The 41197-nt window shown below is 56.6% G+C and carries 37 protein-coding genes and 2 tRNA genes; 17 read left to right on the forward strand and 22 right to left on the reverse strand.

The features are described from left to right. Window positions 1-765: 765 nt before the first annotated feature. The 3 genes from AABO57_26025 to AABO57_26035 form a co-directional block, all read right to left on the reverse strand. Window positions 766-1293, reverse strand: coding sequence for a tail fiber protein (locus tag AABO57_26025; GenBank protein MEK6289186.1), 528 nt, complete (start codon window positions 1291-1293; stop codon window positions 766-768). A gap of 85 nt (window positions 1294-1378) precedes the next feature. Continuing rightward, complete coding sequence (locus tag AABO57_26030; GenBank protein ID MEK6289187.1) at window positions 1379-1882, reverse strand: tail fiber protein; 504 nt, start codon at window positions 1880-1882, stop codon at window positions 1379-1381. A 10-nt stretch (window positions 1883-1892) separates the two neighbouring features. Continuing rightward, window positions 1893-2408, reverse strand: a complete 516-nt coding sequence (locus AABO57_26035; GenBank protein MEK6289188.1) for a tail fiber protein — start codon at window positions 2406-2408, stop codon at window positions 1893-1895. A 521-nt stretch (window positions 2409-2929) separates the two neighbouring features. Here AABO57_26035 and AABO57_26040 point away from each other — a divergent pair. After that, window positions 2930-3229 (forward strand): hypothetical protein, encoded by a 300-nt coding sequence (locus tag AABO57_26040; protein ID MEK6289189.1) that lies wholly within the window; start codon window positions 2930-2932, stop codon window positions 3227-3229. A 95-nt stretch (window positions 3230-3324) separates the two neighbouring features. Here the strand turns inward: AABO57_26040 and AABO57_26045 are convergent, their stop codons facing one another. The 4 genes from AABO57_26045 to polA form a co-directional block, all read right to left on the reverse strand. After that, the gene (locus AABO57_26045; protein ID MEK6289190.1) at window positions 3325-3828 is read right to left on the reverse strand and encodes a GNAT family N-acetyltransferase; all 504 of its coding nucleotides are present in this window, start codon (window positions 3826-3828) and stop codon (window positions 3325-3327) included. A gap of 67 nt (window positions 3829-3895) precedes the next feature. Further along, window positions 3896-4195, reverse strand: a complete 300-nt coding sequence (locus AABO57_26050; GenBank protein ID MEK6289191.1) for a hypothetical protein — start codon at window positions 4193-4195, stop codon at window positions 3896-3898. A gap of 2 nt (window positions 4196-4197) precedes the next feature. Then, window positions 4198-4704, reverse strand: coding sequence for a GNAT family N-acetyltransferase (locus tag AABO57_26055; protein MEK6289192.1), 507 nt, complete (start codon window positions 4702-4704; stop codon window positions 4198-4200). A 106-nt stretch (window positions 4705-4810) separates the two neighbouring features. Beyond that, a complete protein-coding gene (polA, locus tag AABO57_26060) occupies window positions 4811-7552 on the reverse strand; it encodes a DNA polymerase I (protein MEK6289193.1) in 2742 nt (913 codons plus the stop codon). Between the two features lie 175 nt (window positions 7553-7727). Between polA and mscL the strand changes: the two genes are divergently transcribed. From mscL to AABO57_26100, 8 genes are all read left to right on the forward strand, one after another. Continuing rightward, window positions 7728-8171, forward strand: coding sequence for a large conductance mechanosensitive channel protein MscL (gene mscL / locus AABO57_26065; protein MEK6289194.1), 444 nt, complete (start codon window positions 7728-7730; stop codon window positions 8169-8171). Window positions 8172-8270: 99 nt separating this feature from the next. Further along, window positions 8271-9353 carry a hypothetical protein gene (locus AABO57_26070; protein ID MEK6289195.1) on the forward strand — a complete coding sequence of 361 codons (1083 nt, stop codon included), beginning with the start codon at window positions 8271-8273 and terminating at the stop codon, window positions 9351-9353. A gap of 303 nt (window positions 9354-9656) precedes the next feature. Beyond that, window positions 9657-9944 carry a hypothetical protein gene (locus AABO57_26075; GenBank protein MEK6289196.1) on the forward strand — a complete coding sequence of 96 codons (288 nt, stop codon included), beginning with the start codon at window positions 9657-9659 and terminating at the stop codon, window positions 9942-9944. Between the two features lie 119 nt (window positions 9945-10063). Continuing rightward, a complete protein-coding gene (locus AABO57_26080; GenBank protein MEK6289197.1) occupies window positions 10064-13744 on the forward strand; it encodes a PAS domain S-box protein in 3681 nt (1226 codons plus the stop codon). A 111-nt stretch (window positions 13745-13855) separates the two neighbouring features. Further along, complete coding sequence (locus tag AABO57_26085) at window positions 13856-14836, forward strand: sigma-70 family RNA polymerase sigma factor (GenBank protein ID MEK6289198.1); 981 nt, start codon at window positions 13856-13858, stop codon at window positions 14834-14836. A gap of 63 nt (window positions 14837-14899) precedes the next feature. Continuing rightward, window positions 14900-16132, forward strand: a complete 1233-nt coding sequence (locus AABO57_26090; GenBank protein ID MEK6289199.1) for a hypothetical protein — start codon at window positions 14900-14902, stop codon at window positions 16130-16132. Between the two features lie 120 nt (window positions 16133-16252). Continuing rightward, complete coding sequence (locus AABO57_26095) at window positions 16253-16627, forward strand: hypothetical protein (protein MEK6289200.1); 375 nt, start codon at window positions 16253-16255, stop codon at window positions 16625-16627. 150 nt (window positions 16628-16777) lie between these two features. Then, complete coding sequence (locus tag AABO57_26100) at window positions 16778-19456, forward strand: GNAT family N-acetyltransferase (GenBank protein MEK6289201.1); 2679 nt, start codon at window positions 16778-16780, stop codon at window positions 19454-19456. A 94-nt stretch (window positions 19457-19550) separates the two neighbouring features. Here the strand turns inward: AABO57_26100 and AABO57_26105 are convergent, their stop codons facing one another. After that, window positions 19551-19949 carry a PPOX class F420-dependent oxidoreductase gene (locus AABO57_26105; protein ID MEK6289202.1) on the reverse strand — a complete coding sequence of 133 codons (399 nt, stop codon included), beginning with the start codon at window positions 19947-19949 and terminating at the stop codon, window positions 19551-19553. Window positions 19950-20142: 193 nt separating this feature from the next. After that, on the reverse strand, window positions 20143-20481 hold the full coding sequence (locus AABO57_26110; protein MEK6289203.1) for a nitroreductase family deazaflavin-dependent oxidoreductase: 339 nt from the start codon (window positions 20479-20481) through the stop codon (window positions 20143-20145). Between the two features lie 193 nt (window positions 20482-20674). Between AABO57_26110 and bshB1 the strand changes: the two genes are divergently transcribed. Together bshB1 and bshA are read left to right on the forward strand one after the other, a co-directional pair. After that, complete coding sequence (gene bshB1, locus AABO57_26115; protein MEK6289204.1) at window positions 20675-21418, forward strand: bacillithiol biosynthesis deacetylase BshB1; 744 nt, start codon at window positions 20675-20677, stop codon at window positions 21416-21418. Between the two features lie 90 nt (window positions 21419-21508). Continuing rightward, complete coding sequence (gene bshA, locus AABO57_26120; GenBank protein MEK6289205.1) at window positions 21509-22663, forward strand: N-acetyl-alpha-D-glucosaminyl L-malate synthase BshA; 1155 nt, start codon at window positions 21509-21511, stop codon at window positions 22661-22663. On the opposite strand, the gene AABO57_26125 is transcribed toward bshA, so the two are convergent. After that, window positions 22660-23748 (reverse strand): UDP-N-acetylmuramate dehydrogenase, encoded by a 1089-nt coding sequence (locus tag AABO57_26125; protein MEK6289206.1) that lies wholly within the window; start codon window positions 23746-23748, stop codon window positions 22660-22662. The genes bshA and AABO57_26125 overlap by 4 nt on opposite strands. Before the next feature lie 171 nt (window positions 23749-23919). Here AABO57_26125 and AABO57_26130 point away from each other — a divergent pair, with 171 nt between their 5' ends. Next, window positions 23920-24552, forward strand: coding sequence for a DinB family protein (locus AABO57_26130; protein MEK6289207.1), 633 nt, complete (start codon window positions 23920-23922; stop codon window positions 24550-24552). 11 nt (window positions 24553-24563) lie between these two features. Next, on the forward strand, window positions 24564-25238 hold the full coding sequence (locus AABO57_26135; protein ID MEK6289208.1) for an alpha/beta family hydrolase: 675 nt from the start codon (window positions 24564-24566) through the stop codon (window positions 25236-25238). A gap of 133 nt (window positions 25239-25371) precedes the next feature. Here the strand turns inward: AABO57_26135 and AABO57_26140 are convergent, their stop codons facing one another. From AABO57_26140 to AABO57_26155, 4 genes are all read right to left on the reverse strand, one after another. Then, window positions 25372-25728, reverse strand: a complete 357-nt coding sequence (locus tag AABO57_26140; protein MEK6289209.1) for a VOC family protein — start codon at window positions 25726-25728, stop codon at window positions 25372-25374. Between the two features lie 62 nt (window positions 25729-25790). Next, on the reverse strand, window positions 25791-26702 hold the full coding sequence (locus tag AABO57_26145) for a TonB family protein (protein ID MEK6289210.1): 912 nt from the start codon (window positions 26700-26702) through the stop codon (window positions 25791-25793). A gap of 21 nt (window positions 26703-26723) precedes the next feature. After that, a complete protein-coding gene (locus AABO57_26150; GenBank protein ID MEK6289211.1) occupies window positions 26724-27206 on the reverse strand; it encodes a hypothetical protein in 483 nt (160 codons plus the stop codon). A gap of 101 nt (window positions 27207-27307) precedes the next feature. Continuing rightward, the gene (locus AABO57_26155; protein ID MEK6289212.1) at window positions 27308-28285 is read right to left on the reverse strand and encodes an NADPH:quinone oxidoreductase family protein; all 978 of its coding nucleotides are present in this window, start codon (window positions 28283-28285) and stop codon (window positions 27308-27310) included. Window positions 28286-28745: 460 nt separating this feature from the next. Here AABO57_26155 and AABO57_26160 point away from each other — a divergent pair, with 460 nt between their 5' ends. Further along, entirely contained in the window at window positions 28746-32456 is a 3711-nt protein-coding gene (locus tag AABO57_26160; protein ID MEK6289213.1) for a PAS domain S-box protein, read from the forward strand. 647 nt (window positions 32457-33103) lie between these two features. On the opposite strand, the gene AABO57_26165 is transcribed toward AABO57_26160, so the two are convergent. The 4 genes from AABO57_26165 to AABO57_26180 form a co-directional block, all read right to left on the reverse strand. Next, complete coding sequence (locus AABO57_26165) at window positions 33104-33325, reverse strand: hypothetical protein (protein ID MEK6289214.1); 222 nt, start codon at window positions 33323-33325, stop codon at window positions 33104-33106. A gap of 388 nt (window positions 33326-33713) precedes the next feature. Continuing rightward, window positions 33714-35111 carry a ThiF family adenylyltransferase gene (locus tag AABO57_26170; protein MEK6289215.1) on the reverse strand — a complete coding sequence of 466 codons (1398 nt, stop codon included), beginning with the start codon at window positions 35109-35111 and terminating at the stop codon, window positions 33714-33716. Between the two features lie 6 nt (window positions 35112-35117). Further along, the gene (locus tag AABO57_26175; protein ID MEK6289216.1) at window positions 35118-35501 is read right to left on the reverse strand and encodes an E2/UBC family protein; all 384 of its coding nucleotides are present in this window, start codon (window positions 35499-35501) and stop codon (window positions 35118-35120) included. Further along, complete coding sequence (locus AABO57_26180; protein ID MEK6289217.1) at window positions 35482-35763, reverse strand: multiubiquitin domain-containing protein; 282 nt, start codon at window positions 35761-35763, stop codon at window positions 35482-35484. The genes AABO57_26175 and AABO57_26180 overlap by 20 nt, the downstream gene beginning before the upstream one ends. 151 nt (window positions 35764-35914) lie before the next feature. On the opposite strand from AABO57_26180, the gene AABO57_26185 reads away from it, so the two are divergent. The 3 genes from AABO57_26185 (at window position 35915) to AABO57_26195 (ending at window position 38253) form a co-directional block, all read left to right on the forward strand. Next, window positions 35915-36271 (forward strand): helix-turn-helix transcriptional regulator, encoded by a 357-nt coding sequence (locus tag AABO57_26185; protein ID MEK6289218.1) that lies wholly within the window; start codon window positions 35915-35917, stop codon window positions 36269-36271. A 4-nt stretch (window positions 36272-36275) separates the two neighbouring features. Beyond that, entirely contained in the window at window positions 36276-36929 is a 654-nt protein-coding gene (locus tag AABO57_26190; GenBank protein ID MEK6289219.1) for an ImmA/IrrE family metallo-endopeptidase, read from the forward strand. Window positions 36930-37074: 145 nt separating this feature from the next. Further along, window positions 37075-38253, forward strand: coding sequence for a GGDEF domain-containing protein (locus AABO57_26195; protein MEK6289220.1), 1179 nt, complete (start codon window positions 37075-37077; stop codon window positions 38251-38253). A gap of 104 nt (window positions 38254-38357) precedes the next feature. Here AABO57_26195 and AABO57_26200 read toward each other — a convergent pair whose 3' ends face one another. The 4 genes from AABO57_26200 to AABO57_26215 all read right to left on the reverse strand — a co-directional run bounded on the left by AABO57_26200 (window position 38358) and on the right by AABO57_26215 (window position 40992). After that, complete coding sequence (locus tag AABO57_26200; protein MEK6289221.1) at window positions 38358-39098, reverse strand: hypothetical protein; 741 nt, start codon at window positions 39096-39098, stop codon at window positions 38358-38360. Between the two features lie 194 nt (window positions 39099-39292). After that, window positions 39293-40138: a hypothetical protein gene (locus AABO57_26205; protein MEK6289222.1), complete on the reverse strand. Its 846-nt coding sequence runs from the start codon at window positions 40136-40138 to the stop codon at window positions 39293-39295. 624 nt (window positions 40139-40762) lie between these two features. Beyond that, window positions 40763-40836: transfer RNA gene (locus AABO57_26210), tRNA-Arg, on the reverse strand. Window positions 40837-40918: 82 nt separating this feature from the next. Next, window positions 40919-40992, reverse strand: a tRNA-Pro gene (locus tag AABO57_26215). Between the last annotated feature and the right edge of the window lie 205 nt (window positions 40993-41197).

A 41197-nucleotide genomic window follows, 5' to 3' on the forward strand; every position in this document is an offset into this window, starting at 1 on the left:
AAGGCGCACTAACATTACCCTTCACATCCGTAGGAACGGGCACGACCTTCGAGCCAGAGACCGGCGACAGGCCCGATACCAGAAACGCCATCAAAGCGATAGCACACAGAATTAGAGTAATGTAGTTGCGGGTGGCAAAAGTACGGAGCAGTTTCATTTTTTATTCTCCTAAACGATGCCCGTGAGATGGGCAGAATTCAATTCGAAAAGTTCGTAGCCTGCTGCGGCTCTAACAACCAACTAGGACACCAGGGCCGAACTCGCTTTCTGAGGAGTTCAATACAACCTGAGAATTTCACTCTGAAACCGCGGAGCCTACATTCCAAGCAATCAGTGAGGTCTCGTTGTAACAAAGGTCCCGCGCGGGAGCCGCCATTCTATGACGGGCGTAACCCGAGAGTCAATAGGACGCGGGCCCCAAAACGTGAGATTTTTTACTTGGCAAGCGTTTTTGAACCACCCGGCTACCCCGGCGAATTCTTCTTCGCGCGCCGCCTTTGTCATTCCGCGGAGACAGGCACGGCCCGCGGCAGTAGAGCTCGAGGAGTTGGACAGAAAGTTTAAGCAATTACTCACTGCTAGAAAGGCCGGTGAAAGAACCGATGAGATATTCACAATACAGCCGGTCAGTAAATTCAATTCACTGATTTGGAAATAGACCTCCACCGGAATGAACCGGTGGAGACCGAAGCATCTGGAAGCACGCAAGGGTTTAATCCCGTGGCGCGCAGACATCTCAAACCTCGCTCCAAGCGAATTCCGAGTTCATCCTCGTGGCGGGAAAACGCCTTGCAACGCGATGCAGAAGTAAAACGTGAGATACGGCATCATATTGTCGTGCGGCTGATCGCCGCCGGCCGGAGTCAGCGCGACGGGGTTCATGCTAACAAGATTGGCATTGGTAGTGGTTTGGTACAATGTCCCGCCTACGGACTTTGCCAACGCCACATTAAGAGTCAACGAACCCTGTACACCATCTTCCGTTGATGCCTGCAGCGTGTGACTGTGAGCAGGTATCTCGGATTCGAGCAGGGTGACGGTCGGCGACCCCCCCGTTTCACCGAGGTCGTGCAGCGACAGCCCAGGCCCCTGACCCGGATGCATAGGCGCGCGACCCTGCAAATCGGGCAGCGCGAAGTTCGACTTGCCGTCGCCCCCGTAGGTCGTGCCTAGCAGGGAAAATAGGGCGGTGTTTTGCGAAAGCGGCATCAATTGACCGTCACACCATGCCCAGCCTTTCGGGGCGAAGTTAAAAGGAAAGATTCTGATTTCAGCGACAAAAGGATCTGCCATGTTTAGTCTCCTCAAGCTCAGCAAAGCAAAAAACCAAAAATCCCGCAACATCAGCCTTGCGCAAGAATAACTTCCCAAACAGATTTCAAGTTGGGCTTGGGAAAATCCCGAAGAGCGAAATGATGAAGTCAACGCACAAGTACGGCTGAAAATTGGTATGAGGCTGGCTTCCTCCCACCGGCGATATGGCTGATGCCGCCATGGGCGAAAGGGCCGTCTCCGGCGCGTAAGGTGTTATCACTGTCGAGTTGCCCAGAAGGTTGCCTGCCGGGGCAGCCTGTGCCCCGTTGGTCGCGGAACCCAGCAATGGATGGCTGTGCGAAGGTATTTGATTGACCGTAAGGGTAACCTCCTCGGCCCCGCCGGTCTCAGCCAGGATGAAGCCGTTACCTTGATGCAACGGCAAACGACCGCGCAGGTCCGGCAACGCAAACGTGCTCTGTCCATCGCCCCCGTAGGTCGTGCCGATCAGTTGAAACAGCGTCTCATTCTCGGAGATAGGAAGCAACTGCCCTTCGCAAAACATCCAGCCTGCGGGGGCGAAGTTGCCCGCGAACATTCGGATTTCTCCAACATACGGTTGTGCCATATTGATCTCCTTAGTTAGGTGACGGGAAGATGCCTTGCAACGCGATGCAGAAGCTTAGCGTCAAGTAGGGCTGCATGTTAAGGTGCGCCTGGCTGCCACCGACATTAGTTACAGAAGTCGGGTACAGGGGCGTTAGGTTGCTTGTGGAATTCGTATATGCGTTGCCTGGCTCCTGGGCCAGGATATTGCCTGCCGCCGCGGATCTTGGAGCAACTGAATTCCCTACAGAACTCGACCCATTCAGTACATGCGTGTGTTGTGGTAACTGAGCGATTGAAAGCGTGACCGCTTGTTCGCCACCGCGCCCACCAAGCGTGTTGCCGTCGCCCACGTGAACCGGTACGCGACCTCGGAGGTCGGGTAGCGCGAAATTCACTCGCCCGTCGCCGCCGAAGGTCGTCCCCAACAGCGAAAACAGCGCCTGATTCTGATTGATGGGCAGAAGTTGCCCATTGCAAAGCGCCCAGCCTTTTGGCGCAAATACAAAGCTCATGATTCTGATTTCAGACAGAAACGGTTCAGCCATTTTTCCCTCCTAGGCTCTTATTGCCAGTAATCGACTCCTAGTGATCAATAGATAAAGAAACAACTGGGACATGCCCGATGTTCGCGCCTTGATGAAACAACCTGTACCGCTTTGCTCGACTTCCTAAGGTTTTCCTTCCAACCCAAGAGCTGTTAATACTCCACTCAATGGGCGGGGATTGTATCACAAGTCCCCATCATGTCAATGCCCATTCTGGGTTAGTTTGTATTGAGCGCATAAACCTCACACCTTAGACTCGTAGCACGATGCTTTCACGGCATTGGCCCCCTCACGCATGCCTCCACCGATCTGGCAAACCAACAACTGGAGAGAAAAATGATCCTTTCACGACGCAGTTTTTTGCAGGCAGGGGGTAAGTTTGGTCTAGCCGGCTTCCTGGCCGGAGCAATCGGCCGAGGCGCGTACGGGCAGGAGAAGTCCTTACAAATGTTGGGCACGGGGATCGGCAATCCGGTCCCAAAGGAAATCCTCGGTGACCCCTCCACTACATCACCCGCGCGATGTTCACAGAAACCCTCAAGAGCAAGTTCACCTTTCGCCTTGGAGAGGTGGCACTGACTGATTTGACCCTGATCGAAGTGATTGACCTCAATCCGCCTTTCGCCAAGAGCGACGGGACAAGCACCAGGGACTGCTTTTCGTTAGTATTCAAGGGCCCACGCAATCTGCCGCTCGGACAGAACACATACACGGTCGAGCACGGGAAGCTGGGAAAATTCGAACTATTCGTAGTGCCGGGGGATACCAACGGCCGGCCGGGGATTCGATACGGGGCAATCATCAATCGCATCTATCCCTGAGCATCAGCACGCTGACAGCAGAAGGCAGTAGGCAGAAGGCGGAAGGCAGAACCAATAGGCTTCTGCCCGCTGCCTTTTGCCTTCTGCCTTTTGCCTTATGGGCGCCATTCCAGAAGGTAGCTATAGCCTTGCTCGCCTGATTTCACGAAGCCCAATCGCTCGAACAGCCCACGCGACCGATTGTAGCTCTCAACATAGACACTGAGGGGCTTGCCCAGCGCGGCCGCTTCAGCCATCAGTTCTCTGACGATGGGCGTTCCTATTCCGGCGCTTCGATGTCGTGGAAGAACGGTTATGTCAAGGATCCTTATCTCTTCTTCGTTGTTTGATACATACAGCCGGCCCACCGGCTCGCCGTCAACGAGAATGATCAGGTGCTCGCCTTCAGGATAATACTGGCGATAGTGAGCTGACTGAGCGGTGAATTGCATCGTGAGGAAAGCATCTCGCTGCGCCTCGCCCCATTCAGTCAATGCCAGTTCTTCCAGTCGCGTGCTCCCATAAACCCTGACCAGAAAAGCCTCATCGTCCGGGCCTCCTTTTCTAAAGGTCGCCACCCGCAACTGGTCGAGCGAGATTTGTTTGGACCCTATTTCCATTTCTTCAATCGGGCGTTCCGCTGCGTTCCGCTGCGTTCCGCTGCGATTAGACAACACCTTCGGCGAATTATTCGAGGAAACGGTTGAAGATCGCTTCGTAGCTCAAACCATCATTGTTCCGGGCGATCGGAACGAGAAACAGATCGAGCGAGCCCAGTTTATCGTGCTCAAGCCGAAAAATGCCCTGCGCTGCCGGCCCGTTGAGCGGTCCGAGAAAAACCAGCGAGAACTGGCTCTGCATGTTTGACGACCCAACATCGGTGGCGCTGAGCAGCTCGAGATCGGCGGTCTGCGAATCGCCATAGTGAATCAGAAACTTCGTGCCTACATGCCCCGAGAATGTTTCTATCGTGAATACGTCTGTCATCCTCAACCTCCTGATGTAGCTCGCTCGATCTGCCACGCCATCTTGTAGTCCGTCGCCAAGTCGGCAGTTATCGAAAACCCGAGTCGCCTATAGAGCCCGGCAGCCCGATTGACTTTAGCAACGTGGAGGGTCACCGGCTTGTCCTCGGCTCGCGCCTCTTCAATCAGCGCCGAGACCAACGCGCCTCCAATACCGCGCCCGCGTTCGTCGGGCAGAAGCGACACATCGACGAGCCGGATCTCTCGTTCCGAGCGGAACACCAGGATACGGCCGGCACGCCGATCCTTGCAGAGAATAATCTGGTGATCGGCCCCCGGAAACGCGATCTCGTAGTGTCGCCGCTGGGCTGTGAACTGCAATCTCAGGAACATCTCCTGCTGAGACGGATGCCATCCCCAGGCGGCGATCTCCTCGGTTCGCGTGCTGCAATACAATTCATAGAGAAAAGCTTCGTCGTCAGGAACAGCAGGCCGCAGAGTGATTGGCGCGGGCTTTCGATCCTGAGTCATACATCACCGTCGGAGGGACATCATTCTAACCGTCAGGCCGACTCGGCGCAAAGTAAAACCCTTGAAAATCTGTGTTACGGGTTGGGGAGACGGTGGCGCGATTCTCTTAAGGCTTCGCTTCCATCCAGTTGCGGCCCACTCCGACATCAACCACAAGCGGCACCGCCAGAGGAAAGACCGACTCCATCTCGGCTCGAACGACCTCGGTCGCGCGATCGATTTCAATCTCGGGAACTTCAAGCAACAACTCGTCGTGAACCTGAAGGATCATTCGAGCCCCGAGCTTCTCGCGGCGAAGCCGTTCGTATACACGGATCATCGCGACCTTCACCAGATCGGCGGCCGTGCCTTGAATCGGCGCGTTGATGGCTTCGCGTTCCGCCCTCGCGCGCAATGCGTGACTGCGATTGTTGATGTCGGGTATCGGGCGAATTCGGCCGAAGATCGTTCGCACTACCCCACTCTCGCGCACCTGTTTGGGCGTCTCCTCCATGTAGTGTCGAACACCCGTGTAGGTCTGATAGTAGTCTTCAATGACTTTCTTCGCCTGAGCGCGCGTCAAGCCGGTGCGCTGCGCAAGACCGAACGGACCGATGACGTACGGGATGGCGAAGTTGACTATCTTCGCAAGCCTGCGCGCGTCTGACTCTTCCTGTTTCGTGGTTGCGCCGAACACATCGCGGGCAGTGCGAGCATGAATGTCTTCGCCGCGCTTGAAGGCTTCGGTCATAACCGGGTCGCTTGTTACGTGCGCGAACACTCGGAGCTCGATCTGCGAGTAGTCGGCCGACATCAACTGATATCCGGGCGACGCGACGAACGCGGCGCGAATTCGGCGGCCAAGCTCGGACCTGATCGGAATGTTCTGAAGGTTCGGATTGGTCGACGACAATCTTCCGGTGGCCGATACTGCTTGATTCAAGGTCGTATGCACGCGCCCGGAGTGTGCATCGATCAGCTTCGGAAGCGCATCGACGTAGGTATTCTTGAGCTTGGCGATCTCTCGGTAGTCGATGATCTTTTGCGGCAACTCGTACTTGAGAGCCAGCTCTTCCAGCACATCCACCGAGGTCGATATCTTCCCGGTCTTCGTCTTGCGGCCAACTTCAAAGTTGAGCTTCTCGAAAATGTCGCCAAGCTGCGCGGGAGAATTGATATTGAACTCCTGTCCCGCGAGCTTGTAGATCTCTTCCGTCAGCCGCGCGAGTTCCTTCTCCATCTCGCCGCCTGCTTTCTCGAGCGCCGCAAGATCGATGCGCACGCCTATCCGCTCCATGTCGAAGAGAATCTCCACCAGCGGCAGCTCGATCTCGCGATAGACCTTGTCCAGCCCCATCTCTTTAATCTTGTCGCCCAAAACGCTCGTCAGTTGCAGCGTCAGATCCGCGGTCTGAAGCGCGCGCGCGGCGTCCTCGTCCCAGCCTTCGATGGCGGCGGCCATCTCCAGCCCGAGGAATTCGCGCGCGAGGTCCTGCGGCCGGTAGTTGGCTCGATTAGGATCCAGCAGGTAGGCGGCGATTAGAGTGTCGTCTTCAACGCCGTCGATGCGAATCGCCGGAATGAAATCCCGAATCCCGCCGTCGCATTCGTTTGCGAACGCCATCAACGGAGCATCGCTCATTTCTCGCCGGCGGACGCAGCGGTCAAGCAAGGTTAGCGCGCCCTTCCAATCGTGAATCGCTTTCCTAATGAGACCATTCTCGAGCACCTCCTTCAGCTTAAGAAGCGGGTCATGTTTCGCGTCGAACTTGACGTCGAACCTATCAAGGTCGATGTATGAGGCTTTCATTTCCTCGGGCGCGATCGCGACGCCGCACACCGCACCGTTGCGCTCGGCGATCGACAGCCCGAACCGGTCTTTCGTCCAAAGCGATTCAATAAAGCGATCCAGCTCCGCTGGTGTGCTGATGCGTGAGTAGCTTGCCTTTCCCGACTCGCGCACGGCGACGGTCGCCGCGGCTTTCCCATTTTCCGCGGCGTCAGAGAATTCCTTGCTGAGTTGGGCGAACTCGAGCTCGGAGAACAACTGGTAAGCGGCTCGCCGATCGGGGGACTCGTAGATCAATGAATTCAGATCCAGCTCGATCGGCATTTCGCAGGCGATTCTCACAAGCTCTCGCGACTGGCGTATCAAATCGACGTTGTTCTTAAGGCTCTCGCGATAAGTCTTTCGCGAAATCTCATCCGCGTGAGCGATGGCGTTTTCGATGGCGCCGTATTGTTGGATGATTTGCTTCGCGCCTTTTTCGCCGATGCCCGGCGCGCCCGGGATGTTGTCTATCGTATCGCCCCACAAGCCCAGCAGCTCGACTACCTGATGCGGAGGCACGCCCATCTTTTCCTCGACTCCCGCGGCGTCCACCATTTTCATTTCACCGGTCCGCTCGGTGCGTAGAATCTTCACGTGATCGGTGACCAACTGGTTCATGTCCTTATCGTTGGTGACAATGACCACGTCGAGGCCGGCGCGTTCTGCTTGAGCCGCGAGCGTGCCGATGATGTCGTCCGCTTCGTAGCCGGACTCGCGAACGATCGGGACGCGCAATGCTTCGGACAGCCGCGCGATGTATGGAATCTGCAGGGTCAGGTCGTCGGGCATCTTGGTTCGAGTCGCCTTGTAGGATTCATACGCGTCGTGACGAAACGTGCGCTCGGGCGAATCGAAAGCGACGCCGAGGTAGTCAGGTTTCTCGGATGTGATGAGTTTGCGCAGCATCATCGTAAAGCCGTAGACCGCATTCGTCGGAAGGCCGCGCGAATTTGAGAGGCTTGGGAGCGCGTAATAGGCGCGATAGATCTGCGACATCCCGTCTACCAGGAACAGCCGCTTCGTTTGGGACTGGGGCATAAGCGCATCCTACGGCCCGCGATTTTGGGGTGTCAAGAAACCAGCCTGGATGGTAGTGTCCTAACTTCAAATTCTCAGCGCCGTCTCTGCGTGCTCTGCGCCTCTGCGGTGGGTGATTCTCGGCGTTGGGATTCTCCGCAGAAGTTAGCCGGACATTCTCAGAGGAGGAAAACGAATGTTAAAGGAGTTCAAAGAGTTTGGCATGCGCGGCAACGTGTTGGACCTGGCGATCGGCATCATCATCGGCGTCGCGTTTGGAAAAATCATCTCGTCGTTTGTAATCGACGTATTGATGCCGCCGATAGGGTTGTTGCTGGGCAAGGTGGATTTCAGCAATCTGTACATAAACCTGTCGGGTGCCCACTACGATACGCTGGCGGCGGCAAAGGAAGCGGGCGCGGCGACGATCAACTACGGCCTCTTTCTTGGAGCCGTGATTGATTTTTTGATCGTCGCCTTTGTGATCTTCCTCCTGGTTAAGCAGATCAACAGGATGAAACGCAAGCAGGTCGAGGAACCGCCGGCGGCCAGGGAATGCGCATTCTGCCTTTCCAGCATTCCGATCAAGGCCACGCGATGCCCGCACTGCACGTCTGACCTGAAGACAGCCTCGGCATGAATCGACGAGCCGGTTTGCGCGTTGCATTTTAGGTTCAACGGTGTCAGCCTTCTCGTCTGGCAGCGAGTGGACCCAACAACTAGATCGCAGGGAGGGAACATGAGAATAGCAGGACGTTGGAGTAACTACGCACCCTTTGCTCTGGTGGCCGTTTTGCTGGTCGCAGGGCTCGCGCCGGCTTTAGCGTCGCCGTCGCAGAAACGCGCGCCCGCGAAAAAGGCTCCGGCGCCGCCAAAGCAGCCGCAGACGCCTTTCAGCCAGGGTTATCAAAAGGGGTATGACGAAGGCTTCCCGCAGGGCGAGACCGATTGGAGCAATAGTTCGCGGCGCGACTTTCGCCGCTCAGACAGATTTCAGCAACGTGATCCAGGGTCGTCCGAGGAATACGGCAAAGGCTATGAGCTCGGCTTCGAGCTTGGTTACTCAGACGGCTACTACGGCCGGGCTCGCAATGCCGTAGTGCCTCGCAACGGGGAAGTACTCGCCAAGGCGGCGGCGCTTGCCGATCAGCAGCGAATGCGGCGCGAGCGTGCGGATCGTGACCGTGCGGATAATGACCGCGGCCAGCGGGAAACGTCTCGGCCAAGTGAAGACACTCGGCCAAGCGAAATAGATCGGCCAAGCGAAATAGATCGGCGCAGACCCAGCGCTCCACTCAACATTCCCAACGGCACCGAGCTTCGCATAAGACTCAGCACTCCCATAAGCACAAAGACCGGCCGAGTGGGCGACACTTTCACCGCGACTGTTGTTCAACCTTCGACCTATGAGTCGGCTACCGTTCAGGGCCACATAGCGACGCTCAACAAGTCCGGCCGCGTGAGCGGAAAGACTGAGGTCGCGCTGGCGTTTGATACTCTGACGCTTCCCGACGGGCGGCAGACGAGAATCGACGGGGACCTGGTGCGGGTCTATGAATCCGAAAACGTCAAGAAGGTCGACGAAGAAGGCCGCATCGAAACAGGTAGCCGCACACGAGACTCAGAGGTTCGAGGCGGCATCGGCGCTGCGGCCGGCGCGATCATTGGCGGCATCATCGGTGGAGGCAAAGGCGCTGTCATCGGATTGCTCCTTGGCGGAGCCGCGGGCGTCGGGACCGTCTACGTCGAAGGCAACAAAGATTTGATTCTCGATCCGGGCACTGAAATGGTGATTCGCACAGCAGGCCCGAAGGATCGCTGAACTCTCACTCTGAACTTCTCGGAACCGAAGGCGGCGCTGACCATCTCCAGGTCGCGCCGCCTTTCCGCGTTTGGCACAAATGTGCCGCGCCGGGTGGCCGGCAGAGGCCAAACGCACGCTTCTAAAATGGTCGCGCCGTGCTGGACAAATTGGGAGGTGGTTCCGATGCGCGCGTCTACGATTCGTGGTCCAACGGCTGTTATGCATTGCGAAACATCATTAAATAGCAGTCCTCTTGAGTCACACGGACTTGACGTCAGTTCGGCAATCGCGTTCGATGATATCAAAGCGAACGACAAAGTCTTGATAAGGACAAGGAACAGCGAGTACCGATTCTCGGTGATCGATCCGGTGAACCACAAGGGAATGCTGACCGGCGGTCCGCTTGGAGAGGAGCCTCGCGAAGCCTTCCTGATCGAATCGATCGGCAAGGGCGAAAACGGCGCGCTTCGCGATTTCCGTGGACTGCAGACCGGGGCGCGGGCGCTGTTCTATCTTTCATCGGGTCCGAAAGTCGAACGTGTGACCACTTCCAAAATATCCGGCCTCACTCTCGTAAAAGCTGAGGACCGGAGTTCTCTTATTTCCTAGCTCACCACCACCCTTAGCCGAGCTTATCTTGTTCGGCTTCCGCCGTCGTGTTTAGAATACCGTTGCTTTAGTGTCTGGCACGAGTGCGACGCGGGCATTATCGTCTAAGGTTCACTGGTATGAAACAAGACAGGCAGGCCGATCTGGAGTTGCGCGAAGCGAGCCAGCTCCAGCAGGCAATCCTCGACGCCGCCAACTACACGATCATATCGACGTCGCCCGATGGGGTGATCCGCACGTTGAACGCCGCGGCCGAACGCTGGCTGGGTTATTCCGCGGAAGAGGTAGCCGGCAAAACAACGCCGGCCATCTTCCACGAGCCCGAAGAAATTGAGCGGCGGGCGCGAGAACTCTCCGAGGAGCTTGGCGTTGCAATCGAGCCCGGCTTCGAGGTCTTCGTCGCCAAGGCTCGGCTCGGAATTCCTGATGAAAACGAATGGACGTATGTGAGGAAGGACGGCAGCCGCTTTCCGGTGCGGTTGTCGGTGACCGCGCTGCTGGATGCCGAGGGAAAGATCACGGGATTTCTCGGAATCGGTCGCGACATCACGGCGCGCAAACGGGCTGAGCAGGCGTTGCGCGACAGCGAGAAGCGCTATCGCGACCTGGTGGAGAACTCTCTGGGCTTGATCGGCGCTCACGACATGGAAGGCCGCTTTCTGATGAGCAACCCGGCTGTTGCGAGATCACTCGGATACCAGCCGTCGGAGATGGCCGGCAGGCACATGACCGACTTTCTCGCGTCGTCCGTGCGCAGATTTTTCGGCGACTACCTCGACCGCATCCGCCAGAATGGAACCGATAGCGGGCTCCTCAAGATGCTGACCAGAGACGGCGAGGAGCGCATATGGGAGTACCGGAACGTTCGATACGATGAACCGGGAAAACCCTCTTACGTTCTGGCCCATGCTCACGACATAACCGACCGCAAACGGGCAGAGCGCCGCCTGGCCGTGCAGTATGCCGCGTCGCGAATACTGGCCGAGTCGACGACGTTCCGTGAAGCTGCGCCGAAGATACTCCAGGATATCTGCGAGAGCCTTGGTTGGGGAACGGGCGCGCTCTGGATAGTTGATCGAGGCGCAAATGTGCTGCGCTACGTCGAAGGCTGGGAAGCGCCTTCGGTAAACGTCGAAGAGTTCAGATCGATAAGCCGGCAAACCGTCTTTCAACCTGGCGTAGGGCTGCCGGGACGCGTATGGGCGAGCGGCCAACCACATTGGATCGCCGACGTCACCACGGACGACAACTTTCCTCGCTGGCCCATCGCCGCTAAAGAGGGGCTGCACGCGGCGCTCGGTTTCCCAATCGTCCTGAGGGGCGAAGTTCTCGGCGTCATGGAATTCTTCAGCCAGTGGATCCAAAAGCCCGACAAGGATCTGCTCGAGATGATGTCGAGTATCGGCAGCCAGATCGGCCAATTCGCCGAACGCAAGCAAGCCGAGAAGGAACTGAGAGAGAGCGAGGCGCAGCTTCAAGCGATACTGGACAACTCTACCGCGGTCATCTATCTCAAGGACGTGCAAGGCCGCTACGTCTTGATCAATCGGAGATTCGAGACGTTGTTTCACGTCACCAAGCGAGAGGTCGCCGGGAAAACCGACTACGACATCTTCCCGCGCGAGATGGCCGAGGCATTCCGAGCGAATGATCTCGCAGTGCTCGAAGCCGGGGCTCCGCTTGAATCGGAAGAGATAGCCCCGCACGAAGACGGTCCGCACACCTACCTTTCAATCAAAGTCCCGCTGCGAGATTCCGCTGGAGTTCCCTACGCGATCTGCGGCATCTCGACTGACATCACTGAGCGCAAGGGCATGGAAGCCGATGTGGCTAAGGCTCGTGACGTCGCGCTGGAGTCAGCGCGTTTGAAAGCAGAGTTCCTGGCCAATATGAGCCATGAAATCCGCACCCCGATGAATGCTGTCATCGGAATGACCGGACTGCTGCTTGACACGAACCTGACTGCCGGGCAGCGCGAGTACGCTGAAACTGTCCGGTCGAGCGCCGAGGCTTTGCTCACACTCATAAACGACATCCTCGACTTCTCGAAGATCGAGGCGGGAAAACTGACCTTCGAGAAGATGGATTTTGATCTGCGCAACGCGGTCGAAGGCGCGGTTGATCTAGTGGCAGAAGCAGCGCAAGCAAAAGGCGTCGAGCTTTTCTCGCTGGTCTACAGCGACGTGCCGACTCAGCTTCGCGGCGATCCCGGCCGGCTTCGCCAGGTGCTGACAAACCTGCTGAGCAACGCGATCAAGTTCACCGAGCAAGGCGAAGTCATCGTGCGCGCGACCAAAGAGAGCGAAATCGGATCGAGCATCGTTCTGCGCTTTGCCGTCAGCGACAGCGGCATTGGCATCCCTGAAGAAGCGCAGCGAAGAATCTTCGAGGCTTTCTCGCAAGCTGACGGCTCCACCACGCGCAGGTATGGCGGCACCGGTCTGGGGCTTGCAATTTCCAGGCAGCTTGTCGAGATGATGGGCGGGCAGATTGACGTCGAGAGCGCCCCGGGCAAAGGCTCGACATTCTGGTTCACCGCAAGGTTTGAAAGGCAACCCGAAGACAGCGCACGGCCCCAGCCTCCGAGAGCGAATCTGGAAGCAGTGCGAGTGCTGGTGGTCGACGACAACGCGACTAATCGAAAGCTGGTTCATGAACAGATTACTTCGTGGGGAATGCGCAATGGCACTGCGGAAAACGGCGAGCAAGCGCTTGCCGTCTTGCGAGATGAGGCTGCCGCCGGAGACCCTTACTTTATCGCCATCCTGGACATGCAGATGCCCGAGATGGACGGTCTGATGCTGAGCCGGGCGATCAAATCGGATCCCGCCATAGCCGGAACGCGGCTCCTGATGATGACATCGCTGGGACGCCGCGACGATGCAGCGATTCGCGAAGCAGGCGTCGAACTCTGTCTCACCAAACCGGTCAAACAGTCGCATTTGTTCGACTGTCTCGCCACGCTGGTTGGCGATCGCGTTTTCCAAGAGCCGCCTCGTCAGGGACTCCCCGCTCAGATCTCACACGAGGGGCGTGAGCCGCTTCGCATACTTGTCGCCGAAGACAACATCGTCAACCAGAAGGTGGCGCTGCGTCAGCTTCAGCGGCTGGGCTACGCCGCCGACGGCGTAGCGAATGGCCTGGAAGTCCTCGACGCGCTCGAGCGGATTCACTACGACGTCGTGTTGATGGATTGCCAGATGCCTGAGATGGATGGCTATGAGGCCACCAGACAGATACGCCGGCGCGAAGGCGATTTGCGGCATACGACCGTCATTGCGATGACCGCAAACGCGCTGGAAAGCGATCGCCAGAAGTGCCTCGCCGCTGGGATGGACGACTACATCAGCAAGCCCGTCAAACAGGATGTACTCTCGGCAATGCTTGAACGCTGGACTCGCGGTCTGCCGCAACCATCGGGGCCTGAAGAGTCCGACTTAAGCGAATCCGCCAGAGTAATCGACTCGAGAGTGATCGCCGAGCTGCGCGCGATTCCTGCCCCGGCAGACTCTGACTTCTTCGGAAACCTGATTGATCTGTTCATCGAGGAATCGCCGAAGCGTCTGGCGGCAATGCGCGCGGCGCTCGGGCGAGAAAGCGCGACACAACTCGCGCGCGAGGCTCACGCACTGAAGGGAAGCAGCGCGAATCTCGGTGCTACGCGGATGACCGCGCTGTGCGAGCTTCTCGAAGAGCAAGGCCGCGGCGGGTCGACCGGCGGAGCGCCCGCGCTGCTGTCGGTGTTGGAGGAAGAATTCGACCGCGTCCGGAAGGCTCTCGAGTCGGAAAAGACATCCTAGCGCGGCCGCCTTCGTTCATTGCGCAAAGGCGCGCCGTTTGTGCTAGCATGGCCTCACCTCGAAATTGATTCGGTGCCCAGCGTTGATCTCGAAGAGCGCTCAGGAACAGCAATGACTGTTGATGAGTTTCAGCACGCGTTTGAAAGCGAGATCGAAGGTCTTCTTGCGCGCATCGAACGCCGGTACTCGGTCACCGACGCGGAGGTGACCTGCGCGGTGCATGCGTCCGCCAGGAAGTATCTCGCAGACGCTCTGGATAAAACGTCGAGCAATCCAGGGCCGAGCGAAGAGTCGCGTAAAGCGGCCGCCGAGTTTCTGGCCTCGCTCAACGCCGATGACCTTTGCCTGGCGACAGCATGCGCCAAAGGGGATGACGCTGCGTGGGAAGATTTCTTTCGCGAGTATCGCAGCTATCTGGTCAGCATCGCGCGAACAATGACCCAGGACGCGGGCGCCGCGGAACAACTCGCCGATTCGACCTTCGCCGAGTTGTACGGACTTCGCGAATCGGCCGGCGCCAGGATCAGCAAGTTTTCGTTTTACTCAGGTCGAGGATCGTTGCGCGGCTGGCTTCGCGCGGTGGTTTTTCAGTTGTCCGCCGATCATCATCGGCAGTCCAGCCGGCTGGTCCAGACCGAAGAGCCTGAGGACATGGATCGCCTGGCTCACGCAGCCGAGAAGCTGGAGCGCCGGCCTGCGCCGACCCTTGAATACGTGCGCGAACGCTATCGTGATGCGGTCGCCCAATCGCTTCGCCGCGCGATGGCCGATCTCGAACCACGCGAAAGGCTGCTGCTGGCCTACTACTATTACGACGAGATGACGCTTCGGCAGATCGGGAATCTGTTCGACGTTCACGAGGCGACAATCAGCCGCTGGCTGACGAAGGTGCAAAAGCGCGTGCGCAAGCTCGTCGAAAAGGGGCTGGCGCGGGACCATCGCTTCAATCGGCGCGAGGTCGCCGAAGCCATCGAGCTTGCGGCCGAGCAGATGGACATAACTGTCGGCGACTACCTTCTGGAATCCGTTTCCGCGGACCGCAAACGCGAGCGCCCCGCCGAGACCGCTGGTGGCGCAATCGCCCAGAGATGATTGAAGAAAACCACGCAAGTGTATTGGGCTTAGACGTTCTAACTTAGGAGATGAAGCTGAAGGATGAAGCCTTTTGGGAAAACTAACGATGGGGTGATCGACAATCTGCTGCGAGCTTATGTCTCGCGGCCCTCCAACCCTCAGCAGGCGTGCCCTGAATTCGACCCCGATCTGGCAAACGCTTACATCGAACGGAGCCTGACGCCAGGTCTGCGGCTGCACTACGAAGAACATCTGTCCGAATGTGTGGCGTGCCGAAAAAACGTCGCCGCGCTGGTGCGATTGGCCGACCCAACTGTCGCCGTAGCTTCCGTCTCTCCGGGCGACAAGAGTCGAGCGGCGTCGGCCTCCGCTGTCGGGCGAGTTTTCGGGGCGTTGTCGCGACCGCAGTGGGCGATGGCTACGGCGGCGGTCATAGTACTTGCCATAAGCATACCGGTGCTTATGTCGCGCAACGAGTCTCGCCTCGATAAACAAGTATCGGAGCGTTCCGATGCCGCAGCGCCGCCAGCCGAGAACGCTCAAAGCCGAGACCAACGTTCCGAAGCAGCTCCGGCCGCAAGCGCCAAACCCTCGACCGATGATTCTTCGACTTCCGGAGGAGCGAATTCGAAACAGCGCGAGAAGCGAGAGGCTGAAACAGCCGCGCTAAACCCTCCCGCACGCAACGCAGGCATGCCGGGCGGAACCGGGGCCGCAGCCGAGCCCCCGAAGACCGACGCTAAGGGCGCACCCCAATCAGTCGGCGAGACGCGGACGGCAGAGGGCCAGGCAGCCACCAAACAACCGTCGCAAGCCGCAGCGGCGCCCGAATCTCAATTGGCGAAGAACGATTCGGAGAAGCCCCGCCAGCAACAGGGAAAAGACTCGGCTCAACAGTCAGGCGAGGCTAAGCAGGACCGCGCAGACGAACCACGCGACAAAGAGAAAGCGGCGAGAGCCGAAGAGGCAGCCCCGCCGCCACCCTCGACTTCGACTTCTGAAGTGGCGCGCGCGCGCGGAGGGTTAAAACGAGCGCGGGCAAAGCTCTCGTTGCGCGACAGCACCGGAGAGGCAGTTCGGCCGAGTGAACGAAAGATCTCCAGCAAGAAGTTTTTGTTTAGAGACAATACATGGACGGACAAGGACTTCGACCCCAATAAGGACTTGCCGGTCGTCACGATCATCCGCGATAGCAACGTATATAAAGAAGTACTCGCCAAACGCGCAGGCTTGAGGCCTTACCTGACGGCCTTCGAGACCGAACGCGCGATTATCGTCTACAAGGGCACGGTCTACAAGCTCATTCCGCAGTAGGCGATAAGTGATACTCCAAATTCCTTGCTCGTGAACCGGGAATATGTCACTATGCGACTATCATCCTGGGTTCGGCTCGCACAACGAGCCGGGAGATTTTTGAGAGAGCGAGAGAATCAAATGAACAGCGACGATCTTACTCAACCCATGCCCAATGACGATGAACGTGATAACACGACACAGCCGACTATGACGGCGGTGTTTAGACTCCTCCGTGAAGTCAAGCAAGACTTGGAAAACCACAGTGCCCGCTTTGATGCGCTCGATGCGCGTCTTGATGCGTTCGATAGCCGCTTTGATGCGATCGATGCTCGCTTTGATGCGCTAGAAGTGCGGATCGCCCGCGATTTCGAAGGCCTGAATAGCCGCATGGTCGAAGGGTTCAGGGACGTTTCAGATAAGTTGGAAGCGCTAAATCGAAGCCGACTCCAAACCGAAGGTGATTACTTCGGTCTGCGTCAGCGCGTCAGCGAGTTAGAATCCAAAGCCTCGTGATCGGATCGCGGCAAGGTTAGTCTTTTCCGTCAGCAGCAATCCCGAATCATCTTCAATTTCCATCCTCCGCCAGGGCTGGTTAGGATATCTATGTGCACGGCTCTGAAAGCAAGCGTGCAGTCGTACTTGTCCTCGAAAGGATCGCTGGCGATGAGTGACTACCCGGCTCGTTATGAATCCGACATCCTATTGCGCGATGGCTCAACCCTCCACCTCCGCCCCATCAAGCCCGACGATGCGCATGCGTTAATTGAACTTCACTCGAGGCTCTCGCCCCAAAGCGTCTACTTTCGCTTCTTCAGCCCGCTCCCGGAGTTGGGCGAGGAGCGAGCAACAGCGTTCGCCAATGTCGATTACAACAACACATTCGCTCTCGTAGGCGAGCTTGGCGGGAGGCTCGTCGGAGTAGCTCGCTATTACCGCGATGAAAAAGCCCACCACCGCGCTGAAGTTGCATTTCTGATTGAAGACGCATTGCAGGGACGCGGCATCGCCACCCGTATGCTGGAGCGATTGGCCGAGATCGCGCGGGAAAAGGAAATCACCACATTCGATGCGTATGTGCTTGGCGACAATCGCAAGATGATGGACGTGTTCATGCACACCGGCTTCGAGGTCGAACGCAGGCTTGACGGCGGCGTCTTTCAGGTGACGTTCCCGATTGCTCCTACTCCGGAGTTTGAGGAGAAGGCAGCGCTTCGGTCTCAGATGGCGGCGCGCGCTTCAATGAAAGCCTTCTTCGAGCCACGTTCGGTCGCGGTCGTCGGCGCGGGACGCAAACGCGGAGCAATCGGCGCGGAGATTTTTCACAACCTCATGTCCGCCGGCTTTCAAGGGGTCCTTTATCCGGTGAACCAAAACGCACGCGTCGTCGGATCGGTGACCGCTTATCCGCGAGTCACTGATATTCCCGGCGAAGTCGATCTCGCTATCGTCGTCGTGCCGGCCGAACACGCAGCCGGCGTTGTCGACGACTGCATACAAAAAGGCGTGCGTGCAATCGTGATCATTAGCGCCGGCTTCGCGGAGACTGGAACCGAAGGCCGCGCGCGCGAGGCAGCCTTGGTCGAAAAAGTGAGAAACGCCGGCGTGCGCATGATCGGCCCGAATTGCATGGGCATCATCAACACCGATCCTGCCGTAGCTTTGAACGGCACGTTCTCGCCGGTCTATCCGCCCGAAGGCCGCGTTGCCATGTCGACTCAGAGCGGCGCGTTGGGGCTTGCGATACTCGACTACGCGCGAAAGCTGAATCTCGGCATCTCGACTTTCGTTTCGGTGGGCAATAAAGCGGATGTATCGAGCAACGACCTGATCCAGTACTGGGCTGAAGACCCGCGCACCGGCGTCATCCTGCTTTATCTGGAGAGCTTCGGCAATCCGAGGAAGTTTGGCCGCATTGCGAAACGAATCGCGGCGAGCAAACCGATCGTCGTCGTCAAGTCCGGCCGTTCACGGGCAGGAGCTCGAGCAGCTTCGTCACACACTGGCGCGCTCGCCTCGACTGATGCGGTAGCCGGCGCGTTGTTCCGTCAGGCGGGAATCATCCGCACCGACACGCTCGAAGAGCTTTTCGACGTAGCCAACCTGCTTGCGCATCAACCCGTCCCCCGAGGAAGCCGCGTCGCGATACTGACGAACGCCGGAGGCCCGGGAATTCTGGCTGCCGATGCCTGCGAAGCTCAGGGTCTCGAGCTGCCAATGCTGGCCGATGCGACCGTCGCGGAACTCAGATCGTTCCTCCCCGCGACTGCCAGCGTAGCTAACCCGGTGGACATGATAGCGTCGGCGACTCCGGATCATTTCCTCAAGGCTACGCGGGCATTGCTCGCCGATGAACACGTCGATTCGCTTGTTGTGATATTCATCCCGCCGTTGGTCACCGATCCCGAAGCGGTCGCGGCCGCGATTGTGGAAGGCGCCAGGAAAGCCAATGGGAAGCCGGTGCTCGCAAACTTCATGAGTGCGAAAGGCGCGCCCGAGATTCTGCGGAACATCCCGAGCTATGGGTTTCCCGAGGCTGCTGCTTCAGCGCTTGCGAAGGTGACTGCCTATGGCGAATGGCGCGGGAAACCTCAAGGAACCGTGCCGAGATTCGATGACATCCGCGCCGACGATGCCAAAGCAATTGTCGAGCGAGCCCTCGCGCGCGGCGGCGGATGGCTCAGCCCGGTCGAGATCGACGAGCTGCTCGGCGCTGCGGGCATTCCGGTTGTGAAGTCGCTATTGGCGTCGACGCCTGATGACGCGATCACGGCGGCTATGAAGATTGGCTTACCTGTCGCTCTAAAAGCAACAGGACCGGCGATCATTCACAAGACCGAAGTCGGCGGCGTCGCTCTGGACCTGGCCGGCGAAACCGCGGTTCGAAGCGCCTACGACGATATGGCCAACCGGCTTGGTGCGGATCTCACCGGCGTGATTGTTCAGCAGATGGTTCCGGGCGGAGTCGAGGTAGTGGTCGGCGCTACGCTCGATCCGACATTTGGACCGCTGGTCTTATACGGCAGCGGCGGAATCCTGGTCGAGTTGCTGAACGACGTAGCCTTTCGCATACATCCGCTGACCGACACCGACGCGCGGGAAATGATAAATGAAGTAAGAGGCACGGCGCTGCTGAGAGGGTATCGCGGATCGAAGCCAGCGGACGAAGGCGCGCTGGCTGACATAATCTTGCGCGTCTCCTCGTTGCTGGAGATCTGCCCGCAGATCCATGAGATGGACGCGAACCCGGTGAAGGTCCTCGAGAAGGGCGCGATAGTCGTAGACGCCCGCGTGCGAGTAGATCGTTTGGTCGAGCCGGCGCCAACCCGCCGCATAGCATATTGAGACCCAGCACAAACTCAAGTTTAGAGCACCGCCTTAAGGAAGGCGGGCCGGTCTGTTCGCTCCAACATTCCGGCTAAAGCCCGGACTCTAAACGTCACCCCATTTGCGAAGTGTGTTCCGGCTTGATCTTGTAAATAACGCGCTTCTCGGTGGGTTGGCGATAAGGGTACTTATCAACACCCATGTACTTCTTTGCCATTTTGTCGATGTGCTCGTCGGCGCCATCCTCGGTTATCTCTTCGACGCGGCCGCGCACTTCAAGGTAGCGGTAGGGATTGTCCGGGTCTTGTATTGAAAGCGCCACTGCCGGGTTGCGCTCGATGTTTTTATCCTTACGCCGGCCGCGCGCCGAGTTAACCAGTATGTGCGTCCCGTCGTAGTCAAACCAGACTGGCGTAACCTGTGGAGTGCCGTTGGGCATCAGCGTCGCAAGGTTTGCGAATGCCTTCTTTTCAAAAAGATCCTTGTACTTCTCGGGAATCACTTCAGTCATTTCTTCCTCCTTGATCGTGACTCACTATCAGGCCCGCTCAGGCGCGAGCGGAAATAGCGTCCTTTGAGATTCTGACCGATGCGTTTCGATTTGTGAAGCGGGGCGCGAGATTCGTGATGCGTGAAACGTGATTCGTGGTTCGTGATGCGTGACGCGTGATAGCTGAGCACCTCATCCGGTCACGCATCACCCATCACGCAGCACGAGTTATTTCTACCGGCAGCCCTTCGCCCCAACCATATTTCTCACGCGAAAGGCGTTGAGCAGTTTGCCACGCATCACGATCGATCTGTTCATCGAGCGCCCGCGCTGTCGCCTCAAACTCTCGATTGCCCACTCGCACGCGTACTCGTGGATTGCGCTCGATGTTCTTGACCCACTGCGTCTGATAGAAGTGCTCGGCCAAAACATAGAACTTGCCGTTCGATTCCACGAACCATATCTCAATCTCTCGAGGCGCTCCGGTGACGCGCCCGATCGTCGTGAGATAGATATACTGGAGAGTCGAAACAGTCTCTAAGCTGAGGTTCACAACTGGTCCTTCATTAAGCACGCGGGGGCCAGCCCTCCTTCCCGACCGCGACCTTGAGCAGGTTGCTGATCACGTCGACTTAACCTGTATATTGTAGACGCCCGATGGTGAAGCCTCCAGATATGATCCACTACCACGGCGTGGTTGACGACCGGCGTGCTCGCCCGTAACCTGACCACAGAGGACCGAGAGTATGACCGACGACCTGCGGCTTGATGCCCTTGCAATAGGCGCACATCCCGACGACGTGGAGTTGTCTTGCGGCGGCACCTTGTTGAAGCTTGCTTCTCTGGGCTACCGGGTCGGCGTCATGGACATGGCTCGCGGAGAAATGGGGACGCGCGGCTCAGGCGAGATTCGCGCTCGTGAAGCCGAGGCCGCCTGCCTCGAGTTGAAGCTTACGGTGCGAGACAATCTGGACCTTCCCGACGGCCACATCTGGCTGACTGAAGAGTCTCGCGTCAAGATGGTGCGCAAGATTCGACTCTACCGCCCGCGAGTCATCTTCACGCACTACTGGGAGGACCCGCATCCGGATCACGTTCACACCAGCCAGATAGTGCGAGAAGCGGCCCACGTTGCCGGTCTGGCGAAATACGACGGCGAAGCGGGCCAGGAGAGGTTCCGCCCTCAGACCGTTGCGCACTTCATGTTCCCGCGCACAGCCGCACCCACGTTCGTGGTCGACATCAGTGAGTTCGCCGAACAAAAGCATCGAGCGATTCAGTGCTATAGATCGCAGCTCTTCGATCCCAACAGCAAGGAGCTCGAAACAAACCTCAGCTCCGAAGCTTTCCTGCGAAGGATCGAAGCCCGGCAACGTTTCTTCGGTTCGCTGATAGCTGTCGAGCACGCCGAAGGCTTCATCGTCCGCGAAGCCTTGAATGTCCACGACCCGATCGCGCTTCTTTCGCGAAACATGAATATGTACTCCTGAACAGTCCGTAGTAGGTAGTTCAGTCAGTAGTCCGTAGCTACGGACCACGGACCACGGACTACGGACTGACGACGGACTACTGGCTACTCGATGAACATAGGTATCACTTGCTATCCCTCATACGGCGGGAGCGGCGTCGTCGGCGCCGAGTTGGGATTGGAGCTTGCCAAGCGCGGGCATTCGATTCATTTCGTAAGCTACGCGCCTCCGATGCGGCTGGACGCCGGGCGCGCTCAAGAGCGCATTCATTTTCACGCCGTCGACATGTTGAGCTATCCGCTGTTCGAATACCCACCTTACACGGATGCTCTCGCGTCGAAGCTCTTTCAGGTGGCGGCGGCTGAGCAGCTCGATCTGCTTCACGTGCACTACGCAATTCCGCACGCGGTGAGCGCCTACCTCGCGCGCGAGATGCTCAAGCCGATTCGCCCTCTGCCGGTAGTGACGACGCTTCACGGGACCGACATAACACTCGTGGGCCGCGACCCATCGTTCTTGCCCATCACCAGGTTCGGCATCGAGCAGTCCGATGCAGTGACTGCGATATCTCGCTATTTGCGCGAAGCCACGCACAAGACCTTTTGCCCTGATTGCGACATCGAGGTCATCTACAACTTCATCGACGCGGACTATTATCGTCGCGAACCGAACGAAGAGGTTCGTCGAGTTCTTGCTCCTAATGCCGAGCGAATCATCCTGCACGTTTCGACCTTCAGGCCCATCAAACGAATCACCGACTGCATCGAGGTGGTAGCACGAATGAAGCAGCTCGAGTCCGCCTCCGGCAGCCGGCAGCCCGTGAGGCTGGTGATGTGCGGAGACGGGCCGGAGCGCGCCGATGCCGAAGCTCTTGTCGCGCGATTGGGCGTTGCCGGCTCGGTCGAATTCGTCGGCAAGCAGCCCCAGTCGCGGGTTCGCGGGTATTTGTCGGTCGCCGATTTGTTGTTATTGCCCAGCCAATCTGAATCCTTCGGCTTGACTGCGCTTGAAGCGATGGCCTGTGAAGTGCCCGTGATTGCAACCCGCGTCGGAGGCATTCCCGAAGTAGTCGAGGACGGCGGCTGCGGGTACTTATTCGAGATCGGCGATGTAGATGGGATGGCTAAAGCAGCGCTGCAAGTGCTCGGCGACGATCGAGAGCGCGAACGTCTTGGAAGCAGGGGCCGCGAGATAGCCGTCTCGCAGTTTGCTGCCGAAAAGATAATCCCGCAGTATGAAGAACTCTATCGAAGAGTGATAGGCTAACTCTCAAGCCCGACGAAGAGCGGCTCGGGGACGAGCCCGACGCCGAACTGCTCTAACACGCGTCGTTGAATCGTCTCTTTAAACTCCATAACCTCTCGAGCCGTTCCGCCCCCGCGATTGATGATCGCAAGCGCATGCTTCGTCGAAGTTCCGACGTTGCCGTGCACGTAGCCGCGCTTGATACCCGCGCGCTCGATCAACCACGCGGCGGAAAGCTTCACCTTGCCATCGGCAGAGGGAAATGCCGGCATTGCTTCCGCGCCGCTGATCAAGCTGCTTGCGCCATGCTTTATTCGTTCACACTCTTCGGGCGTGACCGTGGGGTTGACGAAGAACGAGCCAACGCTCCGCGAGTCGACGTCGTTTGGATCAAGCACCATTGCTTTTCGGCGACGAATCGTCAGCACAGCTTCGCGCACATCCGCAAGCGCCGGATCGTTCAGGGCTCGCTCCGCAAGATAACGCTGAAGCTCCGCGTAGCGCACGGCCGGTTTGCCGCCGACAGCCAATCGATAGGTCACTCGAGTGATGACGAAGCGCTCGCGGTCGCGAGTCTTGAATCTGCTGCTGCGGTAGCCGAATTGGCATTCGCCGGCAGTCAGCTCAACCAGCTTTTTGTGTGTGAGGTCGAGTGCCTCAACCGATGTGAGCGTCTCGCCGGTCTCCTGACCATATGCTCCGACGTTTTGAATTGGCGTCGCCCCTACGCGGCCGGGGATGCCTGAGAGACATTCGAAACCGGCCCAGTTGTTGGCGACGCAACGAGCGACCAGCGGGTCCCACTCCTCGCCGGCGCCGGCCGTTACAGCAACGTGATCGTCATCGACTCGCGTGTCAACACCACGGATGCTCACCCGCAGCACCAAACCTGGAAAGCCGCTGTCGGCTACGACGATGTTGCTGCCGCCGCCGAGGAAAAAGAGCGGAAGGGATCGCGAGCGGGCCCACTCGACGCCGGCGATTAAGGCTGCCGTCGTCGTGAGCTCGGCGAAGTAGCGAGCCGGCCCGCCGATATCAAGCGTAGTCATTGGCGCGAGCGGCACGTTCTCGCTTAATGATTCTTCGAACACTTGTTGGCTTGTCACAGAATATCCGTTCTGAAGTAGCACAGACTTTAGTCTGTACCGCGTTCTCGAAGGCATTAGTCACTTCCGAAACTACACAGACTAGAGTCTATGCTACTTCCGCGGCTCAAACCGTACATTGCCGCGCCGCACTGAGTCCAGTATCATCACTCGACAGACAGGAGGACCATCATGAAACAGACAGTTGCTATTCTCGTTTGCACGACTCTGCTTGCGATCTTTGCGCAGGCGCACACGCCACCGGCCGGGGACGGAAAATTGACCCCCGAAGAGAGAGCCAAAGCGATTAAGATGTTGAACGACTCCCACAATGAGTTGCTTTCCTACATCGAAAAGCTGAGCGACGCCCAGTGGAATTTCAGACCGTCTCCAATCAAGTGGACAGTCGGAGAAACAGCCGAGCACGTCGCGCTTGCCGAAGGGCTTTTGTTCGGGGCGATGGAACGGGCGCTCGCCGCGCCGATCAACCCGGACTGGGAAACAAAGAGCGCCGGTAAAGAAGCCATACTCGACAACCTGCTTGCAGCTCGAAAAGGGAAGGCGCAAGCGCCCGAACCGATTCAGCCGCTCAGGCGAAAGATGTCACGCGCCGACATCATGACGCTTTTAAAAGAGGGCCGCGCAAAGTCGATGAGGTTCATCGAGACGACTGAGCTGCCCTTAAAGGCCCACACTCTCGATCATCCGTTCCCGGTATTCGGCACGTTGAACGCGTATCAGTGGTTTGTGTACATTCCAGCGCACAATCTGCGGCACAACAAACAGGTTGTAGAAATCATGGGCAGCCCGGGGTTCCCGAAATAGTTGTCGAGAGCATGCCCGAACAGATTCGAATCGACATCAACGAATATCAAAGCGTTTCGGGGATCGTTTATCCCGCGGCACCGAAAGGCCGCGCGGGCATCACCTTGATTCTGGGGCATGGAGCGGGAGCCGGTCAGACGAGCGGTTTCATGGTGAGTTACGCAACGGAGCTGGCGGCGCGCGGTATCGACGCGGTCACTTTCAACTTTTTCTACAGCGAACACGGCCGCGGAGCGCCGGACAAGAACGACAAATTGGAAGCCTGTTACCGCGCGGTGATTGAATCGGTTCGCGGTCACAAGAAGCTTCGCGGGAACAAGCTCGCTATTGGCGGCAAGTCGATGGGCGGGCGAATCGCTTCCCAGGTAGCAGCCTCGGGCGTAGGTGATCTTGCAGGGTTGGTCTTTCTCGGTTACCCGTTGCATCCGCCCGGCAACCCGGAAAAGCTTCGCGACAAGCATCTGCCGGTCATCAAAGCGCCGATGTTGTTCGTTCAAGGCTCGCGCGACGCATTCGGCACGCCTGACGAGTTGCAGCATGTCGTAAAGAAGCTCAACGCGGCCGCAACCCTCTACGTAGTTGACCGCGGCGATCACTCATTCAAAGTTCCGAAGAGTGCAGGCCCTCAAGAAGAAGTTCACCGGGCGGTGCTGGACGAGATAGCCGCCTGGCTGAAATCGAAATGAAACCGAAAAAGTGAACTGGAAAGTTCTCGGCGACGAAATGCAGCTCAAGCGCCGCCAAACAGACACCGGTAAGCACTGCTCTAATCGGCGGCGCACTCACAAATAAGTTGGCTGGTGAGGCTGCTGGCTGGAACTACTTCTGGAGTTCAATCAAATTGCCGTCCGGATCTCGAACGAAAATCGAACCGCGACCGGAGCTGCTCGATCTGAATTGCAACCCCGCTTCTTCAAGCGTTCGCTTGGCGCCTTCCAGATCATCAACCTGAAACGCGACGTGGTAATCACGCCGCGGTCGTTTGTCGGCTGGCGGAAGTGGATCAGGCGTTGCCATCAAATGTAGTTCGCATTCGCCGAGGTCATACCACGCGCCGGGAAAATCGAACTCGGGCCGTGCCTTTTCCTTCAGACCAAGCACGTTCCCGTAAAACCGCTTAGCACGGTCCAGATCAGTCACTAAGAATGCTGCATGAATTAGTCTGCGAACGCGCATTACAACCTATTTGTCCATACAGCCCGACTGAGCGCGCAAATGCCGCGATTCCGATGCAACGTTCACTTCTCTTTTTCTAATGATCGATGTAGCGCCTCAGCCATTTGCTCGTTCAGATCCTTGAGAATCATGTATTCATTCAAGGCCGACTGTTTGTCTCCAATCTTGATGTAGGTCATGCCGAGCTGGTAATGCGCTAACGGCGAATCGGGTCTGGCCGTAACGGCTTGTTTGAATGCTTGCAAAGCGTCCTCGTTGCGGTCTTGTTTCAAATACGCTTCGCCGAGGCGCATATTGATCATCTCCGCGAAACCGGGAAGCGAATTCAGAGGCAAGCCGCGTTTGTAGACTTCGATGGCCTCGCCGAAGCGTCCGGCCGTCTGGTAGGCCTCGCCGAGCCCGAAAAAGACTTGCGCGGAATCTCCTCCGAGACTTAGCGCCTGGTTGTATTCTTCGATAGCCTTCTCGTGCTGCCTGTCTGCATTGAATAGATCGCCGAGCTTCTGATGCAGTTGTGCCGAATTGGGTTCCGCGGCTAGCTGCTGCTTGACCATTTCAATGTCCTTCGAGTAATCGAGGTTGAAATTGAACGTGATTGTGCCGATGACTTTGACCGGAACACCCGTAAGCATCGTTGGCGCAAACCTCCAGCCTTTTGCCGCCTCCACAGCGGCATCCTTGAGCAGAGGGTGACCCGAGATCGCTCGCGCCGAAATGACGTTACCTTCTTCATCCGCGGTTACCTCGACGACGACCGAACCGCTCACTCGCGCCGCCTTAGCGAGCGGCGGATATGCAGGTTCGACGCGCCTCGTAGCCGAGCCTTGAAATACGCCGCCGGACTTACGGATTATCTTAGGAGGCTGGGGCACATCGCGTTGAGCGTCTTGGGCCAGTGTCGTTGATACGAGACATAGGGTGAGAGCGAGCGAACCAATGATCAGGTTCGAACAAGAGTGTTTTGCGTATGGCATGATTAACCTCCTGACCGGCGGCTATTTCGCGCCGGCTACGAACTGCTTTATCTGCGGATACGTTTCATCGGCCGCGTTGGCTATCTGCTCGACCAGGTACTTCAATTCCTGATTGTCCAGCAGTCTAAGGTGCGTGTCCATCCTCAAGTAAAGCATGTCTTCAGACAACGCGAGCTTAATCGAATCGAATTTGTGATTAAGCTCGAGCAGCTTCGTCATAAGCGCCGGCTGCAGCTTTAGATCTTTGCGATCTGCGAGCTTGACCATCACAAGCAGTATGTCGTCGGCAAGCGCAAGTCTGATCCCAAACTCCTTCAAGTTCTTGCCGGTGCCGGGCACCTCCCACACGCCGTCGCTCACCTTTGTGTAGCTGTAGCCCGACTTCTCGAGAAGCGCGACGATCTGGGCGCCGCCCTTCGATTTGTCCTGGGCGTAAGCCGAACCGATAACCGATGTGAGTAACCCAACGAGCGCGAGTGCGATGATAGCTCTATGATTTAGCAATAGCGTCCTCCCGATGAAAATTTCGCCGTGGTGACCACGGCGCGCCGCGGCGAGTCCTATCACCCTGTCCCGAATTCAGGGTCCGCCGAGTACTGATGATCCTACCAATGCAAAACGATCTTCCCAACTGCCTTGCGCGAAGCAAGAAACTCCATCGCGTCGGCTACCTGCTCCATATGAAAGCGCCCTCCGATCACCGGCTTTAACATTCCCGTCTTATAGAGCTCGAGCAACTCGTTCCAACCCTGCTCGATCTTCGCAGGATTGTTGTGGCGATACGCTCCCCAGTGAAGACCTACCACGCTGTAGTTTTTCACCAGCACGTGATTCGAGACAAAGGTCGAGAACTTGCCGCCGGTGAAGCCCACGATTACCAACCGCCCTTCGAAAGCGATGCACTTGGTGCTGCGTTCGCCGATCTCGCCTCCAACCGGATCGTAAATCACATCGGCGCCGCGACCGTTCGTTTCCCGCTTGACCACCTCGACGAAGTCTTCAGTTTGATAGTTGAGCACAACGTCGGCTCCGTTTTCTCGAACGAGAGCGAGCTTATCATCCGCGCCGGCCGTTCCGATTATCTTTCCGGCGCCAAGCGCGCGAGCGATCTGAACTGCCGAGAGTCCTACGCCACCCGCGGCGGAATGGATCAGCACAGTCTCGCCCTTCTGCAGCGCTCCTCGATAAGCCAGCCCGAAGTAAGCGGTCTGATAGACGAGCGGGAACGCCGCGCCCTCGTCATCACTCATCGAGTCTGGCAACGCGTGCGTGGAAGCTTCATCGGCGATGGCATATTCAGCGAACCCGCCCACCGCAACTTGAGCAAGCACGCGCTGGCCCTCGGAGAATTTGCTGACACCGGGTCCGAGCTTCTCAACGGTCCCGGCGATTTCAAAGCCGGGTGAAAAGGGCAGCGCGGGTTTGAACTGATACTTACCGGTGATGATCAACAGATCGGGGAAGTTCAACCCGGCGACGTTGACTCGCACCAGGATCTGGCCGTCACCTGGGCGGGGCTGCTCGATTTCGTCGATCGTGAGATCGCGCGGGCCGCACCATTCGTGCGCGCGGATTGCTTTCATTGACAAAGCTCCTTATCGAAGTCGTCGCTGGTGAAAACGGACCTCATACTAACGAAGAGGCTGAGCGCGGTCAAACAACGCCGCCGGTTGATCGGCGCGACTGCTTCCTCGAATCCCACCCACGGCAGAGACCGCGTCAAAACCCCCAACTTCAGTTGGGGGAACCCCCAACTGAAGTTGGGGGTTTTCCACAATCACCGAGCTGGTGGTGTTCGTGTTCAGCCTACGAGTATGATTTGTCGCGCTCACTTCTCGAGGTGGGATCTTGATGCGGGTTTGTTGAAACCGCCGGGGTTAGTTTGCTAATCTCTGGAGCGTAGGGTGCCTGCCCCCTAGCTTGGGCATCGAGCCCGTGGGCTCGATCTACTGGACGATCTGATGGACGGGGAGTGATTCACTTTCCCATCATTGCGATGACTGGACCCGCAAACGTACTGCTGCGCCGCTGAACGGCTAAGCTATGCCGACCAAGTCTCGTTTCGGACTATCTCCCGGACTTCTGCGCTACGGAGGCGCGGTGCTCGCTGTTGGGCTGGCGACGGCATTGCGGCTTCTGTTAGATAGCGCCCTCGGTCCGAGTATTCCGTTCGCCGCATATTTCCTGGCGGCCATTGTCGTGGCGGCTTACGGCGGCCTTGGACCCGGGCTGCTCAGCGTAGGCCTCGGCGCGCTGCTTGGGGATTACCTGTTTATCCCACCGCGGAATTCACTCGAGGTGGCCGATGCGTCCGGGATTCTCCAACTCTCCTCTTATTGTGTCCTCAGCGCGAGCGTTTGCCTTTTCATCAAGGTTATCCAGGACGCTCGCAAGCGTGCAGAACAGAATGCGCAGGCGCTCGTCGAGAGCCGCGAGCGATTGGCAACCATCCTGTCGAGCATCAGCGACGCCGTAATCGCGACCGACGTTGAAGGCCGCGTGACTTTCATGAACGGCGTAGCCCAGTCGCTTATCGGGTGGAATCAACAAGACGCAAGCGGAAAACCCATTGAGGACCTGTTCACCATCATAGATGAAACCACCGGGGAGGCGGCCGAGAACCCCGTGGCGGCCGTGTTGCGAGAAGCTGCGACCCGTCCCCTGAACCATGCTCTGCTTCTGGCGAAGGACGGGAGGTCGACGCCGGTCGAAGAAAAGAGCTCTCTGGTAAAGAACAATGCCGGAACGGCTAGCGGCGTAGTGCTTGTCTTACGAGACATCACTCAGCGGCGACTGGCCGAACAGGAGTTGCGCGAGAAGGAAGGACGCTTCCGGACGCTGGCCGATACGACGCCGGTTATGCTGTGGCTGTCAGGTCCAGACGGCCTTCGCACCTTCTTCAATCAGCCGTGGCTCGACTTCACCGGCCGGACGATGGAGCAAGAAGTGGGCTACGGTTGGGCTGATAACATTCACCCGGATGATCTGCGGCATTGCCTGGATACCTACACGTCGTCGCTGAAGGCTCGCGAAGGCTTCAACATGGAGTGCCGCTTGAAGCGCGCTGACGGAGAGTATCGGTGGGTAGCGGTCAACGGAGTCCCGCGCTACACGAAGGAAGGCGGCTTCATTGGCTTTGCCGGCTCGTGCATTGACATAGCCGATCGAAAGCAGGCCGAAGCCGCGGCTCAATTCCTCGCTTCGATCGTAGCGTCATCCCAGGACGCGATAATTGGAAAGACCCTTGACGGCGCCATCCTCAGCTGGAATGCCGCGGCCGAGCGCATCTACGGCTACGGGGCCGGCGAAGTGAAGGGAAAGCACATAAGCATTCTGTCGCCCCCCGAGCGTCTCGACGAACTGTCCCATGTCTTCCAGACCCTGAGGGAAGGCCGGTCCATACCTCACCTGGAAACTGTACGCCGAACGAAGGACGGCCGGCTGATCGACGTCGCCCTGACCATCTCTCCCATTCGCGACGAAGCAGGACACATCACCGGCGCCTCAACGATCGGACGGGATATCACAGACCGCAAGCACATCGAGCAAGAGCGCAGCTTGCTGGCGGCGCAAATCGAGACTGAGCGCCAGCGTCTGGATAACGTCGTCGCAAATGTGCCTGGGGTTGTATGGGAAGCATGGGGCCAGCCCGACGAGGCTTCGCAGCGTATCAACTTTGTCAGCGAGCACGTTGAGAAGCTGCTCGGCTACGCCGTGGATGAATGGCTCTCTACTCAGAACTTCTGGCTATCCATCGTTCACCCCGACGACAGGGAGCGCGCCGCCCAGGAAGCCGCCGCAATCTTCGGCAGTCGCAGAGGAGGCACAAGCCGCTTTCGCTGGGTGGCCAGGGACGGCCGTGTGGTCTGGGTCGAGGCGCAGTCGGTTGTGGTGTGCGACGATGCTGAGAATCCCATCGGCATGCGCGGCGTCACCATGGACATCACCGAGCGCAAACGCGCCGAAGACGCGCAGCGCTTTCTGGCGGAAGCGAGCGGGCTGCTTGCCAGCTCGCTCGATTACCAGACGACGCTTGCGAGTGTAGCGAAACTCGCGGTGCCGAAACTCGCCGACTGGTGCATGGTCCACATCGTCACGGACAATGGCAAGCTTCGCCAACTCGCGGTCGCGCACACCGATCCTGCCAAGATAGAAGCGGCCCACGAGCTCCGGCGAAGGTATCCGCTCGATTTGGATTCGCCCATCGGTGTTCCTAACGTGTTTCGGACCGGGAGAGCGGAGTTCTATCCGCGGATCGATCAACAGAAGTTGGAGCTGGCCGCAGGAAACCCGGATTTGGCGAAGATCCTCCGCGCGGCAGGCCTGCAGTCCTGCATGATAGTGCCTTTGGTGGCGCGAAATCGCACGCTTGGTACGATCACACTTTTGACCGCGGAATCGGATCGCCACTACGATCAGACCGACCTCGCGCTTGCCGAAGATCTGGCTCACCGGATCGCACTCGCAGTCGACAATGCGCGACTGTACCGGGAAGCTCAGGAGGCAGTAACCGCGCGCGAAGAGGCGCTGCGGCTCCACAATGAATTGCTGGACCGCGAGCACACCGCGCGCGAAGAGGCCGAAACAGCAAACCGCGCCAAGGATGAATTTCTCGCCACCGTGTCACACGAATTGCGGACACCGCTCAATGCGATACTCGGGTGGGCTCACATGCTTCGCGCGAACAAGCTGGATCAAACTACCGAGGATCGAGCGCTGGAAACGATCGAGCGCAATGCGAAGTCACAGGCGCAATTGATCGAGGACATCCTGGACGTCTCTCGCATCGTCACCGGCAAGCTCAGGCTCGACGTGCGACCGGTCGAGCTCGTTCCAGTGGTCGAAGCCGCGCTTGACTCGGTGCGCCCGGCTGCTGATGCCAAAGATATTCGAGTCGAGGCCATCTTAGACCCGCGAGCCGGACCCATCTTAGGTGATCCCGATCGATTGCAGCAGATCGTTTGGAACCTGGCAGCGAACGCCGTCAAGTTCACCCCTAAAGGCGGTCGGGTTGAGGTATCTCTCACCCGGGTGAACTCTCAGGTTGAAATCGTGGTGAGCGACACCGGGCAGGGAATCAGCGCCGAGTTCGTTCCATACGTCTTTGATCGCTTCCGTCAGGCGGATGCTACCAGCACACGCAGGTACGGCGGTTTGGGCCTCGGGTTGGCGATCGTCCGGCACCTTACCGAGATGCACGGCGGAACCGTCCGCGCGGAAAGCGACGGCGAAGGGATGGGGGCAACCTTCACGGTGACGCTGCCGGTGATGGCGGCGCACGTGGACGAACGAGACGCGGAGCGGGTGCACCCCGCATCCGGCGGGAGCACGTCGTTGGAGTCGCCACCGAGACTCGACGGCGTGAGGGTGCTGGTGGTCGACGACGAACGCGATACGCGCGAGATGTTGACGGTGATGATCGGGCAGCTTGGCGCGGAGGTTAAAACATGCGCCTCAAGTGACGAGGCTATCAGTCTATTGAGCGAGTGGAGCCCGGACGTTATCGTGAGCGACATAGAAATGCCGGACGAAGACGGCTACGATCTGATGCGCAGGCTGCGCCGGTCGGAAGCAAACAATGGCAGCAGACAAGTGCCGGCAGTTGCGCTAACGGCCTATGCGAGGATCGAAGATCGATTGCGCGCGCTGGCCGCCGGATACCAGATGCACATCGCGAAGCCCGCCGAACCCGCGGAGCTTGCGGCAGTGATTGCGAGTCTGGTAGGGAGCCTCGGCAAGAGCAAGACCTTCTAACTAGCTCCGCGCGGTTCCGCTGAATGTTGAGCGCAGCGCCGGTTCGCAACACCAGGCTATGTTCCGACCAAGGCGTGCCAGCGTCTTCGTATGCGGTCCTGGCTGCATCGGCATCCTGCACGCAAGAAAATCGAAAAAGCTTCCTTGTCGAATCGCGGCCAGGGGTATGATAGACCGCTATGAATTTGATTGTTCTTCGCCAGTACTCATGTTCGACCTCCGAGTAGCGCGAAGACGAGAGGAAACAGAACTGGAGTCAACCTACAGGTTTCTTTGATACGCCCGGCAGGACTCGAACCTGCGACCCCCTGCTTAGAAGACAGATTTGAGCAAATAGCCAAAACCGCTTGATTCTATTTGCAATATCGGCCTTTTATATTCTAGCAGTTACGTTGAAGCTTATAGAAGTCTGTAGAAAGCTGTTGATCTTGGAGGCTTTGACCATCTACAAAATTATCTACAGCGGATCTTTATCGTCGTTCATATATCAGTCTCCTTTCATCATCGTTCTCGTTTTGTGTACGTTCATAATAATGATTCAGTCAGAACAAAAGGTCTCTCCACCACCGGCCGGTTAAGAGACCAAGCCAACGGAATGAGGAAAAGACTCCTGCAAGCGGAGTTTGTAATATGAGAGTCGGTTTGACTTACTTTTTTAGCTTCTCCACAAGCTCGTGCAGGGAGACTACCTTGTGACGATCGAGCGCGGTGTCCAGGTGCGCATCGCCTCGCATGCCGATGTCTATGTTGTATTGCTCCTCGATGGTATCCACTCTTGTATCGCCACGTTTCTCCCGGAGCTCGCCTGTCTTGTTTCTTGAACGTTGGCCTCTCATACCTGGCGCATCATGTAAAACCTTCTTTGACATTTAAACCACCTCCTCAATCTCAAACTGAATTACACCCAGTCTATCCGATTCTTTCGAATCCAAAAATGACTTCCGCACGATGTGGCTACAATCGAGGGTGGCACACTCAAGGATTGCCCTGCGCCCATCGTAACACTCCAGTGTGGCCGGAAACTCTGCATCAGATTAAGTGCAATGACCTCGCCGCAACGACAGGGACATTTGAAGCGCAACCATTTGAACCTCTCGGGGGAACCGATCAGGACGAGCTTGCGCTCGGTCAGAGCCTTACTTGGATCTACGTCGGCCTCGCAAATTGTCACACCCTGAAAGGAGTGAAAGCGCCGTAGTCGCTTCCACCAGTCCCGAACTGAAGTAATGAGACGCCCAATTTGTAGTTTGACGTTTATCATTCTTTCGAAACGAGGGTTACATCGCCGATTTGATCTGGCCAAGTCAAACCAAGAAAATCTCTTCGATCCCCCACACCCCAAAGTTCTGTCTTTGCACAAATGCAGTCTGGTTTTGGAGCCGTCCGATTAGTCCTGATCGCAGTCTCGTGAAAGAACATTAGTACTTCCGAGGATTGCCGCCCTTCGCCCATAAATCCGGTAAGTCGGTGGAGAAACTCAGAGACAGCCTGCGCGGCCACGGCAGTGGTGAAGGTAATAACGGCTGGGTTCTGTGTCTCAAGCTGCGGCGCATAGTGCTCATCGACCAAAAGCTGTCGTTCTTCCGGTGAAAGCGATTCGAGTCTAATTGCATCAGACGAAATCCTCTCGCGGCAAAAAAGGCAAGCCTCGCCTGGGAGCAACGTTGTGACACGGCCGTTGATTCCACGAATGATTTGCTCCGGCGCATCAATCTTGACCCCTAGGTCAAAGACAGGAATCATGTACTGCAAAGCAACTTGAACCAAGATTCCTCGTGGTGCCTGCTTATCCGTGGTGCCAAAGATAATGTCGCAGACACGTAACTGCTTGGCGGTTTCTTCCTCGGTAATGTTACGCGGGTACGTTCGCACAACCGTCCCGAGACCAATGCTCGAAGCGTGCGCGAAGGAGATTTCCGCCTTGTTCTTCCCCTCGTCCGAGATGCTTGATCCGTAAACCCTGGTGACATTGGAGCTCTCGAACTGTTCGCCATCAAAAATGGAAATTTTACCGACACCGAGCCGGATAAGTTGTTCCACAACGGGAGAACCGGTGCCACCGAGTCCAACGACTCCAACATGAAGTCGTTGGAGCAGGCGTTGGATTTCCGGTCCGAAGGCACGCACGTGACGGTCGAAGAAATCCGGGAGGGGCGTCTCATCCGCGATAAAGGTCTGAAAACGGAATCTCTGACCGATCGTTCGAATTCGGGCAACTTGCCCCCAGCCATTCCCGGACCAAATGCGGCAATTCGCCAGAGTACCGGGTGTAAGGACTAATGAACCATGCGGAACACCAGGGACTCGAGCCGAGAAAAATTCGACCAGCTTGGGTTCTTCGCGATCATCCTGCTCAGAAAAATCCGGCGGTCCGAAAGGGTGCCCGTGAGCAAAAATGATCGATGCGCCGATCGCGCGAGCGCGCTTGGCGACCGATGCGTAGGAGGCAGAATCAATCGAGAGTCGATAAGGCTCTCTACGCAGGTAGTGCGTCTCTGCAACAGGAACTATTTCCCGCACTAGCAATCGCGTTTCGTCTTCTGTGACGCTGCGTCCACAGAGCAAGTACGCCGCCCCCTCGAGTCCTTGCCGGGAGAAAACGGCTTCTTCAAGCCGGAAGCGAGCGCCTTCTAATAAGGTTAATGAATACTGCATCAGACTTTAGCCTTTCGCCTGAAGCTCTTTTTGTATGAGGGCCAAAAACATCGGCAGGCCATCGACTCCGGCCCGCCAAGGCGTTGTAGTGAGGTGCCGTGAAAAGCGTTGCCAACGCTGGCCGCAATGATCTTCGAAAGTGCTGGCCGCCTCAGGATACTCGCCCGTACTTCTTAGTTTGATCTCTGGGGCCACATAGAACATATCCAGCCCAGCAATGTTGTACTGCGCTGGGATCCGAATCATCAGTTCTGTCTGGGCGGAATCAAACAAGGCCGTCGAAACGGCAAAGTTCGAAATCACGAGGCACGCACCGTTTCCGTCAGAAAGCAGTCGCCACGCGTATCCCTTACTATTGAGATATGTCTCGTCATCTTCCGGAAGCTGCATTAGCTTGGCCTCCCGGATTGATTTGCTTCGGGGCGCTGTAGAAGTGCATCCCTGGTTCGAGGGCAACCGAATCGTTGTCCTCTACCTTCACATCATCTCCGGGTCCTGGCACCACTCGAAAAAGATCCCGGTCGGCGCCGATCGGTGGCTCCGCAAGTGCTCGGAGTTCGGCACCGGTCATTGGAGTCTTGGGCGCCTTGTACGGCTTGTGGTCGATCTGAATAGGAATAAACTTCTTGTCCTCATCATGTGGTTTGTCCATTTTGGCAGTCTCCTGGTTAGAATCGTCTTAGCGTCCTTGACACACCAACAGGAAGTTCCTATGCTGTATCAGGACAAGCTCATAGTAGCAGGAAACAAAAATATCTGTCAACACTGACAGGATATCTCCATCCTTAAACAGGAATACATCAATGGGTGACCTATACTCCTTTATTGGAGCGAAGATTCGAGAACTACGTCGAAGCTATGGCGGCACGGGTATCAGCCAGGAGGGGCTCGCGATTGCTATGAAGAAGACGCCCAACACAATCTCTCGTTGGGAAACGGCTTCATACAAGCCAACGATTAGGGACCTGCATAAGCTGGCTCAGTTCTTTGGGGTAAGCATCTCCGTGTTTTTCCCCACGGCTGAAAACTCGAGACTCCAAGCCTTAATGAGCGCGACGGGTGACCTCGACGACGAGGACCTAGACGAGCTGACGCGCTATGCCCAATTTCGTAAGGCTCGGAAGGCTCTCAACGAATCGAGTAAACGAAAGAAGCGGTGATCCGATGAGTCGTTCGATATACTACGCCGAGATGCGCTCTCTCGCTCAAGCAAAGCGAGCGCAATACAATGTTGAGACAGCGGCGCTCAATCTGCGTTTTGTGCAAGGTATCTACAGAAACGAAGGTATCAAGATCGACTATTGGGATACGAAGCGTAGAAAGATCCGTGCCGCATATTTCTGCGACGACGGCGACTTCTCAGTAATGATCAACAAGAGTCTGCCGCGTGAGCCAAAACTCTTCGCGCTTGTTCACGAACTAAAGCACCACTACAAGGACCAACTGCTAATTCAAGCTGGCGAGATAAGGTGCGGTGACTATAATGCTGGCGAGCTCATCGAGAAAGGAGCCGAGGTCTTTGCGGCAGAGTTCATCTACCCAGAAGCAGAAATGCAACTGTTACTGGAGGAGTTAGCTATAACCACCGAAAATTGCTCGCCCGAGAGCTTAGTGGAGGTTAAGAGAACCTGCGGCGCAGTGGTGAGTTACACTTTCTTGGTAAAGCGTTTCGAGTGGCTTGATCTTATTGAGCGCGGTGAATACTCCAAAGTACAATTCACGAAGCTAGAAGAATCCATCTACGGACCCGCTTTTTACAAGCAAGACTGGTTTAAGCAAAGTCGAGCGCGCAAGACCGGCCGACGGGTAACTCCTTAGAATCACTGAGTCCAGCAAAATCAAACTCCTGCTGCCGGCGGAGTAACGCCAGCTTGGTGGTGCGATTCGCTGTTGGGATATGAGTTGATCCAATATGACAAATTGGTTAATGGCAGCTTCCATTCACAGCACTGACATACAACCAATGTACATCGGCAAGCCCTGGCCCTATCGAGTGGCACCAAACGACAGACTCGTAGCGGGCGACGTAGTTTATCTCTTTGCGGGACAATCAGGACTGTATGGTTGGGGTTATGTAACGAAAATTGAGCGGTATCAAGACTCGGACTTAAGAAGGGAAATGCTGAAAGTCGGTGTGTCCCGTCCAGTTATCCAGGAAGGTCTTGTCACCCTTGCGGAAATAAACCAAGTGGGCGTTCTGGCAGGTATTGTGGAGCGACTCGACGGCAACTTTGCGGAGTTGTATCCCAAGGAAGTTAACGCGTTCAATTCGCTCCTGCAGTCAAAAGGTACTGAAACTCCGCCTGGCATGGCTGAGATTCAAGACCACTTCGACCGACTCGGCATTCGAGATGACTCCTCTTTTGCGCCTAAACTAGCACTTGCAATCGAGCGGTACAATCAAGCTTCGATCCTATATGCCGACCTGGACAAGTTCAAGACGGTCGATGACACATATGGTCACGAAGTCGGGGATAAGGTTATCGTCGCCGCTTTCCGGGTTGTACAAAGTGTTATTCAAGACATTGGAGAGGACTTTCGTCCTCACACTGCCGGCGACGAGATTATTCTCCTCCTTCCAAACGTCATTGACCCTGATGCTATGGAGATTGCCGAGCGCATAAGAACAGCGATAGAGCAACATGACTTTCCCGTCATTGGTCGAGGTCGCGTGACCATAACGATCGGAGTAGCAACATACCCAGATACTTGCGCGGATTGGCAACAATTAAGAACAACTGCCGACGTGACCGCCGGACAAGCAAAGAAGGTACGTCGGAATAGAGTCGTAAGCTGCGCAGAAAAGCGCGATGCACCGCCGCATGTTACGGATCGAGACTTAGCTGATCTACAGTTAGAGCTCCAAAAGCTAGATGCAATGACTATGGGCCGTCCGACTAACGGATCGGAAATGGCCAAGATCAAGCTCCAAAAAATCTTTACAATAGAGAGAGTGGTTAAACGTCTCCAGGCCGAAGGCCGTCCGGCAATGGCGTGGAAGCTGCAGAGGCAGATTCACGCAATTAAGATGGACGGGCGCGTAGCAACAGATTCTCAGCGCCAGATGGATAGATTGATAGATATTGAGGCTGAGAGAAATGCGCTTAGGGAAGAGGAAGAGCGAAAGAAGGACGACAGATAAAAGGGATGGTGCGTCAAACAGATGATTCAGAAATTAAGATCTAAGGCAGTTACCTTGATAGCGAAGGTCCTCCGGGTTCTTTGCAAGGCTTAACCTCCCTGATCTCACGGCTTCGTGCCAAAGAGACCCTCAACATCAATGAACGGTATTATGTCTATATAGTCTTCATCATCCTTTCGGTTATGGTACATAGCCATCCACCGGTACTTTTCGAGTACGTGTGGTAGTTTCGCGAATCTCCGCGCACCCTCTTCGACGACCTCCCGGTGTCGTTCAGGAAATCTTACAGCATCTACCCGCGATGCGGGTCCGTCGGTAATGTAGCGAAAGTAATCGAGAAAGAGCACCCCGTCCTCATCTTCTAAGATTAGGTCATCGGGAGGTGGATATGGAAAACTCCGACCTTGCTGTTGTGCTAGCTTCGCGATGGAAGGCTCCACGACCACCCTTGGGTATTTCGCGACTCTCTGCTCTAGGAGATAGCTATTGACAACACCCTCGCTAAAGACGAGTTGCTCACTTTGATAGTGCTTGCCCTGTGTGATCGCACCGCGTAGCAGCAGCCCGTATTCAACAAACATCGCTTGAGTCACGATACAGCGCCAGAACACCCAGTTCAATCCGGCAAGAGTTGGCGACCCACTCATTATTACGGAGTCTGAGAACATCTTCGTCTGACCTTGGAAGTCCCCGCTCGGTTTATTATCCGCCCCCACATACGTCAGGGCTTTTTCCAGCGCTTCGATAATAGGTGTTGCGTTGTCATCCCTCGCCGCTCTATCTATTAGGTCTTTGAATCCCAACACGTCAAGAAAGGCTACAATCCTCGGTTCAAACGTTCCCATAGCTCCCCCCAGAAACGAGACATCCGACCGCCAATACATTGAGCGACGCTCATCGGCCTCGTAACAACTTAGAGGCTGCGCCCTCGTTTGATTTCACGCCGCGACCGGAAATCTTCCTTAATAAACGCCGGCCTTTGCGGGGCCAATATCAATACCGAAGTTCCCTTTATTATCGTCGCGTCGGGATAACCACGTTATGTATGATCGCTGACTCGATGTTGAATAGTATCCTTCTCGTGGACTGCCCATTCAACCAGATCATATATGATATTCGCTTCGACGAAGTTACGCGCAAAACCCGTTTCTACGAGCAAAGTGACAGCAACCGCGTCTTTGCCTGTTCTTACGCTATAAATAGTTTCCGCTAAGAGGCTCAATGGAAATTTTTCGCCTAGCTTAGCCAGGCGTTCCTTGACACTCTCAACAAGTTCGGTGGGTGCGTATGTCTCAAGCTCGCGTTGCCAGAATAGATGACTAAAGAGGTGGTTCTTTTGCTTTTCGGTCAACGATTTCCAGATATTTGCCGTAATCCGCTTCACATCTTTGTCTTGCACTTCATTTAGAGCATTCTTAATAAGGTCCAGTTCATCGGATTCAATTAAGCGTCCTCCCAAGGTATAGGCTATTTCTAGGCCTCTATTTGGAAGGACAAAGGCGGCTGGAAGCGCTCCAGAGGGATCTGCGACTGTTTCCTGAAGTGCGCGCGTCAGTTGACGCCGCATTTCTGCATTCTGCATGTCACGAGTGACGAGTACCCGTAAGCTTCTGAGGTCGAATGGGATTTCTTGAACATTGTCTGTTATCAGTACCACTGGTTTTTGAATCCCATGCGCTAGTCCGAGTTCGTAGAACACGTTTACATTGCAGCCGGTCAGGTCTGCCAAGAGGACACCAGCCAGCTTGGTTAATCGCCAAACATCCTCCATGATCGGCGAGGGCTTGGACAGGCTGTCAGCTCTCAGTGGCTGAAGGCCCGCATCCCGAATCGCCGGCGCGTAGACACGTCGATACCGATCATCGAAACCAGGCCCGAAAGGCATTATGACAAAGCAGAGCTTCTTAGAGTCTACGACGTGACGACGCTTGCTAGGTTGTATCCTTGAACTCATCTAGAGCGAGATATTAACTTTCTTTGTTGATATCCCCAAAGGGAGAATTAGAAGATTCGTTAATATTTGCTTTGAGGGAACACTTGAGCACCCACTACCCTGTCGCCTTCCGTGTAAAAGCACGACATCAACCCCTACTGCTACGACAAACCCCAATGTTCCTAGGCTGTGGATAACCAGTATTGCGATAACTTGTCGTCAATGTTGACTACGACTGACATTCACCATACATTCGCTGTTACCGCTATCCTAAAACGGCTCTCACTGCCACATTCCCAACAACCAGGGCAATGGCGTTTGGCAGATTACGCGCATTACTATCAATATGCTGGTAAATCTCTTGCCGCCGCATACACCTCCACAAGTCGCAGACTATGCCTCAGCCACGAGATTTACCTTTTGAGAAAACATGGTTCTACTGCTGAGGAATATCAGGAGGAATTACCAACTTGAAATACATCGAAAAAAAACAGCGAGGCAAGATCATCTACAAAATTATCTACAGTGGGTTTTCAAGCGTGAAAAAAAGAGGCTGTATATTATTGAAAATAAAGGTACGCCCGGCAGGACTCGAACCTGCGACCCCCTGCTTAGAAGGCAGGTGCTCTATCCGACTGAGCTACGGGCGCAAAAAGATAAGCCAAAAGTAAAAAGGCAAAAGTTTGACTGACTCACTTTTGCCTTTTGCCTTTTACTTTTGCCTTCAAAGAGTCGGGGCGATTGGATTCGAACCAACGACCTCTCGGTCCCAAACCGAGCGCACTACCTGGCTGTGCTACGCCCCGATAAGCAGGACCAATTCTAAAGGAGCACAGAGCGCGGGTCAATGAGTCGAAAGTCAGAGGGCAGTAGGCAGAAGGCAGAAGGCGGTAGGCAGAAGGCGGTAGGCAGAAGGCGGTAGGCAGAAGGCGGTAGGCAGAAGGCGGTAGGCAGAGGGCGGTAGGCAGAAGGCGGTAGGCAGAAGGCGGTAGGCAGAGGGCGGTAGGCAGA

Source organism: Acidobacteriota bacterium, assembly GCA_038040445.1.
GTDB classification, from domain to species: Bacteria; Acidobacteriota; Blastocatellia; order UBA7656; family UBA7656; genus Onstottus_A; species Onstottus_A frigus.

What these genes read in the sequence shown, in the direction of transcription:
- AABO57_26025 (MEK6289186.1), bottom strand. Translation starts at nt 1,293, where the DNA reads ATGGCAGATCCTTTTGTCGCTGAAATCAGAATCTTTCCTTTTAACTTC.
- AABO57_26030 (MEK6289187.1), bottom strand. Translation starts at nt 1,882, where the DNA reads ATGGCACAACCGTATGTTGGAGAAATCCGAATGTTCGCGGGCAACTTC.
- AABO57_26035 (MEK6289188.1), bottom strand. Translation starts at nt 2,408, where the DNA reads ATGGCTGAACCGTTTCTGTCTGAAATCAGAATCATGAGCTTTGTATTT.
- AABO57_26040 (MEK6289189.1), top strand. Translation starts at nt 2,930, where the DNA reads ATGTTCACAGAAACCCTCAAGAGCAAGTTCACCTTTCGCCTTGGAGAG.
- AABO57_26045 (MEK6289190.1), bottom strand. Translation starts at nt 3,828, where the DNA reads ATGGAAATAGGGTCCAAACAAATCTCGCTCGACCAGTTGCGGGTGGCG.
- AABO57_26050 (MEK6289191.1), bottom strand. Translation starts at nt 4,195, where the DNA reads ATGACAGACGTATTCACGATAGAAACATTCTCGGGGCATGTAGGCACG.
- AABO57_26055 (MEK6289192.1), bottom strand. Translation starts at nt 4,704, where the DNA reads ATGACTCAGGATCGAAAGCCCGCGCCAATCACTCTGCGGCCTGCTGTT.
- polA (MEK6289193.1), bottom strand. Translation starts at nt 7,552, where the DNA reads ATGCCCCAGTCCCAAACGAAGCGGCTGTTCCTGGTAGACGGGATGTCG.
- mscL (MEK6289194.1), top strand. Translation starts at nt 7,728, where the DNA reads ATGTTAAAGGAGTTCAAAGAGTTTGGCATGCGCGGCAACGTGTTGGAC.
- AABO57_26070 (MEK6289195.1), top strand. Translation starts at nt 8,271, where the DNA reads ATGAGAATAGCAGGACGTTGGAGTAACTACGCACCCTTTGCTCTGGTG.
- AABO57_26080 (MEK6289197.1), top strand. Translation starts at nt 10,064, where the DNA reads ATGAAACAAGACAGGCAGGCCGATCTGGAGTTGCGCGAAGCGAGCCAG.
- AABO57_26085 (MEK6289198.1), top strand. Translation starts at nt 13,856, where the DNA reads ATGACTGTTGATGAGTTTCAGCACGCGTTTGAAAGCGAGATCGAAGGT.
- AABO57_26090 (MEK6289199.1), top strand. Translation starts at nt 14,900, where the DNA reads ATGAAGCCTTTTGGGAAAACTAACGATGGGGTGATCGACAATCTGCTG.
- AABO57_26095 (MEK6289200.1), top strand. Translation starts at nt 16,253, where the DNA reads ATGAACAGCGACGATCTTACTCAACCCATGCCCAATGACGATGAACGT.
- AABO57_26100 (MEK6289201.1), top strand. Translation starts at nt 16,778, where the DNA reads ATGAGTGACTACCCGGCTCGTTATGAATCCGACATCCTATTGCGCGAT.
- AABO57_26105 (MEK6289202.1), bottom strand. Translation starts at nt 19,949, where the DNA reads ATGACTGAAGTGATTCCCGAGAAGTACAAGGATCTTTTTGAAAAGAAG.
- bshB1 (MEK6289204.1), top strand. Translation starts at nt 20,675, where the DNA reads ATGACCGACGACCTGCGGCTTGATGCCCTTGCAATAGGCGCACATCCC.
- bshA (MEK6289205.1), top strand. Translation starts at nt 21,509, where the DNA reads ATGAACATAGGTATCACTTGCTATCCCTCATACGGCGGGAGCGGCGTC.
- AABO57_26130 (MEK6289207.1), top strand. Translation starts at nt 23,920, where the DNA reads ATGAAACAGACAGTTGCTATTCTCGTTTGCACGACTCTGCTTGCGATC.
- AABO57_26135 (MEK6289208.1), top strand. Translation starts at nt 24,564, where the DNA reads ATGCCCGAACAGATTCGAATCGACATCAACGAATATCAAAGCGTTTCG.
- AABO57_26140 (MEK6289209.1), bottom strand. Translation starts at nt 25,728, where the DNA reads ATGCGCGTTCGCAGACTAATTCATGCAGCATTCTTAGTGACTGATCTG.
- AABO57_26145 (MEK6289210.1), bottom strand. Translation starts at nt 26,702, where the DNA reads ATGCCATACGCAAAACACTCTTGTTCGAACCTGATCATTGGTTCGCTC.
- AABO57_26155 (MEK6289212.1), bottom strand. Translation starts at nt 28,285, where the DNA reads ATGAAAGCAATCCGCGCGCACGAATGGTGCGGCCCGCGCGATCTCACG.
- AABO57_26160 (MEK6289213.1), top strand. Translation starts at nt 28,746, where the DNA reads ATGCCGACCAAGTCTCGTTTCGGACTATCTCCCGGACTTCTGCGCTAC.
- AABO57_26165 (MEK6289214.1), bottom strand. Translation starts at nt 33,325, where the DNA reads ATGTCAAAGAAGGTTTTACATGATGCGCCAGGTATGAGAGGCCAACGT.
- AABO57_26170 (MEK6289215.1), bottom strand. Translation starts at nt 35,111, where the DNA reads ATGCAGTATTCATTAACCTTATTAGAAGGCGCTCGCTTCCGGCTTGAA.
- AABO57_26175 (MEK6289216.1), bottom strand. Translation starts at nt 35,501, where the DNA reads ATGCAGCTTCCGGAAGATGACGAGACATATCTCAATAGTAAGGGATAC.
- AABO57_26180 (MEK6289217.1), bottom strand. Translation starts at nt 35,763, where the DNA reads ATGGACAAACCACATGATGAGGACAAGAAGTTTATTCCTATTCAGATC.
- AABO57_26185 (MEK6289218.1), top strand. Translation starts at nt 35,915, where the DNA reads ATGGGTGACCTATACTCCTTTATTGGAGCGAAGATTCGAGAACTACGT.
- AABO57_26190 (MEK6289219.1), top strand. Translation starts at nt 36,276, where the DNA reads ATGAGTCGTTCGATATACTACGCCGAGATGCGCTCTCTCGCTCAAGCA.
- AABO57_26195 (MEK6289220.1), top strand. Translation starts at nt 37,075, where the DNA reads ATGTACATCGGCAAGCCCTGGCCCTATCGAGTGGCACCAAACGACAGA.
- AABO57_26200 (MEK6289221.1), bottom strand. Translation starts at nt 39,098, where the DNA reads ATGGGAACGTTTGAACCGAGGATTGTAGCCTTTCTTGACGTGTTGGGA.
- AABO57_26205 (MEK6289222.1), bottom strand. Translation starts at nt 40,138, where the DNA reads ATGCCTTTCGGGCCTGGTTTCGATGATCGGTATCGACGTGTCTACGCG.